At 71.1% G+C, this 49,724-nt stretch carries 48 protein-coding genes and 1 pseudogene; 29 read left to right on the top strand and 20 right to left on the bottom strand.

The window, feature by feature from the left end; genetic code table 11:
- From IF01_RS0137940 to IF01_RS0137875, 14 genes are all read left to right on the top strand, one after another.
- Nucleotides 1-285 (top strand): methionine adenosyltransferase domain-containing protein (locus IF01_RS0137940; protein WP_030398191.1); only part of this gene is annotated, 285 nt, incomplete at its 5' end.
- A 35-nt stretch (nt 286-320) separates the two neighbouring features.
- On the top strand, nt 321-1,310 hold the full coding sequence (locus tag IF01_RS0137935) for a carbohydrate kinase family protein (protein ID WP_030398190.1): 990 nt from the start codon (nt 321-323) through the stop codon (nt 1,308-1,310).
- Nucleotides 1,307-2,191 (top strand): methylenetetrahydrofolate reductase [NAD(P)H], encoded by an 885-nt coding sequence (gene metF / locus IF01_RS0137930; protein WP_030398189.1) that lies wholly within the window; start codon nt 1,307-1,309, stop codon nt 2,189-2,191. The genes IF01_RS0137935 and metF overlap by 4 nt, the downstream gene beginning before the upstream one ends.
- A 217-nt stretch (nt 2,192-2,408) precedes the next feature.
- Nucleotides 2,409-2,744, top strand: coding sequence for a phosphopantetheine-binding protein (locus IF01_RS0137925; RefSeq protein ID WP_030398188.1), 336 nt, complete (start codon nt 2,409-2,411; stop codon nt 2,742-2,744).
- Nucleotides 2,737-5,490, top strand: a complete 2,754-nt coding sequence (locus tag IF01_RS0137920; RefSeq protein ID WP_051757016.1) for a beta-ketoacyl synthase N-terminal-like domain-containing protein — start codon at nt 2,737-2,739, stop codon at nt 5,488-5,490. The genes IF01_RS0137925 and IF01_RS0137920 overlap by 8 nt, the downstream gene beginning before the upstream one ends.
- Nucleotides 5,487-6,281 (top strand): thioesterase II family protein, encoded by a 795-nt coding sequence (locus IF01_RS0137915; RefSeq protein WP_051757014.1) that lies wholly within the window; start codon nt 5,487-5,489, stop codon nt 6,279-6,281. The genes IF01_RS0137920 and IF01_RS0137915 overlap by 4 nt, the downstream gene beginning before the upstream one ends.
- Before the next feature lie 8 nt (nt 6,282-6,289).
- Nucleotides 6,290-7,345 (top strand): aldo/keto reductase, encoded by a 1,056-nt coding sequence (locus IF01_RS0137910; protein WP_030398185.1) that lies wholly within the window; start codon nt 6,290-6,292, stop codon nt 7,343-7,345.
- Between the two features lie 49 nt (nt 7,346-7,394).
- Nucleotides 7,395-9,746, top strand: a complete 2,352-nt coding sequence (locus tag IF01_RS0137905) for an acyltransferase domain-containing protein (RefSeq protein ID WP_051757012.1) — start codon at nt 7,395-7,397, stop codon at nt 9,744-9,746.
- Nucleotides 9,747-9,822: 76 nt separating this feature from the next.
- Nucleotides 9,823-11,067: a crotonyl-CoA carboxylase/reductase gene (ccrA, locus tag IF01_RS0137900; RefSeq protein WP_030398183.1), complete on the top strand. Its 1,245-nt coding sequence runs from the start codon at nt 9,823-9,825 to the stop codon at nt 11,065-11,067.
- 82 nt (nt 11,068-11,149) lie between these two features.
- Nucleotides 11,150-12,871 (top strand): fatty acyl-AMP ligase, encoded by a 1,722-nt coding sequence (locus IF01_RS0137895; protein ID WP_037782714.1) that lies wholly within the window; start codon nt 11,150-11,152, stop codon nt 12,869-12,871.
- A gap of 132 nt (nt 12,872-13,003) precedes the next feature.
- Nucleotides 13,004-13,942 carry a LysR family transcriptional regulator gene (locus IF01_RS0137890; RefSeq protein ID WP_051757008.1) on the top strand — a complete coding sequence of 313 codons (939 nt, stop codon included), beginning with the start codon at nt 13,004-13,006 and terminating at the stop codon, nt 13,940-13,942.
- A gap of 21 nt (nt 13,943-13,963) precedes the next feature.
- Nucleotides 13,964-15,292, top strand: coding sequence for a cytochrome ubiquinol oxidase subunit I (locus tag IF01_RS0137885; protein WP_030398180.1), 1,329 nt, complete (start codon nt 13,964-13,966; stop codon nt 15,290-15,292).
- Between the two features lie 42 nt (nt 15,293-15,334).
- A complete protein-coding gene (locus IF01_RS44680) occupies nt 15,335-16,390 on the top strand; it encodes a cytochrome d ubiquinol oxidase subunit II (protein WP_051757006.1) in 1,056 nt (351 codons plus the stop codon).
- 10 nt (nt 16,391-16,400) lie between these two features.
- Nucleotides 16,401-17,048: a maleylpyruvate isomerase family mycothiol-dependent enzyme gene (locus IF01_RS0137875; RefSeq protein ID WP_030398178.1), complete on the top strand. Its 648-nt coding sequence runs from the start codon at nt 16,401-16,403 to the stop codon at nt 17,046-17,048.
- Between the two features lie 121 nt (nt 17,049-17,169).
- Here IF01_RS0137875 and IF01_RS42995 read toward each other — a convergent pair whose 3' ends face one another.
- A complete protein-coding gene (locus IF01_RS42995) occupies nt 17,170-18,060 on the bottom strand; it encodes a helix-turn-helix domain-containing protein (protein ID WP_051757004.1) in 891 nt (296 codons plus the stop codon).
- Nucleotides 18,061-18,820: 760 nt separating this feature from the next.
- On the opposite strand from IF01_RS42995, the gene IF01_RS0137865 reads away from it, so the two are divergent.
- From IF01_RS0137865 to IF01_RS0137840, 6 genes are all read left to right on the top strand, one after another.
- Entirely contained in the window at nt 18,821-20,119 is a 1,299-nt protein-coding gene (locus IF01_RS0137865; RefSeq protein ID WP_030398177.1) for a cation:proton antiporter, read from the top strand.
- A gap of 104 nt (nt 20,120-20,223) precedes the next feature.
- Nucleotides 20,224-20,547 (top strand): PadR family transcriptional regulator, encoded by a 324-nt coding sequence (locus IF01_RS0137860; protein ID WP_030398176.1) that lies wholly within the window; start codon nt 20,224-20,226, stop codon nt 20,545-20,547.
- Nucleotides 20,544-21,221, top strand: coding sequence for a hypothetical protein (locus IF01_RS0137855; RefSeq protein WP_030398175.1), 678 nt, complete (start codon nt 20,544-20,546; stop codon nt 21,219-21,221). Before IF01_RS0137860 ends, IF01_RS0137855 begins: the two co-directional genes overlap by 4 nt.
- 224 nt (nt 21,222-21,445) lie before the next feature.
- Nucleotides 21,446-23,629, top strand: a complete 2,184-nt coding sequence (locus tag IF01_RS0137850) for an MMPL family transporter (RefSeq protein ID WP_208624398.1) — start codon at nt 21,446-21,448, stop codon at nt 23,627-23,629.
- Between the two features lie 187 nt (nt 23,630-23,816).
- Complete coding sequence (locus IF01_RS0137845; RefSeq protein WP_341845524.1) at nt 23,817-25,505, top strand: NAD(P)/FAD-dependent oxidoreductase; 1,689 nt, start codon at nt 23,817-23,819, stop codon at nt 25,503-25,505.
- On the top strand, nt 25,502-25,978 hold the full coding sequence (locus tag IF01_RS0137840) for an ester cyclase (protein WP_051757000.1): 477 nt from the start codon (nt 25,502-25,504) through the stop codon (nt 25,976-25,978). Before IF01_RS0137845 ends, IF01_RS0137840 begins: the two co-directional genes overlap by 4 nt.
- Here IF01_RS0137840 and IF01_RS0137835 read toward each other — a convergent pair.
- The 3 genes from IF01_RS0137835 to IF01_RS0137825 all read right to left on the bottom strand — a co-directional run bounded on the left by IF01_RS0137835 (nt 25,959) and on the right by IF01_RS0137825 (nt 29,112).
- Complete coding sequence (locus IF01_RS0137835) at nt 25,959-26,588, bottom strand: response regulator transcription factor (protein WP_030398171.1); 630 nt, start codon at nt 26,586-26,588, stop codon at nt 25,959-25,961. The genes IF01_RS0137840 and IF01_RS0137835 overlap by 20 nt on opposite strands.
- Nucleotides 26,589-26,767: 179 nt before the next feature.
- On the bottom strand, nt 26,768-27,841 hold the full coding sequence (locus tag IF01_RS48750) for a methyltransferase (RefSeq protein ID WP_167349798.1): 1,074 nt from the start codon (nt 27,839-27,841) through the stop codon (nt 26,768-26,770).
- Nucleotides 27,838-29,112 carry an acyltransferase family protein gene (locus tag IF01_RS0137825; protein ID WP_030398169.1) on the bottom strand — a complete coding sequence of 425 codons (1,275 nt, stop codon included), beginning with the start codon at nt 29,110-29,112 and terminating at the stop codon, nt 27,838-27,840. Before IF01_RS0137825 ends, IF01_RS48750 begins: the two co-directional genes overlap by 4 nt.
- Nucleotides 29,113-29,352: 240 nt before the next feature.
- On the opposite strand from IF01_RS0137825, the gene IF01_RS0137820 reads away from it, so the two are divergent.
- Together IF01_RS0137820 and IF01_RS0137815 are read left to right on the top strand one after the other, a co-directional pair.
- On the top strand, nt 29,353-30,138 hold the full coding sequence (locus IF01_RS0137820; protein WP_037782712.1) for an SDR family NAD(P)-dependent oxidoreductase: 786 nt from the start codon (nt 29,353-29,355) through the stop codon (nt 30,136-30,138).
- 5 nt (nt 30,139-30,143) lie between these two features.
- On the top strand, nt 30,144-30,593 hold the full coding sequence (locus tag IF01_RS0137815) for a nitroreductase/quinone reductase family protein (protein WP_030398167.1): 450 nt from the start codon (nt 30,144-30,146) through the stop codon (nt 30,591-30,593).
- A gap of 77 nt (nt 30,594-30,670) precedes the next feature.
- Here IF01_RS0137815 and IF01_RS0137810 read toward each other — a convergent pair whose 3' ends face one another.
- The 14 genes and pseudogenes from IF01_RS0137810 to IF01_RS0137745 all read right to left on the bottom strand — a co-directional run bounded on the left by IF01_RS0137810 (nt 30,671) and on the right by IF01_RS0137745 (nt 41,361).
- Nucleotides 30,671-32,377 carry an NAD(P)/FAD-dependent oxidoreductase gene (locus IF01_RS0137810; protein ID WP_063764405.1) on the bottom strand — a complete coding sequence of 569 codons (1,707 nt, stop codon included), beginning with the start codon at nt 32,375-32,377 and terminating at the stop codon, nt 30,671-30,673.
- A 120-nt stretch (nt 32,378-32,497) separates the two neighbouring features.
- Entirely contained in the window at nt 32,498-33,040 is a 543-nt protein-coding gene (locus tag IF01_RS0137805; RefSeq protein ID WP_051756995.1) for a cupin domain-containing protein, read from the bottom strand.
- Between the two features lie 147 nt (nt 33,041-33,187).
- Nucleotides 33,188-34,021: an SDR family NAD(P)-dependent oxidoreductase gene (locus IF01_RS0137800; protein ID WP_051756994.1), complete on the bottom strand. Its 834-nt coding sequence runs from the start codon at nt 34,019-34,021 to the stop codon at nt 33,188-33,190.
- A 102-nt stretch (nt 34,022-34,123) separates the two neighbouring features.
- The gene (locus tag IF01_RS42990) at nt 34,124-34,588 is read right to left on the bottom strand and encodes an anthrone oxygenase family protein (protein ID WP_037782710.1); all 465 of its coding nucleotides are present in this window, start codon (nt 34,586-34,588) and stop codon (nt 34,124-34,126) included.
- Between the two features lie 8 nt (nt 34,589-34,596).
- A complete protein-coding gene (locus IF01_RS0137785) occupies nt 34,597-35,832 on the bottom strand; it encodes an FAD-dependent monooxygenase (protein WP_051756990.1) in 1,236 nt (411 codons plus the stop codon).
- Nucleotides 35,833-35,846: 14 nt separating this feature from the next.
- On the bottom strand, nt 35,847-36,167 hold the full coding sequence (locus tag IF01_RS0137780) for an antibiotic biosynthesis monooxygenase family protein (RefSeq protein WP_157855462.1): 321 nt from the start codon (nt 36,165-36,167) through the stop codon (nt 35,847-35,849).
- Nucleotides 36,164-36,469, bottom strand: a complete 306-nt coding sequence (locus IF01_RS0137775) for a putative quinol monooxygenase (protein WP_063764407.1) — start codon at nt 36,467-36,469, stop codon at nt 36,164-36,166. The genes IF01_RS0137780 and IF01_RS0137775 overlap by 4 nt, the downstream gene beginning before the upstream one ends.
- A 40-nt stretch (nt 36,470-36,509) precedes the next feature.
- Nucleotides 36,510-37,256, bottom strand: a complete 747-nt coding sequence (locus IF01_RS0137770) for an SDR family oxidoreductase (protein ID WP_030398159.1) — start codon at nt 37,254-37,256, stop codon at nt 36,510-36,512.
- Nucleotides 37,253-37,738 carry an SRPBCC family protein gene (locus IF01_RS50610; protein WP_030398158.1) on the bottom strand — a complete coding sequence of 162 codons (486 nt, stop codon included), beginning with the start codon at nt 37,736-37,738 and terminating at the stop codon, nt 37,253-37,255. Before IF01_RS50610 ends, IF01_RS0137770 begins: the two co-directional genes overlap by 4 nt.
- Before the next feature lie 39 nt (nt 37,739-37,777).
- Nucleotides 37,778-37,972, bottom strand: a pseudogene (locus tag IF01_RS50605) (acyl carrier protein); the annotation flags it as partial.
- 50 nt (nt 37,973-38,022) lie between these two features.
- Complete coding sequence (locus IF01_RS0137760; protein ID WP_375341023.1) at nt 38,023-39,219, bottom strand: ketosynthase chain-length factor; 1,197 nt, start codon at nt 39,217-39,219, stop codon at nt 38,023-38,025.
- 46 nt (nt 39,220-39,265) lie between these two features.
- On the bottom strand, nt 39,266-40,543 hold the full coding sequence (locus tag IF01_RS0137755; RefSeq protein WP_030398156.1) for a beta-ketoacyl-[acyl-carrier-protein] synthase family protein: 1,278 nt from the start codon (nt 40,541-40,543) through the stop codon (nt 39,266-39,268).
- Nucleotides 40,540-40,944, bottom strand: coding sequence for a cupin domain-containing protein (locus IF01_RS0137750; protein WP_244215763.1), 405 nt, complete (start codon nt 40,942-40,944; stop codon nt 40,540-40,542). The genes IF01_RS0137755 and IF01_RS0137750 overlap by 4 nt, the downstream gene beginning before the upstream one ends.
- 90 nt (nt 40,945-41,034) lie before the next feature.
- On the bottom strand, nt 41,035-41,361 hold the full coding sequence (locus IF01_RS0137745; RefSeq protein ID WP_030398154.1) for a TcmI family type II polyketide cyclase: 327 nt from the start codon (nt 41,359-41,361) through the stop codon (nt 41,035-41,037).
- Between the two features lie 490 nt (nt 41,362-41,851).
- Between IF01_RS0137745 and IF01_RS0137740 the strand changes: the two genes are divergently transcribed.
- The 3 genes from IF01_RS0137740 (at nt 41,852) to IF01_RS48745 (ending at nt 43,457) form a co-directional block, all read left to right on the top strand.
- Entirely contained in the window at nt 41,852-42,322 is a 471-nt protein-coding gene (locus tag IF01_RS0137740) for a flavin reductase family protein (protein ID WP_094745740.1), read from the top strand.
- A complete protein-coding gene (locus IF01_RS0137735; RefSeq protein WP_078880668.1) occupies nt 42,319-43,161 on the top strand; it encodes an AfsR/SARP family transcriptional regulator in 843 nt (280 codons plus the stop codon). Before IF01_RS0137740 ends, IF01_RS0137735 begins: the two co-directional genes overlap by 4 nt.
- Nucleotides 43,162-43,235: 74 nt before the next feature.
- Nucleotides 43,236-43,457 carry a DUF6059 family protein gene (locus IF01_RS48745; protein WP_157855461.1) on the top strand — a complete coding sequence of 74 codons (222 nt, stop codon included), beginning with the start codon at nt 43,236-43,238 and terminating at the stop codon, nt 43,455-43,457.
- Here IF01_RS48745 and IF01_RS0137730 read toward each other — a convergent pair.
- Nucleotides 43,406-43,996 (bottom strand): anthrone oxygenase family protein, encoded by a 591-nt coding sequence (locus IF01_RS0137730; RefSeq protein WP_244215762.1) that lies wholly within the window; start codon nt 43,994-43,996, stop codon nt 43,406-43,408. The two genes, IF01_RS48745 and IF01_RS0137730, sit on opposite strands and share 52 nt — an antisense overlap.
- On the opposite strand from IF01_RS0137730, the gene IF01_RS0137725 reads away from it, so the two are divergent.
- On the top strand, nt 43,990-45,498 hold the full coding sequence (locus tag IF01_RS0137725) for an MFS transporter (protein WP_030398150.1): 1,509 nt from the start codon (nt 43,990-43,992) through the stop codon (nt 45,496-45,498). The genes IF01_RS0137730 and IF01_RS0137725 overlap by 7 nt on opposite strands.
- Before the next feature lie 54 nt (nt 45,499-45,552).
- On the opposite strand, the gene IF01_RS0137720 is transcribed toward IF01_RS0137725, so the two are convergent.
- Nucleotides 45,553-46,119, bottom strand: coding sequence for a PadR family transcriptional regulator (locus IF01_RS0137720; protein ID WP_030398149.1), 567 nt, complete (start codon nt 46,117-46,119; stop codon nt 45,553-45,555).
- A gap of 123 nt (nt 46,120-46,242) precedes the next feature.
- Between IF01_RS0137720 and IF01_RS0137715 the strand changes: the two genes are divergently transcribed.
- The 3 genes from IF01_RS0137715 to IF01_RS0137705 are packed head-to-tail and all read left to right on the top strand — an operon-like array spanning nt 46,243 to nt 49,322.
- Nucleotides 46,243-46,662, top strand: a complete 420-nt coding sequence (locus IF01_RS0137715; protein WP_030398148.1) for a nuclear transport factor 2 family protein — start codon at nt 46,243-46,245, stop codon at nt 46,660-46,662.
- Nucleotides 46,659-48,146: a phytoene desaturase family protein gene (locus tag IF01_RS0137710; RefSeq protein WP_030398147.1), complete on the top strand. Its 1,488-nt coding sequence runs from the start codon at nt 46,659-46,661 to the stop codon at nt 48,144-48,146. The genes IF01_RS0137715 and IF01_RS0137710 overlap by 4 nt, the downstream gene beginning before the upstream one ends.
- A gap of 42 nt (nt 48,147-48,188) precedes the next feature.
- A complete protein-coding gene (locus tag IF01_RS0137705) occupies nt 48,189-49,322 on the top strand; it encodes an FAD-binding oxidoreductase (RefSeq protein WP_030398146.1) in 1,134 nt (377 codons plus the stop codon).
- The last annotated feature ends 402 nt before the right edge of the window (nt 49,323-49,724 follow it).

The raw sequence follows: 49,724 nt of genomic DNA, 5'->3' as shown, positions 1-49,724 counted from the left end.
GCCCGCCGCGCCGAGGTGCAGGTCGCCTACGCGATCGGCAAGGCCGAGCCGGTCGGCCTGTTCGTGGAGACCTTCGGCACCGAGACCGTGCCGGTCCTCTCGATCCAGAAGGCCGTCACCGAGGTGTTCGACCTGCGTCCGGCCGCGATCATCCGCGACCGGGACCTGCTGCGCCCGATCTACTCGCAGACCGCCGCGTACGGCCACTTCGGCCGTGAGCTGCCGGACTTCACCTGGGAGCGGACCGACCGGGTGGAGCAGCTGAAGAAGGCCCTCGAGGCCTGATCGGCGGGGACCGGACTCGACAGGAGCACCCATCGATGCGCGTACTGGTGTCAGGATCACTGGCGACCGATCACCTGATGGTCTTCCCCGGCCGTTTCGCCGATCAACTGATCCCCGATCAGCTCGCCCACATCTCGTTGTCCTTCCTGGTCGACGACCTGGAGGTGCGCCGCGGCGGCGCGGCGGCCAACCTCGCGTACGGCCTCGGCCGACTGGGCCTGACCCCCCGGCTGGTCGGTTCCGTCGGGCTCGACTTCGGCCCGTACGAGGTTCGGCTGAAGGAACACGGGGTCGACACGGACGCACTCCGGGTCTCGGAGACGGCCCGGACCGCGCGGTACGTCCGGGTCACCGACGGGGACGGCAACCGGATCACCACCTTCTGTCCGGGCGCGATGGAGGAGGCCAGGGAGATCGACCTCGTGACGGCGGCGGGGGAGCGGCCGGACCTCGTCGTGGTCTGCGCGAACGACCCGGAGGCGATGATCCGCCACACCCGCTGGGCCAGGGCCGGGGGCATCCCGTTCGCCGCCGCCCCCGGCCGACAGCTCGCCCGGCTGACCGGCGACCAGGTCACGGAACTGGTGGACGGCGCTGCCTGGCTGTTCACCGACGAGGCCGAGGCGGCCCGGTTGACCGGGCAGACCGGCCGCACCCGCGCGGACATCCTCGCCGGTGTCGGCACCTGGGTGACGACGCTCGACCAGGGCGGCGCGCGGCTGGAGCGCCGAGGGGAATCCGCACTCCTCGTCCCGGCCGTTCCGCGCGGTCGGGCGACGGATCCGCCCGGCGCCGGCGCCGGCTTCCTCGCCGGCTTCCTCGCCGCCGTCGCGGCCGGCCTGCCGCCCGTCGCGGCCGGCCGGCTCGGCTGCGCGGTGGCGGCCTCCGTGCAGGACACCCTCGGCTCCGAGGAGTACGACGTCGGTCCGGAGCTCCTGGCGGAACGCCTGCGCGACGCGTACGGACCGGGCGCCGCGGAGGAACTGCGGGCGGTCCAAGGGCTCGTCCTCGGGCGGGCGACATGACACTGCGTGAACTGCTCGCGGCCGGGACCCGTTCCTTCTCGTTCGAGTTCTTCCCTCCTCGTACGGAGACCGGCGAGCGCGGGGTGTGGGACGCGATTCGCCGGATCGAGCCCGTGGCACCCGCCTTCGTCTCCGTCACCTACGGGGCGGGCGGGTCCTCCCGGGAGCGCACCGTCGAACTGACGAAGCGGATCGCGGCCGAGACAACCCTGCGGCCGGTCGCCCATCTCACCGCAGTCGGCCACACGGTCGCCGAACTGCGGCGCATCCTCGGTCAGTACGCGGATGCCGGTGTCTGCGACGTCCTGGTCCTGCGGGGTGATCCGCCCGGGGACCCGCGCGGCCCGTGGGTGCCGCACCCGGACGGCCTCACCTATGCCCACGAGTTGGTCACCCTGGTACGGGAGGCCGGAGCGTTCAGTGTGGGTGTGGCGGCCTTCCCCGAGCGTCATCCGCGATCCGCCGACTGGGACAGCGAGATCCGGCACTTCGTGGCCAAGTGCCGGGCGGGCGCCGACTACGCCCTCACCCAGATGTTCTTCGACGTCGAGGACTACCTGCGGCTGCGCGACCGGGTGGCCGCGGCCGGCTGTGACATTCCGATCATCCCGGAGATCATGCCGGCGACCGACGTGCGGCAGATCCGCCGGTTCGCCGAACTCAGCGACGCGGCCTTCCCGGACGAGCTGGCCCGCCGGCTGGATGCGGCCCGCGACCGGCCCGCGGAAGGCCACCGGATCGGAGTGGAACACGCGGTCGCCATGTCCGAGCGGCTGCTCGCGGAAGGAGCCCCGGGACTGCACTACATCACCTTGAACCGGTCCACGGCCACGCTCGACATCCACCGCGCCGTCATGGCCACCCGGGCGGTGGCCGTCTGACCCCAGCGGCGCGACCCGCTCCGGAACTCCGTCATCGGAACCCGGCCGGGTCGCGCCGCTGTTCTGTGCCCATTGCCATAAACGACAGTTCTGCCCGACCGGGAAAGGAGTTATTGGACACCCTCCCGGGAGCGGCAGATGATCCTAAGGAAGCGCCGAACGGCGGTCCGAAGGGGGGAGGAACGCAGTGCACGCATCCCATGCGAATCCGCGGGAAGTGGATTTCGCGGTCGTCATCGCCGAGATCTGGTGCGAGGTCCTGGAAGTCCCCGAAGTGGGCGACGAGGACAACTTCTTCGACCTCGGCGGCCACTCCGTGCTGCTCCGGATGGTCCAGGAGCGGGTCGTCCGCCGCACCGGGAGGGAAGTCGAACTCGTCGAGTTCTTCACCCACCCGACCGTTCGCTCCCTCGCGCGCCACCTGCGGGACGGGGGGACCGCCGCGCCCGCCGGAGCCGGCCGCCGCGCCACCGGTCGGCTGAACCGCCTGGGGAACCGGCGGGCGCAGCTGGGCGGAACTCCCTCGGACACCCACGGAGACCTCGGTGAGTGACGTCGAACCCCTGGCGGAAACCGGTGGTTTCATCGCCGTCGTCGGAATGGCCGGCCGATTTCCCGGCGCCGCCGACATCGAGGAATTCTGGGCCAATGTCTCGGCCGGAATCGACTCGGTCGTCCACGATTCTCCGCAGGTCCATCCGGGTGGCGCGCCCGACGGTGGCGACCTCACGTACGTGCCCTCGCGCGGCCGGCTGGACGGCGCCGAGTGGTTCGACGCCGACTACTTCGGCTACGCCGCCAAGGAAGCCCTGCTGATCGACCCGCAGCACCGGGTCTTCCTGGAGTGCGCGGCAGCAGCCCTGGAGGACGCCGGCACCGACCCCGACCGGTTCCCCGGCACCATCGGTGTCTACGGCGGCAGCACCGAGACCCGGTACGCCGAGGCGCTGTCGGCCCAGTTGAGCCGGCTCACCGGGGTCACCGAGGAGGACATCGTTCTCGGTACCGCACCCGACTTCCTGGTCGCCCGCACGGCCGAGCGGCTCGGGCTGCGGGGCCCGGCCGTCGCCGTGCAATCGGCCTGCGCCACCGCTCTGGTGGCCATCCACACGGCTGGGCGGGGCCTGCTCGCCGGAGACTGCGACCTGGCCCTGGCGGGCGGCGTCGCGGTTCACGTACCGCCGAAGACCATCACGTGGACCGGACCGGACGGCACTCTGGCGCCCGACGGCGTCTGCCGCGCCTTCGACGCCAAGGGGAACGGCACCGTCGCGGGCAACGGGGTCGGGGTGGTGGTGCTCAAGCGCCTGTCCGACGCGCTGGCCGACGGCGACCACATCCGGGCTGTCGTCCGCGGGTCGGCCGTGACCAACGACGGCTCCGGCCGGATCGGTTTCACCGCGCCCAGTGTCGCCGGCCAAGCCGCCGCCGTCCGGGAGGCGCAGCTCACGGCGGGCACCGATGCGCGCACCATCACGTACGTGGAGGCGCACGGCACGGCGACCCCGCTCGGCGACCCGATCGAGGTCACGGCGCTCACCCGGGCCTTCCGGGAGGACACCGACGACCGGGGTTTCTGCGCCATCGGCTCCGTCAAGACCAACATCGGGCACGCCGACGCCGCCGCCGGAGCCGCGGGCTTCGTCAAGACCGTCCTGGCACTCGGCCACCGGCGGATACCGCCGAGCCTGCACTTCACCGAGCCCAACCCCCGGATCGACTTCGAGTCCGGGCCGTTCCGGGTCGCCACCGAGCTCACCGACTGGGAGCCGGGCGGCTTCCCGCGGCGGGCCGGTGTCAGTTCCTTCGCGGTCGGCGGCGTCAACGCCCACCTGGTTCTGGAGGAGGCGCCGGAGCGCCCGGTGCGCGAGTCCGAGCGGCGGGCCCAGCTGCTGGTGCACTCCGCCCGTACCCCGACCGCGCTGAGCGCCCGGCTGGCCCGCTTCGAGGAGTACCTGACCGCCAACGGAGCTCCGTCGTACGCCGACGTCGCCTGGACGCTCCAGACAGGGCGCCGCGAGCACGAGTGCCGTGCGTTCACCGTCGTCGGGGAGGGGCCCGAGCACGAGCCGGTCCGCTCCGCGGAACCGCCGCGCGAGCGGCCCGTGGCGTTCTTCTTCCCGGGCCGGATCGGTCCGGCGGAGGTCTGGCGGCTGTACATCACCGAGCCGGCCTTCCGCACGGCCTTCGACGCCGCCCTCGCCGATGCGGATGCCGGGCTCGTCCGGAGCGTGCGGGAGGTCGCCCGGGGTCTGTCCTGGCCCACCGACCCGGTGGTGCGCGACACCTACGTCTTCGCCCACGAGTACGCGCTGGCCGCACTCTGGGAACGCTGGGGCATCCGGCCGACCGAGGTCCTCGGCACCGGCGTCGGCGTGCTCGTCGCGGCGGTCGTCGCCGGTGCCCTCCGGTCCGCCGACGCGCTGCGGCTGATCGCCGCGCCGGCCCGGGGCGGCGAGAACGGGGAACCGGCCGGGGCCACCGGGCTGTCGGCCCCGGAACCGCACCGGGTCTCCGTCGTGCTCGGTGACGGCAGTCGGCACGTTGCCGGGACGACGATCGAGGCCGAGCGCTGGGTGCGTGAGCTGCGCGAACCGGCGGCCCCGGACGTCGCGCTGGAAGCCGTGCTGGCCGGGCCCGACACCGTGCTGCTCCAGGTGGGCGCGGGCGCCGGCCCGGTCACGACCGGCGACACGCCCGGGCGCCTCGTCCTCGCTCCCCTGGACGGCCTGGCGGACGGCGGCGACGCGCTGACGTCCCTCTACGGCGCCCTCGGCCGGCTCTGGCTCTCGGGGGCCCGGGTGTCCTGGGAGGGTGTGCACGAGGGCGAGCGCCGGGTCAGGGTCGTGCTGCCCACCTACCCCTTCGAGCGGCTCCCGTACCTGGTGCGCCACCCGGAGGAGGAAGCCCGGACGGTCACCGGGGCCGCCACCGCCGCGACGGGTGCCGCGGACGACGGGCCCGCGGACGACGGATCCGCCGCCCGGAGCGCCGTGCCCGCCACCGGGAGCGCGCCCGGCGCCGCCGACCGTGCCGCCGACGACACGCCCCTCGGTGTGGTGCTGCGGCTGTTCGGCGAAGCCCTCGGACTGCAGGACATCGAACCCGACGAGAGCTTCTTCGAACTCGGCGGCGACTCCCTCATCGCGGTCAAGCTCTTCGCCGAACTCAGGGAGATCTACCCGGTCGAGATCAAGATGCGGTCGCTCTTCGAGTCCGCCACCGCGGCCGACCTGGCCGCCCTGATCGAGCAGCGGCTGACCGGCACCGACCGGGCCACCGAGGAGGAGACCGTATGAACGGCACCGGAGACCCCACGGGCGCCGACCAGGTGGCCGCAGCCGCCATGACGGCCGAGCTGCGGGACCGCTGGCTCTCCGGCCGCAAGCCCAGAACGGAGACCGCGCTCGACCTGTACTGCTTCGCCCACGCGGGTGGCTCGGCAGGGGAGTTCGTGCGCTGGGGCAGCGGTCTGCCCGGCGTCCGGGTCTGGGCGGTCAGGCTGCCCGGCCGCGCGCCGCGGCAGGACGAAGCCCCGTACAAGCGCATCGGCGACCTGGTCACCGACCTCGTCGAACAGGTCGACTTCGGCCGCCGGGAGTTCGCCTTTTTCGGGCACAGCCTGGGCGCGCTGATCGCCTTCGAGACCACCCGCGCGCTGCGCCGGGCCGGCCTGCGCCCGCCCCGGGCCCTGCTGTTGTCCTCGATGCAACCGCCACCGGTCAGGACGAGCCGGAACATCCACCTGCTGCCGGACGACGAGCTGCTGGAGCAGGTCGAAAGCCGCTGGGGCGCTCTGCCCATGGCCGTGCACGAGGAGCCGGACCTCAAGCGGCTCGCACTGCGCTACCTGCGCGCGGACGCCGAACTCGCCGAATCGCACGAGTACCTCCTCGAGGATCCGCTGGACACCCCGATCACGGCCTTCGCCGGTGACGAGGAGGACCCCGGTCAGCTCGACTGGGGCAGCCATACCCGTGGCGCGTTCGCCGCCCACCGCGTGCCCGGCGGCCACTTCTACTTCCGCGACCCGAAGTCGCAGGCCGAGCTCCTGCGCCTGGTCGGTGCCGCGCTGAACCCGGAGAGCTGAGGACAGCCATGCGATACACCACGTTCGGCCGGAACACCGGCCTGCGCGTCTCCGAGTACGCCCTCGGCACCGCGAACTTCGGCACCCTGTGGGGCGGCGGTGCGAACCGCGAGGAATCCCGCAAGATCTTCGACCGCTTCGCGGAGGCGGGCGGCACGTTCATCGACGCCGCCGACAACTACCAGGTGGGCGAGTCGGAGAAGCTGCTCGGAGAGTTCCTCGGTGCCGACCGCGACCACTTCGTGGTGGGCACCAAGTTCTCCCTGGGCGCCGGCCGGGCCCGGATCTCCAACACGGGCAACAGTGCCAAGAACATCCTCGGCTCCGTCGAGGCCAGTCTCCGGCGGCTCAACACCGACCACATCGACGTGTACTGGGCCCACTTGCCGGACTCGGTGACACCGGTCGAGGAGATTCTGAGCGCCCTCGACAGCCTTGTCCGGTCCGGCAAGATTCTCTACGCCGGGCTGTCCAACTTCCCCGCCTGGCGGATCTCGCGTGCCGTCACCCTCTCCGAACTGCGTTCGCAGGCACGCCTGGTGGGCGTCCAGTTCGAGTACAGCCTGGCCGAGCGCGGCGCCGACCGGGAGCTGATTCCGATGGCCGAGGCGCTGGGGCTGGGGACCGCCCTGTGGGCGCCGCTCGGCGGTGGCCTGCTGACCGGCAAGTACCGGCAGAGCGACCGCGGCCGCCTCAGCGACTGGGACGGCCAGGCGATCCGCGTCGAGGACTCCGACCGGCGTACGGCGGTCGTCGATGCGGTGCTCGGCGTGGCCGAGGAGACCGGTGCCCCCGCGGGCCGGGTCGCCATGGCCTGGCTGCGCGACCGGGCGGCCCGCTCGGCCACCACGCTGGTGCCCGTCATCGGTCCGCGTACCGTCGACCAGCTCGACGACTACCTCGCCGCACTGGACCTCACCCTCGACGACGGCCAACTGGAGCGGTTGGAGCGGGCGAGCGCGATCCGGCTCGGCCAGCCCTACGAGCTCATCGCCAGTCACCAGGACGCCGCGTTGGGCCGCACGGGTGAGCGGTTCATCCGTCCGACCGTGCCCGTGGCGTGACGGCCGGCGTGAGCAGAGCACTTCGACGAGCAGGGGAAGGGCGGACAGCATGACGGACTTCGCACCGGTCGGCCGCGACGGCGGCCTCGACAGTGACATCGACGCCCACGTCGCGATCATCGGTCTGGCGGCGCGTTTCGGGCAGGCCGCGGACCTCGATGCGTTCCGTGCGGGCGGGCCGGCCGACGCGCCGGAGGCGCTCTCCGGTCCGCTCATGGATGCCCACGCCTTCGACCACCGGTTCTTCGGTGTCTCGCCGCGCGAGTCCGCCATCCTCGACCCGCAGCAACGCGTCCTGCTGGAGAGCGCCCAGCACGCGTTGGAGGACGCCGCGCACGACCCGGTCCGCGACGGAGCGGTGGTCGGCATCTACGCGGGCGGCGCCACCACGCGGCACGCGGCGCGACTGCGCCGGGCCGACGGGGCGGCCGGGATCGACGACCGACAGATCCGGGCCGGCACCGGGGCGGACTTCCTCGCTCCGCGGGTCGCCTACAAGCTGGGACTGACCGGGCCCGCCGTCTCCGTGCAGGCCGCCGGGGCGACCGCGCTGGTGGCGGTGCACACCGCCGTCCAGGCACTGCTCGGTGGCGAGTGCGACCTAGCCCTGGCCGGGTCGGTCACTGTCGGGACCCCCGTGGGTGCCGCCTCCGGCGGTGGATGCGCGGTCGCGGTGCTGAAGCCGCTCCGGGCGGCCCTGGACGACAGCGACCGGATCTACGCCGTCGTGCGCGGCACCGCCGTCGGCACGACCGGACCTCACGAGTCCGCCGCGGACGGCCGCGCCCGCGTCCTCCGTGACGCCCTCGCGGTGAGCGGCGTGGCGGTGGACACGGTCGTCGCGGTCGGCACCCCCGCCGCGACGGGCGCCACCGACACCGCCCCCGCCGCGGCCGCGTTCGTGCGCGCCGTCCTCGCTGTGCACGAGGGGGCGGGCCAACCGGGTGCCGACACCCGGCCCCGTCGTGCCGCGGTGGGTGCGTCCGGTCCCTTCGGTACCCACGCCCACCTGATCGTCGAGCAGGAACCCGAGCCGGCCTCCGCCCGGTCGTCCGCCCGGACGCCCGGCTGGCAGCTGCTGCCCTACTCGGCGAAGTCCGCGTCGGCGCTGGCCGAGGTTGCGGCGCGACTCGGCGGCCACCTCGGGCGGGCGGGGGACAACGAGGCGTTCAAGGACGTCGCCTGGACCCTGCAGACCGGTCGGACGCGGTACGCCCACCGGGGTTTCCTGGTGGCCCGCGACCGTGCCGAGGCGGCCGCCGCGCTCGCCGAGGTGAAGGTCAGGGCCAAGGAACGGGCCCCGGCGAGCGCCGAGGGCGGTCCGCCCGTAGTGTTCACCTTCCCCGGGCACGGCGGTCAGCACGTCGGCATGGCCCGCGGACTGTACCGTCTCGATCCGCGCTTCCGGGCGGACCTGGATGCATGCGTCGCACACGTCCGCGACGAGGCCGATGTGGACCTGGGCGTCGTGTTCGACCCGGAGGGGGAGGCCGCAGAGGAGGCGGCCGGCCGGGCCGTCGCAGACGGCCGGACCGCTCAGCTCGCGGTCTTCGTCCTGGAGTACACCCTCGCCAGGGCGTTCATCCGCTGGGGCGTCCGGCCCGCGGCGGTCGTCGGCCACAGCCTCGGCGGGTATGCCGCCGCCTGCGTCGCCGGGGTGTTCTCCTTCCCGGACGCGGTCAGGATGGTTCTCAAGCGCACCGAGTTGCTGCTCGGACTGGCCCCCGGGGCGATGGCGGCCGTACGGCTGCCCGAGGCCGAGCTGCTGCCGCTGCTTCCGGAGGGCGTCGGGGTCGCCGTGATCAGCGGGCCCGACCAGGTCACCGTCTCCGGGCCGCGCGGAGCGGTCGAGCGCTTCGTCGAGGAGCGCGCGGCCGAGGGGCTGGAGACGCGCCTGCTGAAGGTGCCGGGAGCCGGCCACTCCTCGCTGGTCGACGCGGTACTGGACGAGTACGAGGCGTTCCTCACCGGCATCACCTTCCACCGGCCGGCGATCCGGATGGTCTCGGACACCACCGGAACGTGGGCCGACCCGGACGAGGTCCGCACGCCCGGCTACTGGTGCCGGCACATGCGCCACGCCGTGCGCTTCCACGACGTCCTGGAGACCCTCGACGCCTTCGACGGGTGCGCCCTCGTCGAGGTGGGCCCCGGCACCACCCTCACCTCACTGGCCCGGCGCCACGAGGGGCTGCGCCGGAACCACTCGGTCCTGCCCGCCCTGCCGCATCCGACCGACGCTACGCCCGACCCGAAGGTCCTCCTGTCGGCGCTCGGGGCGCTGTGGGCCGCCGGCGTCGAGGTCGAGTGGGCGGAGTTGCACCGGGCGGGTGCTCCGCACCGGACCTCGCTGCCGGGCTACCCGTTCGAACGCACCGTGTTCCCCCCGCCGGGGGCCTGAAGTGCCGGGCACACCCCGGACATCCGAATTCCGTTCCACCCAACCGACACCAACGACTACCAGGAGAGCAGAGACGATGGGGAAGAGCCTGTACGAGCTGGGTGAGATGCCGCCGCTCGGTGAGATCCCGGAGAAGATGTACGCCTCCGTGATCCGCCCGGACCGTTTCGGCGAGCCGAAGAAGTCCTTCCAGACGGAGGTTGTCGACACCCCCAGGCCGGGGCGCGGCCAGGTCCTGGTCTGGATGATGGCGGCGGGCATCAACTTCAACAACGTCTGGGCCGGCCTCGGCTACCCGCTGGACGTCATCGCCGCCCGTCAGAAGCGCGGTGAGCCCGAGGACTTCCACATCGGCGGCTCGGAGGGTTCGGGCGTGGTGTTCGCCGTCGGCGAGGGTGTGTCCGGGGTTGCCCCGGGGGACCAGGTCGTGCTCTCCGGCGGCCAGTGGGACGAGACCGGGGAGGACATCCGCCTCGGCGGCGACCCGACGTTCTCGCCCACCATGCAGGCCTGGGGGTACGAGTCCAACTACGGCACGTTCGCCCAGTTCGCGCTCGCCCACGACTACCAGTGCCACCCGAAGCCGAAGAACCTCACCTGGGAGTCCGCGTCCTCCTTCGTCCTCACCGGCGCCACCGCGTACCGCCAGTTGTTCGGCTGGGCGCCCAACACGGTCAAGCCCGGTGACCCGGTGCTGATCTGGGGCGGGGCCGGCGGACTCGGGTCCATGGCCATCCAGCTGGTGCGGAACGCGGGCGGTCTCCCGGTCGCGGTGGTGTCCAGCGAGGAGCGCGCCGAGTACTGCCGCGAGCTCGGCGCGGTGGGGACCGTCAACCGCCGCGACTTCTCGCACTGGGGCCGCATGCCCGAGCTCGACGACCCCGCCGCGTACGGTACCTGGATGGCCGAGCTGCGCCGGTTCGGGCGGGCCTACTGGGAGGCCCTCGGTGAGCGACGCGCGCCGAAGGTCGTCCTGGAGCACAGCGGTCAGGACACCATCCCCACCTCCATGTATCTCTGCGAGACCGGTGGCATGGTCACCATCTGCGGCGGAACGTCCGGATACGCCGCCGACGTCGACCTGCGGTTCCTGTGGATGCGGCAGAAGCGGCTGCAGGGTTCGCACGGTTTCAACCCGGCCCAGTGCCGCGCGGTGATCCACCTCGTCGCCTCCGGGCAGCTCGATCCCTGCCTCTCCGGGCTGTTCGACCTGGCCGGGATCGGCGACGCGCACCAGCTGATGCACGAGAACCGCCAGCCCCCCGGCAACATGGCCGCATTGATCAACGCGCCGCGGGCTGGGCTCACCGATCTCGCCTGAGCACCCCCTTCCAGGACGTTCGCCTGCGACCCTTGATGAACGGACGGCAATGATCACTGATTCCACGACAGAGCGCACTCCGATGCCGCTGTCCGCCCTGCTGGCCCAGCGGGCGGACGAGACGCCCGACACTGTTGCCTACGTCTACCTGTGCAACGGCGAGGAGATCGGAGAGCAGGTCACCTACGGGCAACTGCACGACGACGTACGATCGCTGGCCGGCGCCCTGGCGGCGCTGGCCGGGGAGCGGCGCAGCGTCGTCCTGATGTACCCCAATGGCCTGGAGTTCATCAGGGCCTGGCTGGCCTGCACCGCGGCCGGTCTGATGGGGGCGCCGGTCCAGGTGCCGACCCGTCGGCACGCGGTGCAGCGCGTGCGTACCATCGCCGACGACGCACGGACCACCCTGGTGCTGACCACCCAGGAGGCCCGCGAGCAGGTGCTCGCGGAGTTCGCCGGGCTGCCCGAACTCGCCGAGCTGGAGATAGTCGCCACCGACGAGCTGTCCGCGCCGACCACCGGGGCCGAGCTGCCCGTGCCGCGGATGTCGGACGTGGCCCTGCTGCAGTACACCTCCGGCTCCACCGGAACGCCGAAGGGCGTGATGGTCACGCACGCCAACTTCTGGTTCAACGCGTGGGAGACGGACCGGCTGTGGCCGATGGAGGAGGACGGCGCCGTCGTCTCCTGGCTGCCGTTCTTCCACGACATGGGTCTGGTGCTGGGCATCGTGCTGCCACTGTGGGCGGGACGGCCCTCGTACCTGATGGGGCCCGAGGCGTTCATCCGCCGGCCCGGTCGCTGGCTGGAGGCGGTGTCCCGGTTCCGCGGAACGCACTCCTCCGGACCCAATTTCGCATACGACCTGTGTGTGCGGAGCGACAGTGTGCGCGAGCCGATCGACCTGTCCAGCTGGCGGATGGCCGCGAACGGCGCCGAGCCGGTGCGCGAGCACTCGATGCGCGAGTTCGTCGGCAAGTACGCCACCAGCGGCCTTGACGCCCGGGCGCTCTCCCCCAGCTACGGCCTCGCGGAGCACACTCTGAAGGTTGCCGGCAGCCCGCCGGACGCCGAGCCCGCGCCGCTCGTCGTGGACGCGCGGGCGCTGGGCCTCGGCACGGTGGTGCCGGTCGCCGGCCGGCAGGACGTGGCGGCGGCGGTGACCAGTGCGGTGATGAGTGTCGGCCGTACTGTGGGCGAAACCCGGGTCCGCATCGTCGATCCGCACACCCACCTGGAGGTGGCACCCGACGCGGTCGGTGAGATCTGGGTGTCGGGGCCGTGCGTGGCGGCGGGCTACTTCGGGCGCGAGCAGGAGAGCGACCGGACCTTCCGGGCACGCATCACCGGTGCTGAGGCGGACGGACCTTTCCTGCGCACCGGCGACATGGGCTTCGTCCACGGCGGGGACCTCTTCGTTACCGGCCGGTTGAAGGACCTGATCATCCTCAAGGGCCGCAACCACTACCCGCAGGACCTGGAGCACACTGTCGAGTCCAGTCACCCGTTGCTGCGTCCGGCGTCCGCGGCGGTGTTCCCGGTGGACGACGGCGTGGAGGAGTCCGTCGTCGTGGTGGTCGAGGGTGACAGCCGGGTCGGCCGGTATGCGAGCCCCGAGGAGGTGACGGACGCCGTGCGCGAGGCGCTGCGCCGCGACCACCGGATTGACGTGGCTGACGTGGTGCTGATCCGCCGGGGGACGCTGCCCAAGACCACCAGCGGAAAGGTGCGGCGCCGCCCGTGCCGCGAGCAGTACCTGGCCGGTGGTCTCACCCGGCTCGTCGTGCCGGATCCGGTGGCCTGAGGTGAATGTGACGGCGGCTTCACAGCGGCCTGACAGTTCTCGCAGGTGGATCTGACGGTGCGTGTAGATGTCGCGCTCTGGCTGTCACGAACATGAGGTCCTCAGTAGCGAGGCCGCCAGTACGATCACCACATGGAACTGCGTCAGCTGGAGTACCTCGTAGCGGTGGCTGAAGAGGCCAGCTTTACGAAGGCGGCCGCGCGTGTGTTCGTGACCCAGCCCTGCGTCAGTGCGCAGATCAGGAGGCTGGAACGGGAACTCGGCCAGGAACTGCTCGACCGGGGCGGGCGGACGGTCCAACTCACGGGTGCGGGCGAGGCGGTGATGCCGCACGCCCGGGCAATGCTGGCCGCGGTCGAAGGGGTTCGGGAGGCGGTGGAGACCGCCTCGGGCGTCGTCCGGGGGCAGGTGGCGCTGGCCTCCGTCGCGTCCTCCCTCTCCCTCCGCCTTCCCGAACTGGTCGCGGACTTCAGCGCGACCCACCCGGCCGTGGAGATCTCCTTCAGCGAGGGGAGCACGGAACAACTGGCCGAGGCCGTGCGGGCGGGGCGGATCGACGTCGCCGTGGTCGGCATCGGCGCCGATCCGCCCACCGGACTCGAGTCCCTGGTCATCGCCGACGAGTTGCTGATCGGGGCGGTGAGCCACGACCACCCGCTCGCCCGGCGCGGCAGCATCAGCGTCGAGGAGGTCGAGGAGCAGGTGCTGATCTGCCTGCCCAGCGGCAGCGCGATCCGGGCCGCCGCCGACGCGGCCTGGTCGGCGGCGGGCATCAGGCCCAGAGTGGCCTTCGAAGCCGGGGATCCCCGGATCCTGGCCCAACTCGTCGCCCGCGGTATGGGAATGGCGGTCCTTCCGGAGCAGTTCGTGCGCTCCCAGCCGCACCAGTTGCGTCCCGTCGAAATCGCCAGCCCGCACCTGCGCGGCGGCCTCGCGCTGGTGTGGCGGTCCCACGGCCGGATGAGCCCGGCGGCGCGGGCGCTCCTGGCACAGGCGCAAACCCGGCTCGGTCGGTCCGGGCCGGCCGGTCGGTACGAGCCGCCCGCCGCTCCACTCCGATCCGCCTCCTGATCCCCCACCGGAAAGCACCACGTGAACGCGGTTGACCTTGCGCGACTCCAGTTCGCCGTCACGGCGACGCTGCATTTCCTGTTCGTGGCCCTGACGCTCGGACTGGTTACGGTCGTCGCCCTGATGCAGACCCGCGCGGTCCGCACCCGGCAACCCGCGTTGCGCGCCACCCGCGTGCGCCGCGTGCGCTTCTGGGGTGGTCTCTACCTGATCAACTATGCGCTCGGCATCGTCAGCGGCCTGACCCAGGAATTCCAGTTCGGCCTGAACTGGTCGGGCCTCTCCCACGTCATGGGCAACGTGGTCGGCGCGCCGCTGGCCGTCGAGACCATCGTCGCGTTCTTCCTCGAATCGACCTTCATCGGACTCTGGGCCTTCGGCTTCGACCGGGTGCCGCCCCGTGCCCACCTCGCGCTGATCTGGGGCGTGGCGCTCACCGCGTACATGTCCACCTTCTGGGTGATGGTGGTCAACGGCTTCCTGCAGAACCCCGTCGGTTACGAGATGCGCGGCGGCACCGCGTACGTCACCGACTGGGGGGCGCTCCTCACCAATGGGGCGACCTGGTACGCCCTCGCGCACATCGCCGGTGCGGTGGCCCTGCTCGCCGGACTGCTGATGGCCGCCGTCAGCGCCCATCACCTGCGTCGTGACCGGGACACCGAGTTCTTCCGGCCGACGCTGGTCCAGGGCTCGGTCCTCGCGGGCTGCGGGGCGGTCGCCACCTGCGTGGCGGGATTCGTCCACCTCGGTGCGCTCAAGGACTACCAGCCCGAGAAGTACGCCGTCCTGATGGGTCTTTCCGGGGCCGAACTGGACGGCGTACGGGCCGAGGCGGAGACGCGGTACGGTTCCGGTGACTGGCTGCCCCCGGCGTGGGTGGGCGGGGCGTCGGTCGTGATGCTCGTTCTCGGCGTTCTGCTGGCCCTCCTGGCCTGGATCCCGGCCACGGCCACCCGCGGCCCGAGCCGTGCGGAGCCGCTTGCCGGCCGCCGGTTCCGACTGCGGCTGCCGTCGGTCCTGCTGCCCCTCGGCTTCCTGGCCCTCGTCTGCGGCTGGCTCAGCCGGGAGGTCGGCCGACAGCCGTGGATGGTCACCGGCGAGCTCACGGTCCGCGACGCCGTGGCCGATGTGTCCCCCGGGGGCATGCTCGCCTCGTTCCTCGTCTTCACACTGGTGCTCACCACCCTGGCCGTCGTCGACGGGGTGCTCATGGCCCGGTTCGCCCGACTCGGGCCGGACGCGGGGCTGTTCGGTGACCCGGACCTCCCGCCTGACGCCGACGGGTATCCGGACCGGCCGGAGGACGGCCGGAGGAAGCCTCCGGTGGACGTCCGCCCCTCCTACTGACCCCATGACCGAACGTACGCCGAGCTGACGGGCACAATCACCGTGGATCTCTTCTGGTACGCCCTGGTGGGACTCCTCCTCGCCGGCTATCTGGCTCTGGAAGGGGTCGACTTCGGCATCGGGATGCTGATGCCGGTTGCCGGCACGGAGGCCGGCCGGGCGCGCCTGCGGCGGACGATCGTACCGCTCTTCCTCGCGAACGAGGTGTGGCTGGTGGCCTTCGGCGGACTCCTCCTCGGCGCGCTGCCGACGGCGGAGGGGGAACTGCTGGGTGCCCTGCGAACGCCCTTCCTGGGCGTGCTCTGCGCGTGGTTCCTGCGCGACGCCGCGCTGTGGTTCCGGTCGGCGTACGGCAGCGCGGGCTGGCGTCGGACGTGGGACACCGTGCTGTCGTCCGCCAGCTTCGTGCTCGCGGCCGGCTGGGGTGCCGTCCTGGGTGCCTTGGTCCGGGGTCTGTCCACCGCGCCGGACGGGTCCGCCACGGCCACCGGCGGTGACCTCGTTCACCCGTTCACCCTGCTGTGCGCGGCCCTGGCGGTCGCCGGAAGCCTGCGCCAGGGCTCGCTGTTCGCCGCCCGGGGCCTGCCGGAAGGGGGCTCGGCGCGGGCCAGGTTCGGCCGACTGACCCGGTGGCTGACGCCGGTTCTGCTCGTCCTGTCGCTGCTCGTCGCCGGGGCCGGGGCGGCGGTCACCGACGCCCCCGTGGCGGTGGGCATCGTCGCGGTGCTTGCCGCGGCCTGCGTCTACACCTCCGACCGCGTGCAGGTGACCGGCCGCACCGGTACGGCGATGCTGTTCGGCGCCGCTCCACTGGTGGCTCTGCCGCTCCTGGTCGGTGCGGTGCACGGAACCACGGTGCTGGCGACCCGCTCGGGAGCGGGCAGCCTGGAACTGCCCGGGGCGATCGCGGACCCTGCCTCCCTCGCGCTCATGGCCGTGACGGTACTTCCGGCGCTGATCCTGGTGGCCCTCGGCCAGCTGTGGTTCTGGAGGGTCTTCGTCGTCGGGGCAACGCCGCGACGGCCTCCCGTGGTCCTGGTGGTTTCCATCGGTGCCGATGGCGGGTTCGTCCCGGGCCCGCCCAAGTCCGACCGGTAAGGAGAATGTCATGGGCAAGGTGTCAGGAGAACATGCCGAATCCGCGGTCCGTGCGGCGATAGCCGCCGAGCGCCGGGAGCTCGCGACCGTGTTCGACGGGCTGTCTGCGACGCAGTGGGACGAGGCTTCGCTGTGCTCCGGCTGGCGGGTCAGGGAAGTTGCGGCCCACCTGTCGTTCGGGTTCCGGTACTCCATTCCACGGGTGGCCGTGGAGCTTGTGAAGGCCCGCGGCAGCCTGAATCGCATGACCGACCGCTGCGCACGGGAGGACGCGGCCGAGTTCTCGACCGAGGAGCTCGCGTCCTTCCTGCGGGACAACGCGAACCATCCGTGGAAGCCGCCTGTGGGCGGAATCGTCGCGGCGCTCGGTCATGACGTCGTGCACGGCCTCGACGTCACCGTCCCCCTCGGCATCGGCCGGGTGGTCCCGGAAGACCGGCTCCGCATTCTTCTGGACGCCGTCGACCCCAAGTCCTTCGCGTTCTTCGGTGCTCGGCTCGACGGTGTGCGGCTGCGGGCGGAGGACCTCGACTGGAGTTTCGGCAGCGGGTCGCCGGTCAGCGGAGCCGCGCAGGACCTCCTGCTTCTCACCTTCGGCCGCAAACTGCCCGCGGGTCGGCTCCGGGGGCCGGAAGCGGGCCGGTTCACGCTGGCCTGAAATCGTTGTGCGACCTCCCCGCACGCTTCCGGGAGAGCCGTCCGGCCGACGTCGGACAGCTCTCCCGCGTTGCTTTCCGCTCCGGTCCCCGGAGCTTACGGCTCTCCCGGAAGCGGTCCCGTCAGGGGGCGCCTGTGCCGGCCGTTCCGGCACGCGGGGCGCTGGCCGGACGCCGCCGGTTCACCTGCCGACGAGCTGACGGTCGGTCGCCTGCCGCTTGGCGCGGGAGGCGGTAGAGCTCCTCGGCGGGGGCGTGGTGCTGGGTGGCGGTGCGTATTCGGCACGGTGGGCGCGAGCCGAACCCGGGGAGGGCGAGCAGGACCGGCGGCCGGGTCCAGTCCTCCTCCCGGAGCACGACGTCGACCTGGGTGCGGCAGCCGGCGCTGATCTCCACCGGCCCCACCGTGCCCACGAGCAGGGGGGAGTCACCCCAGTTCTCGCTGGAGCCGCGGGCGCCGAGTGCCACTGCGTGCAGGTACCAGGTCCCGGCCGGCGCGTTCTCCACCTGGAACGGCCCGGCCCCTCTGAGTGTGGCCCAGGCGGCCGGCTGGCCCTGGAGGATCGGGCTGTCGAACAGGCCGACGTAGAGGGGGGATCGGGAACTCCCCAGCATGCGGACCGTCCCCGACACGGATCCGACCGGCCCGCGCTCGTCGGCGGAGGGGGTGATGCGGCCGGCCTCGTCCGTGTCGCCCCGGCCGATCCGTCGGTACTGGGTCGGGGAGAGGCCGACCGAGGCCGTGAAGCGTCGGGAGAAGGTGCTGGCACTGCTGTAACCAACCCGCGCGGAGATCTCCGCCACGTTCGATGTGGTCCGCACCAGGAGGGTTTTGGCCTCGTGCAGGCGAACGGCGCTCAGGAAGCGGCCGGGCGTCACGCCGGTGGTGCGCTGGAATACCCGGATAAAATGGAATTTACTCATCATTGCCGATCTGGCAAGATCGTCGAGGACGAGTGGTGCGTGGTAATTCTCGCGAATAGTGGTGATGGCGCGGTGCGTAAGGTGCTCCATGGCCCTCGAATTCCCCCTGGATCTGATCGACGACGGTGACCGGGTCGGCAGCTGTGCGAGCGTGGGGCGCGCCCACGGCGATGTGGAACGGCATCACGAAACCGCACCCGGGCAGAGGGGTGCGGATGCTCGTGGAGGGAAGCCACCGACGGGGAGAGGTAGCCCGTGGCCGTGCCGTGCAGCGGCTCGCGTGGGCTGACATCCCTTGTATTCAGCGGATTTCGAAATATTGGACCGGCGCCCCCGTGCTAGGGGTCGGCGGTACCGGAGCCCGGACGGTCAAGTATGCGGGCAATCATTTCGTCCGGCGGTACTGCTCACCGCGCCGACGTCGGTCTTGCATGCGACTGTGCTCATCCCTGGACACCTGGCAACCCCCGTTGCAATCCGTCACGACGTGTTTAGCCTCGCACACGGGTCCACGGTCGGGCAATAGAAAACCAGCCGTAGCCGGAGGTTCAGGTTCCGTCTGGGCGGGAGTTCGCACTCGTAACCGATTCCGCCGATTTGCCCCGGTCAGCTGAGCAATTTGGGCGATGACACCGGAGCACCCAGGACGGGAGGCTGGTTGCGCCGATGAGGGGAGGCGCGACCTCCCCGGGGCGCTCCGCGCCATCGTGATGCCACCGCCGCGCGTGCGCCCATTCCTTCGCGGTTGTGCCGCCCGTCGGGCCACCGCCCCGACACCGCCACCGCGCCCGCGGCGGGAACCGATCATCGCCATCTCCATCGACGCCGGCCGACCGAGGAACTGACAATCATGACGAGCCATCAAATACAGTTACTGTTCCTGGATTTCGGCCTCATCCTGCTGCTTGCCCGGGTGCTGGGCGCGCTGGCGGCGAGGATCGGTCAGCCACCCGTGGTCGGTGAGATCCTCTCCGGGATCCTCCTGGGCCCCACCGTGTTCGGGGACCTCTTCGTCGACAACCTCTTCCAGTCCGACGTGCGGCCCCTGCTGGGTGCGCTGGCGAACATCGGTGTCGCACTGTTCATGTTCGTCGTCGGACTCGAACTGGAACACCGCTTCCTGCGTGGCCGGGTCGGGATCACCCTCGGTGCGGCAGCGGGGTCGACCCTGGTGCCCTTCGCCCTCGGCATCCCGCTCGCCTACTTCCTGCTTCGCCACCACCCGACCGAACGGCACGGCGCGTTCGTGGTGTTCATCGGGCTGTCGGTGGCGGTGACCGCGTTCCCCGTTCTCGCCCGCATCCTGGTCAGCCGGGGCATGTCCCGGCTGGCAATCGGCGGCCTCGCGCTGGCCACCGCCGCGGTTGTCGACATTGTCGCCTGGTCGGCCCTGGCCGGTGTCCAGGCGGTCGTCGGCGGCTCCGGAGACTTCTGGCGGATCTCCCTGCTCGTTCCGTTCACCCTGGTACTGCTGGCCGCACGACCGCTGCTGAAGCTGGTCCTCACCCGCACCGGCCCAGGGGGCGGCCTCGGCCCGACCGGGCTCGCCGTCGTGATGGTCGGGATCTTCCTGTCCGCGGTGGCGACCGAAACGATGGGGATGCACTACATCTTCGGTGCCTTCCTCTTCGGGGCGCTGATGCCCCGTGAGGGTACGGACGTGTTGCGCGCGGAGATCTGCGAGCGCGTCGGCGAGATCACCTCGCTGCTGCTCCCGGTCTACTTCGTGGTCGCGGGCCTCAGTGTCGACCTGCGCGGTGTGGGTCTTGAAGGTCTCACCGAGCTCGCGGTCATCCTGCTCGTGGCTGTCGGCGGGAAGTTCGGCGGCACCTACCTCGGGGCGCGGTCGCAGGGCCTGACACCCGAGGACTCGGGCACCCTGGCCGCGCTCATGAACACGCGAGGTCTCACCGAGCTGGTGATCCTCGGTGTCGGGCTGCAACTGGGGCTGCTCGACGGGCCGCTGTACTCACTGATGGTCGTCATGGCCCTGCTGACCACTGCCATGTCCGGGCCGCTGCTGAACCTGATCCGGGACAGGAGCGCCCGCCGGGGTCCGGCCGTGGTCCCCGAGCTGCGCGTCGTCGGTGAGGACGACGGCGAGGAATGGCCGGCCGGAGCCGGGCGCACCCGCCGCGTCGCCGGCTGAGTGGGCCGCCCGTCCTGCGGGCCGGCCGGAGCGCCGCCGGGTAGTGGCAGGTGGTTGAAACAGGCCGGTCCGCTCCGAGGGCCTGATGTGTAGTGTGGGCAGGTGTGAAGGCGGAGAATCTGCGGGGCAATCTGGAAGGCATGCTGCTGTCGGTGCTGGAGCCCGGCGCGCAGCACGGTTATGCCGTGATCGAGGAGCTCAAACGGCGTAGCGGCGACGCGATCAACCTCCCCACCGGGACGGTCTACCCGGCGCTCCACCGGCTGGAGGCCGCGGGCCTGGTCGGCAGCGAGTGGGGCGTCCACAACGGCCGTCGCCGCCGCAACTACTTCCTCACCACGGCCGGACGTCGGGCCCTGGACGACAAGCGGACGGCGTGGCGGGAGATCTCCTCCGTCATCTCGGTTGTCATGGGCGGACCGGCGTGACGCAGGCGGCCGTGCTCCAGCGCTACACCGACGACGTGGCGGAGCTCCTGGTCGGACCGGGGTCGCGCCGCTCGGCCATTCTCGACGAGGTGCTGGACGGCCTGTGGTGCGCGGCGGAGTGCAACCTGGGTGCCGGCGGTGACGTCGAGGAGGCTGCCCGCCGGGCCGTTCTCGAGTGGGGCCCGCCGACGGAGGTGGCCCGCGCCTACAACGACGCCACACTGCGCATCAGCGCGAACCGGATCTCCCTGCAGGCGGTCTGCGCGATACCGCTGCTCGCGGCGGCCTGGGCGTCCGCGTTGCTCGGGGGCCCGGCCGGGCCGTGGCCCTACCATCCGCCACTGCTGCTGATGGGGCTGTCCGTCCTGGCCTTCGGCTGTGTGCTCTCTCTGGCGGGTGCGTTGTCCGGCCTCCGGAAGGGTACGGGTTTCGCCGCGGCGGCTTCCGGTCGCGACCGGACGGTCATCGCCGGTACGCTCGCGGCCCTGATCGGGCTGCTCTCGGTGCTGGCCGCGCTGGCCCTGCTCCTGTTCAACCGGGGTCTGAGCCATCCGGAGTCCCTGGACTGGCCCCGGGTCGCTGTCCCCGCGACGCTGACGGTCCTGGCCGGCGGGTACTTCGGTACCGCGCTGACGCGCTTCCTGTCTGTCCTGCGCGGAGTGGACACCCGGTAGCGCGCGTCCGGCTCGCGCGCCGAGAGCCCCTGGTGGCGACCCCGATCCCGGGTCGCGGCCAGGGGCTCTCGCGTTCCCCGGGGCGGCAGGTGAGGCTGCGTCATATTTCTTTTTCCTGGCGGGTTTGATGTTGCGCCAAGTGGATCACCCGGCTAACCTGTCCTCAGGCATACGTAGCATGGCTACATAGTAGCGTCACTACAGGAGTGGTTAGCTTGGAGCGCATGACGCGATGGGTGCTCTCCCATCGGCTGCCCGTCGTCCTGGTCTGGGTGGTGCTCACCCTGGCCGGAGGCGCCCTGTCGAGCAGCACGATCAGCAAGCTCTCCTTCGAGTCCCGCCTCCCCGACAAGCCGTCGCAGGCCGCGAACGACGCGTTGGCGCGGAAGTTCTCGCAGACCGGTGGAAAGAACGCACCACTGCTGCTCGTGGTGACCGTCCCGGACGGCGCCACGGTCGACAGTGCCGACGTGCGGACGCAGTGGAGCGACCTGATCGCCAAGGTCACTCCCCAGGGGGGCCGCAGCGTCTCCTACGCGGGGCCCGGCGGTGAAGCCCTGGTCTCGGCGGACAAGCGCACCACGGTCGCGCTTGTCTACCCGCCGGCCGAACGCTCCAGCGTCCCCTACGCCCAGTCCCTTCCGGGTATCAAGGCGGAGGTCGAGCAGGTGAGGATCGCCGGTGTTCCGGTCGAGCTGACCGGCCAACCGGTACTCTCCGGCCGGGACAGCGGAGCCCAGCGCAGTCCGATCCTCGAAACCCTGGTCGGCGCCCTCGGCGCCCTGGTCGTCCTGGGGCTGGTGTTCGCCAGCGGTCTCGCGATCGTGCCCCTGCTGATGGCCCTGGTGGCGATCCCCACCACCTTCCTGCTGGTGCGCGGCATCACCGGGCTCACCGACGTGTCTTTCATCGTCCAGTACCTGGTGGCGCTCATCGGCCTGGGCATCGCCATCGACTACGCACTGCTCATCGTCACCCGCTGGCGGGAGGAGCGGCAGAAGCCCGGATCCGACGGGCCCGACCCGCAGGCGCGCCGCGAAGCGGTCGTCCGGGCCGTCGCCAGCGCCGGTCGCGCGGTCGCGCTGAGCGGTGCGACGGTCGCGATCTCCCTGGCCGCGCTCGTGGTCCTGCCGGTGCCGTTCCTGCGCAGCGTCGGGTATGCCGGTCTGCTGATTCCGCTGGTGAGCGTCGCCATCGCGATCACGCTGCTGCCCGTCATGCTGTACGCCTGGGGCGACAAGCTCGACCGCCCGCGCCGGGCGCACCGCCCGGACAGCAAGTTGTGGAGCCGGATCGCCGGAGTCACCACCCGCCGTCCCGTCCTGTGCGCTGTTCTCAGTGGAGCGGTACTGCTGGGCCTCGCGGCGCCCGTGCTCGCTCTGCGACTGGGGCAGCCTGCCACCGTGACGCTCGCTCAGGGCGGCCGGCCGGCCGCCGCCTACCAGCGGATCGTCGAGGCCGGCTTCGGCGAGGGCATCGCCCGTCCCCTCGAGGTCATCGTGGACCAGAGTGGCGGCGAGGCGATGCACACCGCACTCGCCGGGCTCGAAGGCGTCGCGGGCTCCGTCGCACCGGCGGATTGGGCGCGCGGCGGACAGCGCATCGTGGACGTGTGGACCAAGGCCGATCCGTCCAGCAGCGCCGGCCGCTCCACGGTCACCAAGGTCATGGACGTCGCCAAGGACACTCCCGGCGCCCTCGCCGGCGGTGGGCCCGCCACGGACGTCGACTTCATCGATGCCGTCTACGGCTCCCTCGGTCTGATCCTGCTCTTCGTCGCGCTGCTCACCTTCGTCGTGCTGGCCCGCACCCTCCGGTCGGTCGTCCTGCCTGTCAAGGCCCTGATCCTCAACGCCCTGTCCACCTGTGCGGCCTACGGCGTCGTCGTCCTGGTCTGGCAGAAGGGCTACGGCAGCGAGGCGCTGTTCAACACCCCGGCGATCGGGGCGGTGACCATCTGGATCCCGATGGCTGTCTTCGCCTTCCTCTTCGGACTCTCCATGGACTACGAGGTGTTCATCCTCCACCGGATCCGGGAGACCCACCTGGAGCTGAGCGCCGAGGGCGAGCACGACACCGTGGTCCCGTCCGTCGTGACCGGCATCAGCCGTACCGGGCGGCTCGTGACCTCGGCCGCATTCGTCCTGTTCCTGGCCTTCGTCGCACTGGCCAGCATTCCGATCACCGATGTGAAGGTGTTCGCCACCGCTCTGGCGGCGGGCATCATCATCGACGCCACCGTGGTCCGGGGCCTCCTCACCCCGGCACTGGTCACCCTCCTCGGGCGGTCCAACTGGTGGTTCCCGCGCTCCTTGGGCCGGCTGCTCGTCACTACCCCCGGGCGAGCACCCGGTCCGAGGACCCGCCCCGCCGACGACGCGGTGGGGCAGGAGGGCCGGGCGGTGTAGTCCGCCCCGGTCCCGCCACCCAGGCCGGTCGGCAGAGCCGCGCCTGACGATGTAGGCCATCGCGCTTCGGCGCGGTGGCCTGCACGCGTTCGGCGGGTGGCCTGCACGCGCTTTCTCACGGCTTCATCGGCGTGCGCGAGGCTGGTGGGGCGGGCGCCGTCGGCATTGCGACGCCCTGACCGGACCAGTGCGAAAGGAACGGACAGTGTCCACACAGACGCCAAGTCACGACGTGGTGATCCTGGGATCGGGAATCGCCGGATCAACCCTAGGCGCAGTACTGGCCCGCAGCGGGGCCAAGGTGCTGATAGCGGACGCGGGTACCCACCCCCGTTTCGCGGTGGGAGAGTCCATGATTCCCCAACTCGTCGCCTGGCTGCAGGTGCTGGCCGAACGCTACGACGTTCCGGAGTTCCAGGCCCTCACCGACGCGACGACCATTAACGAGAAGGTGAGCAACACCTTCGGCCGCAAGCAGCATTTCGGCTTCATGCTGCACCGTCCGGGGCAGGAGCCCGACCCGGACGAGTCGCACCAGTTCGTCATCCCGGACGCGCTGACGTCGGCGAGCCACCTCTTCCGTCAGGACAGTGATGCCTACCTGCTGCGGGTCGCCGTCGGGTACGGCTGCGACACGCGCCAGCAGTGGCGGGCCGAGAAGATCGACTTCGACGACGACGGTGTCACCGTGACCGGCACCGACGGGCACGTGGTCCGCGCCCGCTACCTGGTGGACGCGAGCGGCTTCCGTTCGCCGTTGGCGGACCACCTCGGCCTGCGGGAGGAGCCGGCCCGGTTCAAGCACCACTCCAGGTCCCTGTTCACCCACATGATCGGTGTCAAGCCGTTCGACGACGTGCTGGACGTGCCGGAGCGGAGCCGGCCCCCGGTGCGCTGGCACAACGGCACCATGCATCACCTCTTCGAACGGGGCTGGTTCTGGATCATCCCCTTCGACAACCACGAATCCTCCCGCAACCCGTTGTGCAGCGTGGGCGTCACCCTCGACCCGCGGCTCTACCCCAAGCCGGCGGACCTGACCGCGGAGGAGGAGTTCGCGCAGTTGCTGGGCCGCTTCCCTGCCGTGGAGCGCCAGTTCGAGGGGGCGCGGAAGGTCAGGGAATGGGTGTCCACGGGGCGCCTGCAGTACTCCTCCGGCAAGACCGTGGGCCGGCGCTGGTGCCTGATGTCGCACGCCGCGGGCTTCCTGGACCCGCTCTACTCGCGCGGCATGTCCAACACCTTCGAGATCATCCACGCCCTCGCCCCGCGGCTCCTCGCGGCGCTCGCCGAGGACGACTTCACCGAGGACCGCTTCCGTTACGTCGAGGAACTGGAGCAGGGCCTGCTCGACTACAACGACACGCTGGTCAACTGCTCGTTCATCGCCTTCTCGCACTTCCGGCTCTGGGACGCGGTGTTCCGCGTCTGGGGGAGCGGCAACACGCCGGGCACCCTGCGGATCAACAACGCCTTGCGCAAGTACCGCAACGATGGTGACGCGAGCGTCTTCGACGCCCTGGAGAAGGTGCCGAACACCGGACTCTGGTGGCCCGACAACGACGACTTCAAGACCCTCCTCGACGGCACGGCCCAGGCCTGCGCGCAGTACGAGGCCGGGGAGATCGACGGAGACCGGGCGGCGGACATCGTCCTGCGACTCGTCCGGGAGTCCGGGGCCGTGCACGAGGGATTCGGCTGGAAGGACGTCGACCGGAGGTTCATCCACCCCGGTCGCGACCAGATCCTGGACTTCCTGCAGTGGGCCGCGAAGTCGCCGGTCCCGGCGCTGGGTACCGTCGGCCGCGAGAGCCTCGACGCGCTGCTCGCGGCGGGTGCCGGCTCGGCCGCGCCCATCGCGGGGGTGAACCGGTGACGGCCGCGGGGCAGGGTGGTGACCTGAGCACCGGGGAGGCCAACAAGGCCCTGGCCCGGCGCTGGTTCGACGAGGGCTGGAGCCGCGGGGAACTCGACGTGGCCGACGAGATCTTCGCGCCGGAGTTCCTGCTGGGCGGGCGGCCGGTCGGACCGCAGGGTCCCAAGGAAAGCGTACGGCTGCGCCGGACCGCGTTCTCCGGGCTCACGGTCGAGGTCGGTCTGCAGGTGGCCGAGGGTCCGTGGGTGGCGAGCTGGTACACCACCCGGGGCACCCACGTCGGGGAGTTCGCCGGTCTGGCGCCCACCGGCCGGGTGATCTCCTCGGAGGGGATCCAGCTCTGGCGGGTGGAGGACGGGCAGGTCGTCGAGGACCGGAACGTGTTCGACGTGGCCCGCGTCGTCCGCCAGCTCCGGGCACCGGAGGGGGCGGCCCCGGGGCCGGCCCCGTTCGCTACGTGCCGGTCCGAATGATGTTGTTCTCGTAGGCGAAGATCACGGCGTGCACGCGGTTGCGCAGGCGGAACTTCTCCATCACCCGCTGGATGTGGGACTTCACGGTGCTCTGGCTCAGGCCCAGCTCGGCCGAGATCTCCGCGTTGCTGTAGCCGCGGGTCACGAGCCGGAAGACCTGGACCTCCCGCTCCGTCAGCAGCTCTAGCGGAGAGTCCTCCGACTCCGGTCGGGCCCGGGGGATGAGCAGGGACCGGCCCGCGGCCATGATGCGGACCGCGGAGGCGAGCTCCTCCGGGCTGCTGCTGTCGGACAGCACGCCCTTCACTCCGGCCTGTAGAACGTGCTCCGCCGACGCGGGCGCGTCGGTGACCAGGACGAGCGCGTTGGCCGCCGGCAGGGACCGGGTGCTGGACAGTGCACGCACGATGTCCAGCGCCCGGTCCGCCTCCTTGTGCGCGTTGATGACGACCACATCGGGACGGAGTTCCTGGTATGCGGTGGTCGCCGAGGCGCAGCCCGTGGCGGCGCCGATCACGCTCAGGTCGGGGTAGCTGTTGAGGATGGTCTGCAGCCCCGCCAGCGAGATGGGGTGCGGATCGATCACGAGGACGCTGGTGCGTGCCGTCACTGGCTCTTCTCCCCTCGGTAATGGTTGCGCGGCCGTCGGACCAGGATAGCTTGGTCGATCTTGGCCGGAATTCGACTGAGCCCGCCGCCCTCCGGCGGGCCGGCGAGCGCGAACCCGGCATGCGCGAACACCCGTTCCGGACCGGAAACCGGTCCGGAACGGGTGTTCGCCGTCCGGGCTCAGTGCTTGCGGGCGATCACCGCGGTCGTGAGCGCGGGCAGCTGGACGACGCTTTCGACCGCGAAGCCCGCGTCGGTGACCCACGCGGCGCACTCGGCCGCCGTGAACCCGTGGGCCTGTGCGGACTGCAGCATCATGATGAGGCTGAGCATCAGGCTGTCCGGGTCCTCGCGCGCGTCGTCGACCATGGTGTCGTAGACGATCAGCCAGCCGTCGTCGTTGACGGCGTCGTACGCCTTGCGCAGGAGGGCCGTGCGCTGGCGCAGCGGCCAGTCGTGCAGCACGCCGCCGAGGATCACGACGTCCGCGGGTGGGAACGCGACCTCGAAGAAGTCGGCGCCGACGAAGGTCAGCCGGTCCGCCACCTCGCGTTCGCCCACCAGGCGGTCGAAGTGCTCCGCCATGGCCGGTCGGTCGAGCACGGTGCCGGCCAGCGCGGGGTGGGCGGCCGCGAGCCGCGCTGCCAGGTTGCCGCGGGCCCCGCCGATGTCGCTGAACGTTGCTACGCGCGACCAGTCGAAGACCTGGGCCAGCCGATCGCCGACGGTCCCGCTGAAGCTGTCCATGGCCGACAGGAACTGTCGGAGTCGGACCGGGTCGTGGAAGATCCTGGTGAAGGGCACCTCGCCGCCGGTGCCCTGGCTGCGGGCGGTGCCGTTCCGGAGCATCCCGGTGAAGGACTCCTGGTCGGCGCCCATGAGTTCGGTGGTGATCCGCAGGAAACCGCCCACGAACTCCTCGCGGTCCGGCAGCAGGTGGCGCAGCACACCGGGGCTGTTGCGGTAGCGGCCGTCCTCCCGGACCAGGAGTCCGATGGCGGCCATCGCGTCGAGGAAGTCCTGGGCACCGCGCGGGTGCAGACCCGTGCGGTCGGCGAGTTCGGTGCCGCTGAGCGAGCCGTCGCCGAGCGTCGAGAACACCTCGAGGTCCATCGCTGCGTTCAGGAGCTTGCTCCGGAAGAAGGACCATCCGGTGAACATGACGTCGAACGGGTCGTCGAGTGGAGGCTCCCCGGCTCGGCGGGGGGCGGTGGGGAAGGGGGCGCCTTCCGCGGCGGCTACAGACCTGGTCATGCTCGTCGGACCTCGTTCGTCGATGTGGCATCGTGCTCGGCCGCAGGTTCCCCGGATGTGGCCGCACGAGGGCCGGGGAAGTCCGGGGCCGGGGCGCGTCGGCCGATTCGGGACCGCAGTCCCCGCTCTACGGGGCGCTCGTAGAACTCGTACAGGAGCGCGCACAGCGCGACACTGATGGCGAGGGCGAGGAGCGCCCATCCGGTATTCGACCAGCTCGCCGGGGTCGGTCGCATGTAGTATTCCGTGATGCTCTTCCGGTTGAATACCCGGGAAGAAATCTCGAAGAGTACCGTGAAATGCAGGAGATAAAAGGCGTACGACCATTCCCCGAGTCGTACCAGCGGCTTCGTCCGCAGCCAGGAGGCGCCGCCCGCGAGATCCCGCTGGGCGACGGCGACCACCAGGAGCGCGTACAGCGGGGCGGTGACCTGGGACAGTGCGTCGTAGACCACGGCGAAGCGCCAGGTCTCGAAGCGCAGTACCCACAGCGCGACGAAGCCGGCGGCGAGCAGGGTGGTGGCCGACGCCACACTGAGAGGGAGGCGCCAGCCCTTGCGCAGGGCGGTGGCCGCGATCACGCCGAGCAGGAACTCCCAGAGCCGGGCGATGGGGGAGTAGGTGCCGAGGATCAGGCCGTCCACACCCGTGAACGCCGGGGGAACCCGGGGCGGGTAGGCGTCCCACAGCCACAGCTTGATGCCCCAGCCGACCACGACCAGCGCCACGGCGGCGCCGGCGAGCCAGCGCAGCGACCGGCGTACGGTGAACCTGGCGACGAACGGGAAGAGCACGTAGAAGAACGCCTCGCAGGCCAGCGACCAGGTCACCGGGTTCGTGCTGCCCAGGATGTAGTCGGGCACCCATGCCTGGTACATCAGGACGGCGGAGAGCGCCATCAGTTTCAGCGAGTCGCTCTGGCCGGGGCGGGCGTCGGGCAGTTGCAGGAACAGCGGGACCAGGACCGCCAGCAGCAGCATCGGCCAGACCCGGGCGAACCGGCGGCCGTAGAACGGCAGCGTCCGGTCGCCCGCCGTGTACGTCCAGGTGAGGACGAAGCCGGAGAGGACGAAGAAGAACGTCACGCCCGAGGACCCCAGGGTCAGCATCGGCTTCGCGTCGGGCAGTGGCAGCAGCGTGCCGACGTGCGACAGGAAGACGGCGAACGCCGCGATCCAGCGCAGGCCGGTGAGGGAGTGCAGTCGGACGGCCGTGCCGGGGGCGAGGGGTGTCGGGGGCGGTGATTCCCGCCTTTGTGCGGTCGAGCTCATGGGTGTGGCACCAGCCATTTCGACGGAGGTGGAGGCCGAGTGCGATTGTCGACTTCTGCAGCCCGGTCAATCGTGCGGCATTATCCCATCACCGGTCGATGAATCGCTGCTTAAGTCGCCATAAATTTCGCCACCCCGGGCCGGTTGGGACTTTCTATTTGCTGGCCAATTCCCCGCCGCCGCGGCTAATGTGGTGCGGACGTGTCGAGTTCGAATTGACGAAGAGATTTGAGGAATGCCATGCGGATATTTCCGTATGCCTCGGCCATGGTGACCGGGGCGTCCAGCGGGATCGGCGAGGGCTTCGCGAGGCTCCTGGCGGCGGAGGGCGTCGATCTCGTCCTCGTGGCGAGGCGGGGCGACCTGCTCGATCGGCTCGCGAGCGACCTGGAGTCCGCGCACGGTGTGACGGTGGAGGTGCTCGCACTCGATCTGACCGACGAGAACCAGATCGCGATCGCCGAGCGGAGGCTCACCGACTCCGAGCGGCCGGTGGAGCTGCTGGTGAACAACGCCGGGTCGAGCGGTTCGGGCTACTTCGCGGACCTGCCGGCCGAGCGCGAGCTGCACACCGCGATGCTCAACGCGGTCGTCCCCCTTCGGCTCTCCCACGCCTGCCTTCCCGGGATGATCGCCCGTGGCGGCGGTGGCATCGTGAACGTCTCCTCGCTCGTCGCCGTCCTGCCGAAGCCGCGCTCCGCGACGTACGCCGCCTCCAAGGCGTTCCTCTCGTCGTTCGGTGAGACCTTGGCCATGGAGGTGGCCCGGCACGGCGTCCACGTCACCACCGTGCACACCGGGCTGACCCGCTCCGGGTTCCACGCGGCGGCCGGGGTGGCGACCGACGCACTTCCCGACTTCAAGTGGCTGACCGCGGAGCAGGTGGCCCGGGCGGGCCTGGAAGCGGTGTCCGCCGGTCGGCCGTCCACGGTGCCCGGGCTCGCCTACCGGATCAGGCTTCCCCTCATGCGGGCCATGCCGCGGTCCGTGGTCCGGGTGATCACCCGCCGCGTCCACGAGAGGTGACCGCTATGACCACACGGAAATCCCCCGCCCATCGGAACAAGGTCCGGAACAACGTCGTCATCCTCTTCCACCGGATCGGGCTGCCCTTCGGTCCGATGCACCTGCTCACGGTCCCGGGCCGGAGGAGCGGTCTGCTCCGTACCAACCCGGTCGCCCCGGTGGTCGTCGACGGCGTGCGGTACATCCTCCAGGCGTACCCGCAGTCCGACTGGGTCAAGAACGCCCGCGCCGCAGGGCACGGCGTGCTGACCCGGGGCCGGCGGGCGCAGCGGGTGGATCTGGTGGAGCTGCCCGTCGCCGAGCGTGCTCGCGTCCTGCGGGAGTTCCCCGGCCAGGTCCCCCGGGGCGTCGACGCGTTCGTGCGCAACGGGCTGGTCGAGTCGGTTTCCCCGGAGCACTTCGCGGCGGCGGCGGATCGCTGCCCGGTCTTCCGCGTCGTCCCGCGCACCGACTGAAACGCGGCCCTGGACACGGCGACGGGCGGCCCCCCACGATCCGGTGGGGGCCGCCCGTCGCCGTGTCCAGAGCCGCGTCAGTGCGGCAGAGCGTTCTCGACATCAGGTTCGGCCGGGAGTGAGGCCCCCCGCACGTCCACACCGGCGGTCAGGTAGCGCAGCTCGTCGGGGCCGTCGTGGCGCAGCCACTTCGCCATCCGGCGCAGGTCGTCGGGCATCGGGTAGATGAATCGACGGTCCGGGTCGCGCATGCCCAGGTGGTCCAGGACCACCGGGGAGCCGATCACCTTGGCGGTCAGTTCGGCGCCGGCGTCGGCAGCGGTACGCTCCCCCCGGTCGACCGCCTCGCAGATCTCCACCATGTCGTCGAACAGGGCTTTGTACCCGGAGGATCCGGGGACGGGCAGGCCGGGGTGGGCGGCCTCCTCCATCGCGCGCAGCACACCGTCGTGGCTGGACTCCTCGAAGCGCTCGGTGAAGCGGTCGAAGCGCAGGTTGATCGGCACTTCGGCCGCGCACCAGACGCGGTAGACGGCGTTCCACAGAGAGTGGTCCTGGAATGAGATGAAGGAGCAGTTGACCAGCTCGTCGTTGTACCGGACCAGGCCCTGCTGGAGCTCGTCGACGTACCGGAAGCGCTCCTCGTCGAAGTCGTCCTCGGCGAGCGCGTCGAGCAGCCGCCACGCGAGCGAGTTGACCACTTCGCCGGTGTTGGTGAGGCCGCGCGAGTACAACGGGTCGATGAAACCGGCCGCGTGAGACATGAGGCACCAGCGGTGGCCGACGGTCTTGGACGAGGTGTACTGGATCCGGTCGGCCGAGATCCACGGCCGCACGGTGCGGGCGTCCGCGAACAGCCGCTCGACGGCCGGGAAGCGAGCCGCGAAACTGCGGAACTCCTCCTCCGGGGTGATGTCGCGGTTCTTCGGATACATCCGCTCGTCGAGCGTGAGTCCGACGCTGACCAGGGGGTTCTTGGAGCCCGGGTAGTTGTTGAAGGGGATCGACCAGAACCAGCCGCGGTCGAAGAGGTGGTGCATGGTGCCCTCGACCCACGGGATCGGGGGTGCGTCCTCGGGTCCCACGCGCAGGCATTCGTCGGTCGGACGGACGCCCAGCATGTGGGTGAACATCGAGCGGGAGTGGTGCTTGAGCGACTCCGGACCCTTGCGGAGTCCGAGCTTCCCGGCGATCGGGGAGCGGAAGCCGCTGGCGTCCACCAGGTAGCGGCCCTCGTACCGCTCGCCGCCCTTGCCGACCACGGCGACATGGTCGTCGGCCAGTTCCACGTCCTCGACGTGGAACGCCTGTCGGACGGTGCAGCCGTAGCGGATGGCCGTGTGGAAGAGGTAGGCGTCGGTGTCCTGGCGGAACAGGTGACCGGTCTGCAGTGCCTTGGACGGCGGGCTGAACTGGAGGAACTCGGCGGGGTCGGGCTCCTTGCCCTCCTCGTGCCGGATGAAGCCGAAGTGCCGCTTGGTACCGGAGGTCGGTGCGATGTCGTCGCGGATGCCCTCGGACGAGGTCAGCGACTCCAGCTCGGGGATGCCGTAGCGGCGGGCGAGCAGCCGGAAGACCTTCAGGGTGTAGAGCGTCGTCGACTCGCCCACGGCGAACCGGGGATGGATACCGCCGTCGAGGAGCAGGACCGAGACGCCCTGCTTGGCGAGGATGGCGCCCAAGGTCGAGCCGGCGATGCCGGAACCCAGAATGATCACGTCGTGGCGGTCGGGCGGCGTGGCCGGCCGCAGGCCGGCGCGGTTGCCGGAGGGTTGTCCGGGCATGGTTGTCCTCCTGATCGGACGGGAGCGGATGAGCGGCACCGTGATGTGCGCCGGAGAGGAACGGGGACGGCCGGGGCGGCGCGGAACGACGCGCCGCCCCGGCCGGGGTCCGGGGGCGGGTCAGCCGCGGGCGGGCGCGCCGGCCGGGGCACCGGGCCTGCCGTGGAGCCCGGTCGGCGGACCGGACACGTCACCGCGGGCGCCCGGCTGCGGCATGAAGCCGCGCATCTCGTTGTCGTTGGCGAGTTGCTGCATCTTCTCCCAGTCCGGCATGCCGCCGCCGGAGACGAGCTCGGACAGTCCGATGAAGAAGTTCTCCACGCCACCCGGCGTCGCGATGACCAGCAACTGGCCCGGCTCGTCACCGATGTTGAGGAAGCGGTGCGGCACGCCGCGCGGACCGTAGATGACGGTGCCTTCACCGATCCTCTCGGTGACCCCACCGACCTCGAACTCGTAGGTGCCCTTGTTCACGAAGAACGCTTCGTCGGCGGTCTCGTGGACGTGCAGCGGCGGGCCGCTGCCCGGCTGCGTGGTGATCTGGTAGAAGCTGTACAGGCCGCCGGTGTCCTCCTTGCGGAGCAGGAACCGGCCCTCCTCGCCGAACCAGCAGACGGGTTCGACGTCGTCCCGGCTGACGACTTTCCGGTCGGTCTTCGACATGGTTGGTTCCTTTCGTTCGGGTCGTCCGGTGGCGGACGGCCGGCCGCCGGTCGGGCGACCGGTGGCAGCAGAGCGGTGGAAGCAGAGCGGGGGCGGGGACGGGGCCCGACGGCGGGTGGCACGGTCCCGTCGGTCGGTCGGGACGGTTCAGGCCAGTGCCGTACCGCCGTCCGCGACCAGGCAACTGCCCGTGAGGTACGAGGCACGGTCGGAGGCGAGGAAGGCGATGACCTCGGCGATGTCCTCGGGAGTACCGTTGCGCCGCAGTGCGGCGCGGTCGGCGGCCGCCTTGCGCGCCTCCTCGGGGATGAAGCGGGCGAGCTCGGTGAGGACGAGGTTCGGTTCCACCGCGTTGACCCGTACTCCGTGCGGGCCCGCTTCGAGTGCCAGCGTGCGTACGGCGGCCTCCACGCCCGCCTTGGCGACGGTCAGCGGCAGGAACCGCGGCGCCGGCCGGCGCGCGAGCGCTGCTCCGACCGCCACCACCGACCCGCCGCGCCGGGCGATCATGTCGGGCAGCACGGCCTTTGCGGTCAGGAACAGCGCCTTGAGCTGCTGGTTGACCACGTGCTCCAGGTCCTGCCAGCCCAGGTCCGCGACGGGGGCGATGCGCGCCTCATGGGCACCCAGGCCGGCGGCGTTGAGCACCAGGACGTCGATCGGGCCCAACTCGGCCCCGACGGTCGCGACCAGAGCGGCCACCCCGTCCGGGTCGGTGACGTCACCCTGGACGGCCACTGCCTCGCCACCGCGCTGCCGGATCGCGGCCACGACCTCCTCGGCCGGCTCCGCGCTCCGATGGTAGTTGACCGCCACGCGGGCTCCCCGCGCTGCCAGGAGGCGGGCGGTGGCCGCGCCGATGCCGCGCGCGGCACCGGTGACCAGGGCGACCCGGCCCGCGAACTCAGGGGACTCGGGTGCCGGCACCGCGGCCTCGGTGGCGGTTGCAAGCGGTTCGCGCTCCTCGTGCGAGGGATTCACCGGATCGACTCCTCGGTTCAGGAAGGGGTACTCGTCGCACGGCGGACGGAGTACGGGGGATGACATGGGAGCGGCGGGGTGCGGTGGGGCGGACGGGCCCGATCAGGCCCACGCCAGCCAGCAGCCGCCGAGCGAGACGCAGAACGCCAGGCCCGCGAGGACGGTCCGGAGCAGATTGGCGCGCGCCCACCGGGCGCGCAGCGAGTCCCAGCCGTCGGGGATCTCCCCGGCCGCGGCCCAGCCGTCGATCCGCCGGTTCATCCGCACGTTGCGCAGTTCCGACACCAGGGCGACGCCCACCACCCCGGCCAGCGCCGCCGCGAAGGCGACCTTCGCGGCGGCGCCGGGGGCCAGGACGGCGAGTCCCAGACCGGCGGCCAGGGCCACCTTGTTGACGATCGGCATCAGCGGGTCGAAGCCCGGGTCGAGCAGCCGGTGCACGTCGGACCAGGTCTGCCGGGGCAGCCGCAGCAGCATCGGCACCACGGCACGCTCCACCGCGAGCAGGGCGCCCGCGAGGACGCCCGTGCACAGGACGAAGACGATCGCAAGAAGGACGGGCAGCATGTCCCGGTTCACCCCGCCTCGTGGCCGAGCGGCTCGGCGATCCGCAGGGGAGTCCGTTCGAGCCGGTCGTCCAGCATCAGTGAGTAGCTCTGGTTGCGCGCGACCGAGTCGAAGAACGTGAACATCATGACGTCACGCAACCGGCACAACGGACCGTTGTGCGCGAGCCCCAGCGTTCCGATCCGCCAGGAGGTCGTCACCATGTCCGCGGCCCGTGCCCGCCTGGCGGACTCGAACGCCCGCAGCGTGGCGGGCACGGCCCCCGGTTCACAGCGCCCCAGCATGTCGGCGAGTACCACACCGCTCTCGATGGCCTGGCCCGCTCCCTGGCTGAGGTTCAGGGTCATCGGGTGGGCGGCGTCACCGACGAGCACCGCCCGGCCCTTGCTCCAGCCGCCGGTCGGCGGCCGGTCGTGGATGGGCACCGGAAGGATCGCCTGCTCGTCGGTGGAGGAGATGATCCGCCGGATCGGGTCCGGCCAGTCCCGGTACGCCGCCGCCAGTGCCGCTCCGCGCGGCAGGCGGAGGGTGTCGATCCGCCCGCCCGCCCGGTCACTGGTGATCGCGTCCCAGTAGACCTCGTGCTCGTTCAGCCGGCAGTACAGGAAGCGCAGTCCGCCCTTGCCCCACAGATTGAAGAACGTCCCCGTGGGCACCAGGGACTCGCCGGGCAGCTGGGTGATGGCCTGCCAAGCCGTGTAGCCGGCGTAGCGGGGCGGCGGCTCGAACCCGTTGCGCATGGTCGTGCGCACGGTGGAACGCAGCCCGTCCGCGCCGATCAGCACGTCGCCGCGAGCTGTGGAGCCGTCCTCGAAGTGCGCGGTGACACCGTCGGCATCCTCGGTGTGACCGGTGAACCGGCGACTGAGGTGGATCCGGTGCTCACCGACCGCCTCGGTGAGCACCGTGTGCAGCGTGGACCGCCGCAGCGCGCAGGCCGGTGCACCGGCCCGCGCGGTCGGTCCGTCCAGCCGCCACCGGGCCAGACGCCATCCGGAGTCGGACCGGAACTCGTGGAAGCGCATGCGCACCGCGTCGGCGGCGACGGCTTCGTCGAGCCCGATCCGGCGCAGTGCCAGGAAGGCGTTGTGCCAGAGCATGAAACCGCCGCCGGTCAGCAGCCGCCCCGGAGTGGGACGCGCTTCGAAGACCTCGCAGTCGATGCCCTGCCGGAGCAGACCCGCCGCCGTGGTGAGCCCGCCGATGCCCGCCCCGATCACCAGGGCCTTGCGGATGGTCGTCATGGTCGGCGGTCCGCTCAGATCTGGGACGGCACGCTGTCGAGGCGCGCGCGCAGGTCGAAGATGCGCCGCTCGATCTCGCCGCCGCTCCAGTACGGGTACATCGGGGCCGCCATCTCGCGGTGGGACGGGGCGTCCTCCCAGGCGCGGAACGCCGCCTCGCTCTCCCACTCGGCGAGCAGGATGTACCGGCCGGGCTGCTCCGCGTCCCGCAGCAGCTCGTCGCGCAGGTGGCCGGGGGTGCCCTTCACCACGGCGGTGACCTGCCGGTAGGCCGCTTCGAACGCCTCCAGGTCCTTCTCCTGGACGCGGGCGGAAACCATGATTCGTACGGTCACGACGGACCACCTCTCGTTGATGCGGTGCCCGCGACCACGTGCTCGACGAGATCGAGCACGTGCTTGTGGGCGGATTCACGGAACGGCTCCAGGCGAGTGCTGAGCCGCTCCCTCTCGGGGCTGTTCTGGAAGGACTCCAGCGCGGCCAGGTCGGACCAGTCCGCCATGACCAGGTGGGTCCGTGGGTTGCGCGGGTCCCGTAGCAGCGACTGGGCGACACAGCCCGGTAGTGCCGCGGTGGCCTGTGCGGTCTCCAGCCAGGCCGCGCGGAATTCGTCCCCGCAGCCCTCCCGGACAGTCATCTCCAACACGGTGCGGAGCACGGTGTTCGGCCTCCCCGGGTCAGATGCCGCCGTCGACGTCGAGCGTGGCGCCGGCGACGTAGCGGGCGGAGTCCGAGGCGAGGAAGAGCACCGCGTCGGCGATGTCGGCCGGGTCGCCGAGCCGCCGCAGCGAGATCCGCTGCTCGTAGGCGGCCCGTCCCTCGGCGGAGACGGCCTTCATCTGGTCCGTCTCGACCAGTCCGGAGGCGATGCAGTTGACGCGGACTCCGCGCGGGCCGAGCTCCTTGGCCAGCGCCCGGGTCAGACCCATCACACCGGCCTTGGACGCCACGTAGTGGGAGGCGCCGGGCATGCCGTGATGTGCCACGGCGGAGCTGATGTTGACGATGGACGCGGTGTCCGCGAGGTACGGTAGCGCCCCGCGGATCACGTGGTACATGCCCGACAGGTTGGTGTCGAGGATGCGGTGCCACTCGTCGGGGGCCAGGTCCGTCAGTGGGAGGTGGCTGATGACGCCGGCGTTGTTCACGACGACGTCGATGGCTCCGTACCGCTCGTGCGTCTCGGCGGACAGCCTGGCGGCCTGCTCGTGGTCGGTGATGTCGCAGCGGACGAGGGTCCCCCGGGCACCCGTGGCTGCGAGTTCCCGGCGCAGCGACTCGACCTGCTCGCTCTCGTTGACGTAGCAGGCCGTCACCGCGACGCCCTGGGCGGCCAGCGCGAGCACGGTGGCCCGCCCGATGCCGCGGGCCCCGCCGGTGACCAGGGCGTGCCTGCCCTTGAGGCCGAAGTCGACCGCGGTCATCGGGCCACCGCCGTCGCGGCGTTGGCGCGGGCCGCCGCCTCCACCCGCTCCTTGATGAGCGCCATCTGGACCTTCGAGTTCGCGTTGATGCGGTGGGTCATGCCGGTGTCGTCCAGCGGAGCGTCCGGCTTCATCCGGAACTCCTGCACCCAGCGCATCGACACACCCGCGTCGATCTGGACGTAGGCCCAGTGGATGTCCATGAACTCGAAGGGGCCGGTCTCGACGCGGTGGGCCCTGACGGTCCCGTTCCCACGGTCCATGACCCGCTCGGAGACCCAGCTCCACACCTTCCCGTCGTCGTCGGGGTGCAGGGCGAGCCGGAACCGCACGGTGTCACCGTGCTGGTCCAGGATCTCGGCGGTCGCGTACTCGCTGAACAGGTTCGGCCAGTTCGCCACGTCGTTGGTCATGTCCCAGAGCAGGTCGAACGGCGCGTCGATCACGACACTGTTCTCGGTGCGCGCGGGCGCCGGTCGCAGCTGCTCGTTGATCAGGGCGCAGATCTCCGGGAAGCGGGTGAGGCCTTCGGCGTCGAGGCGGATGTCGTACCGGTTCTCCACCTCGGTCAGGACGTTGATCAGACCCAGCGAGTCGACGCCCAGGTCGTCGATGGTCAGGGTCGGGTCGTCGGTCCGGAGGCTCTCCAGCGGAACGCCGGTGCACGCTGCGACGATGGTCAGGAACTCTTCGTAGTCAAGGGGGGCCGCGGTCATGGAGCGGGGTCCTTTCGATGTCACGGGGTCGGGGTCGGTCGGGTCGGTCGTCACTGGGTGAGGGACCGGACGACGAGGGCGGAGTTGAAGCCGCCGTGGCCGCGGGCGATGACCAGGGCGGTGCGCAGCCGGGCCGCCCGTGGCTCCGCCACCAGGTCGACGCCGTACCCGGCGTCCGCGACCGTGCCCGGCCCGGTCGGCGGGATCACCTGCTCCTGCAGGCTCAGCAGCGCGGTGACGACGTCGAGTGGCGCACCGCCCGCGTAGAGCCGCCCGTACCGTGCCTTGGGCGCCGTCACGGGGACCCCGAACGGTCCGAACACCTCGGACAGGCTGTCGGCCTCGGCACGGTCGAGTTCGGGTGTCCCGGCCGCGTCGGCGAAGACGACGTCGACCTCCTCCGGACGGACCCCGGCGTCGGCCAGCGCGAGCCGGACGGCCCGGCTCAAGGCACCGGACGAGCTGGCCCCGGGGGTGCCGGGGGCGGGATCGAAGGTGGCTCCGTGGCCGGCGATCTCCCCGTAAGGGGCCTCGACACCCCGGGCCCGGGCGCCCTCCTCGTCCTCCAGCACGAGGATCGCACCGCCCTCGCCGGGCACGTGGCCGTGGGCGGCCGCGTCGAACGGGAGGTATGCGCGCTCCGGATCCGCGCTCCGGCTCAGCCGCCCCGAGGCCGTCTGGCAGGCCAGCGCGTACGGGCTCAGCGGGGCTTCCGTGCCGCCGGTCAGGACGAGCGCGGCGTCGCCGTGCAGGAGAGCGCGCCGGGCCTGCGCGATCGCATCGAGTCCGCCGGCCTGCTCGGCCACGGACACCCCGCAGGGCCCCTTCATGCCGTGCCGGATGGACAGCTGGCCGGTGGTGGCAGCGTAGAACCAGGCGATCGACTGGTACGGACCGACGTGCCGGGGGCCCTTCGACCACAGGGCTGCGATCTCGCGCTGGCCGAAGGCGTTGCCGCCGGAGGACGACGCCGTGATGACGGCGAGGTCGTACGGGGAGAACTCCTGCGGCCGTACGCCGGCGTCGGCCAGCGCCTCCTCGGTGGCCAGCAGGGCGAATTGGCTCCAGCGGTCGGTCTGCACCGCCAGCCGGGGGTCCACGCCGGGCAGCGTGTCGTCCGCGAAGACCTCGCCGACCGTACGCACCGGGAAGCCGTCCGCCGCGAAGTGCGTGACCGGGCCGAGTCCGCTGCGGCCTTCCAGTACGGCCGCCCAGAACTCCTTCGTCCCCAGGCCGTTGGGTGCCACCGCAGAGATTCCGGTGACCACTGCGCGGCGCGCAGCCGTCGTCGGGTCAGCCACGGTACGTCCCCTTCCCGGGTGCGGTGAGCACCATCGCCGTCTGGAATCCGCCGAAGCCGCTGCCCACACTCAGCACGGTGTCCGTCCGTTGCTCACGGGCCGTCAGGGGCACGTAGTCCAGGCCGAGTTCGGGATCGGTGTGGTGCAGGTTGGCGGTGGGCGGAATCGTGTTCCGGTCGATGGCGAGGGCGCAGGCGGCGACCTCCAGGGCGCCGATCGCGCCCAGGGAGTGACCCACCATCGATTTGATCGAACTCATCGGTACGCGGTGGGCGTGGTCCCCGAGGGAGACCTTCACCGCGGCCGTCTCGTGCTTGTCGTTCTGCCGGGTTCCGGAGCCGTGGGCGTTGACGTAGTCCACGGCGTCGGCGGGCAGCCTGGCGCGGTCGAGCGCCACCCGTACGGCCTCGGCCAGCTCCTTGCCGTCCGGGCGCAGGCCGGTCATGTGGAACGCGTTGCTGCGCTGTGCGTAGCCGGCGACCTCGCAGTAGATCCGCGCGCCGCGGCGCCGGGCGGACTCCTCGTCCTCCAGGACCAGGACGGCGGCGCCCTCGCCGAGGACGAAGCCGTCCCGGTCCCGGTCGAAGGGCCGCGACGCGTGTTCGGGGTCCTCGTTGTTGGGCGAGGTCGCCCTGATCGCGTCGAAGCAGGCGACGGTGATGGGCGAGATGGGCGCGTCGGTGGCACCGGCCAGGACGACGTCGGCCAGCCCGTCCTCGATCAGCTGCGCGCCCTGCGCCACGGAGTCGAGCCCCGAGGTGCAGCCCGTCGATCCCATCCGGACCGGACCCTGCGCTCCCGCCGTCCACGCCACCTCGGCCGCGAGCGTACTGGGCACCAGGGCCCCGTACAGGTGCGGATACACGTTCGAGGCGTCGACGACCCAGTTGCCGCCGCGATCGCTGACCTGGACGTACTGCTGCTCCAGCATGGTGGTGCTGCCCACCGCGCTGCCGATCGAGACGCCGATGCGGTGCGGCTCCACCTGATCGGCCGGAGCGCCGCTGTCCGCGAGGGCCTCTCGGGCGGCGACCACGACGAACTGCGCCGCGCGGTCCATGCGCAGGATCTCCTCGGGGGTGAGCCCCGCGGCGGCCGGGTCGAAGTCGCACTCCGCCGCGATCCTGGAACGGAACGCCGAAGCGTCGAAGTGGGAGATGGCGCGAGTGGCCGTGCGGCCGTCGGTCAGCAGCTGCCAGAAGGCCTTGGTGCCCACGCCACCCGGCGCCATCACACCGATTCCGGTGACGACGGCTTTGCGGGGGGTCACGCGGACTCCTCTCCCGGCAGCGGCTCGGTGTCGACGTGGCCGAGTTCGGGCCGGGGTGCCAGCGGTCCCAGCTGGAACACCATGAAGGCCGGCTCCGTACCGTGGTTCTCCAGCCGGTGGCGCACGTTGATCTGGAGGTGCAGCGCCTCGCCCGCGAGCAGCGGGACCGGCTCCCCGTTGATCTTCGCCAGCAGTTCCCCGCTCACGAGGTAGAGGAACTCCTCCGAGTACGGGTGGTAGTGCTCGGTGACGACCTCACCGGGCAGCAGGGTGAGAACCCCCATGAAGCCTGCGGTGGCGGCCGCGTTGGCCGGGCTGAGCAGCGTACGCAGGTCGCCGCCCCGACGCCGGTTGGACTCGACGTCCTTCGCTGCGATCTTGGTCATTCCTTCGCTGGCCACGCCAGTCTCCTCTCGTTGCCCCGCACCGGTGGTGTGCGGTCCCCCGCCCGGTGGCGTTCCGCCACCGGGGCATGTGAAGCGCGGGCTGCTTCAGCCCTCCGCGCGCCAGGTGTAGAACTCGTGGGCCATGGCGTCCTGAGGACTGCGCCAGGTCTCGGGGTCGTATGCCGCGATGTGGGGGCTCAGCCGCTCGCTGACATCGACGAAGAGCTCATGGCCCTTCAGCTCCGAGATCGGTTCGCGCACATCCTCGTCGGATGCCATGTAATGCAGGTAGAGATCGTGGAAGCGGAACAGTCTGCGTTCCTTCACGCCGATCAGATGAGGAAGTTCGCCGGCGTCGGACTCGGCGAAGATGCGCTTCACGTCGGCCGCGGCGGACGGCTTCATGCGAGCCACGATGAGAGTGCTGCGCATTTCTTGTCCTTCCGTTCCTGGGCCGGACCTCCGGGGCCGGCAAAAACATGTTCACTCGGTCCGATAAAGCGAGGATGAGGGCGGGGAAAACCCGGGGGAATGACAGGGATTGACCGGGGGTGCGGTCGGGAGCCCGGACCCCCGGAGCGGCTTCGCCGGTCCCGGCTCACTCTCCGGTGCTCCGGGATTGCCCAGTGTGTGGCGTCGCCCCAGCTCGGAGGACAGCCTTTGTCGATCCTTGAGCTGGGCTTATGCGCTCCGGCATGGCCCTGCGGTGCGGGCGCCTCGGCCGAAAGTACGCCCGGCCTCCCCCTTTGGGACGTAGGCGGTGGCGGCATCGGATCGTTATCGTCGATCCCCGCACTGCCCGTCACCGGCGTCCGTCGTTGCGCCGGCGAGAGTCAAGTGCGGTATTCCTAGGGGGAGTCACGTGGACAGCTCGATTGTCTCCGCAACCGACGAAAGGGGATCTGCGCCCGTGGAGGCGCGGATGCTCCGGGAGGTTTGCGGTCGTTATCCGACCGGTGTCGCGGTGATTACGTGTCTGGGGGAGGGCGGAGGAGATCCGGTGGGGGTGACGGTGAATTCGTTCACCTCGGTCTCGCTCGATCCCGCGCTGGTGCTCTTCTGCGTGCACAAGGATTCGCGGGCGCTTGCCGCCGTCGAGTCCGCCGGAGCCTTCGCCGTCAACATCCTGGCGTCGGACCAGGCCGGCCTGTGCCGCGCCTTCGCCCGCCGCGACACCGCCGACTTCTGCGACCTGCCGTACAGGCCGGGTGCGACCGGCTCACCGGTGCTCGGCGACGCGCTGGCCTTTCTCGACTGCCGGCTGCACACCATGTTCCCGGGCGGCGACCACGTCATCATCGTCGGCGAGGTCGTGGACCTCGGTCTGCTGCGCGAGGAGCAGCCGCTGACGTTCTTCCGCAGCGCCCACCCCCGTCTGGAGGTGCTGGGATGATGGTGACCTCCGAGCGGCCGCCGACCTGTGACCTGCGGGACAGTACCCCCCGCGGCGTGGCCTTCCAGTTGCTGGGTCCGCTGGAGATCGTCGTCGGGTCCGCCGAGGTCCTCCTGCCCCAGCGCAAGCTGCGCCAGCTCCTGGCAGCCCTGTTGATCAGGCCGAACGCTACCGTGTCCAACGAGGCGCTGATCCGTGAACTGTGGGGCGACGAGCCGCCGGCCACCGCGCTCGCCGCGCTTCGCGTGTACGTCTCACAACTGCGCAAGTTCCTGGTCCGCTGCGACCTCGGCGGCCGATGGTGCACCCTGCACACCCGGGCACCGGGCTACCAGCTCCAGGTCAACGAGGGCATCCTCGACACCGTGTGCTTCGACCGGCTGTGCGTGCTGGCCGCGGAGTCGGCGTCGATGGGCCACCACGAACTGGCCTCCCGGCAGTACCGGGAAGCACTCGGCCTCCGTCGGGGTCCGACCTTGGAAGGGCTGCGCGAGAGCTCGGCACTCTCCGGCACCGCACTGCAGTACGACGAGGCGTGGTTGAGCGCGCTCAAGCGGCGCATCGACCTCGACCTGCAACTCGGCCGCCACCTCGAACTGATCGGTGAGCTCAGCAGGCTGGCGGCGGAGAACCCGCTCAGCGAGGGATTCTGTGCCCGGCTCATGGCGGTGCTCCACCGCAGCGGTCGCAGCGGTGACGCCCTCGCCGCCTACCGGCGCACCCGGGCGCAGCTCATCGAGGAGCTCGGGATCGAGCCGGGGCTGGAGCTGCGTACGGCCCATCAGGCCGTGCTCGCCGACGACCGGGTGTTCCACGCGTCACTGCGGGCCTCCGCCTGAGCAAAGCGCGTCGGCCGGGCGCGACGTCATCCGGGCTTAATCCCTGCTTTTCCGCATGCAGCCACGATGTTTCCATGAGCCTGTCCCTGAAGTCTGTGCTGCGATTCTGTGCGAATGCGATCATCACCTACGGTCAGTGCCACTACTACGTCCCCGCCCCGGACGTCGGCGAGCCGGCACCGGGCCATCCCGAACGCATGTCGCACAACGTGCCTTTGACGGACACGGAGAGAGCCCTGGCCCGTCAGTTGGAGGGCGTGGAGGCGCAGGTCGGACGCGGGCTGAATCCGATCTGAGCGATGACGAGCAGGACGAGGGCCACGACTGCCGTGGTGGTCCGCGTACGGTTGAAGAGGTCCCATCGGTGCAGGATCTCGATGTAGTCGGCCGGCGGCGAGGTAACCGCCCATTCCTTGATCTGTGCGTTGATCGGCACATTGCCGAAGCGCGTGACCAGGAACGACACACCGGTCAGCGCCGTCGCTCCGACCGCCAGCCGTCGCTCCGCGCCGCTCGTCTGCAGGGCCAGCGCGAGGGAACTGAGGGCGGCGGCTCCCATCGCGGTCAGCATCACCGGAGAGTTCATCTTCATCAGCTCGGCGTGGAAGGACAGCCGCATGTCGAGCGGCACCTTCCAGAACGTCGGTCCCAGGTTGACCGCGCCGTAGCCGAACGCGCCGGCGAGCAGTCCGGTCGTGGTGACCGCGATGCCTTTGGTTATGCGAACACGCATCAGTCTTCCCTTAGTTGAGTAATTCGGCTCTTGCTGCACAAGGCGCACGAGGACGCGGACGTCCAGGGTAGCGGGGGCCATGACCAGGAGGTCCCATGTCATCAGCAGTTCCGGCCGAGACGAGCCCGGGGGCGGCGGCCCCGTCGGGGTTCAGCCGTAGTCCGCTGCTCGCCCTGCTGGTGATCGCCGGGGCGGAACTGATGGTGATCCTCGACGCCACCATCGTGAACATCGCACTGCCCAGTATCCAGACCGGGCTGGACATCTCCGACGGGAACCTGGCCTGGGTGGTCAACGCGTACGCAGTCACCTTCGGCGGTCTGATGCTTCTCGGCGGCCGGGCCGGCGACCTCCTCGGCCGCCGCCGGATGTTCCGCCTCGGCCTGGTGATCTTCGTGCTCGCCTCGGTGCTGGGCGGCCTGGCCCCGAACGCGGCGCTGCTCATCTGCGCCCGGGTGTTCCAGGGCGTGGGCGCGGCTGTTGCGGCGCCCACGGCGCTCGCACTGATCGCGACGAACTTCCCCGAGGGCAAGCTGCGCAACCGGGCCATGGGGACGTATGCCGCCATGGCCGGGGTCGGGTCGGTCCTGGGACTGATCCTCGGCGGCCTCCTCACCGAGTACCTCGACTGGCGCTGGGTACTGCTGGTCAACATCCCCATCGGCATTGCGGTACTGGCCGGAACGACGGCGCTCGAGGAGGCCGACCGCGACCATGGCCGGCTCGACCTCGTCGGCGCGGCGGCCGGCACGTCCGGTCTGCTCTGTCTGATCTACGGCGTCACCCGTGGCGGACAGACCCACTGGACCGGCCTGGTGACGGCGATCTATCTGGCGGTCGCCGCGGTACTCCTGGTGCTGTTCATGGAGCGGCAGGCCCGCATCGACCACCCCATGCTGCCTCTGCACATCCTGCGGGACCGCGGCCGGGCCGGTACGTACGCGACTATTTTCACTGCCGGTTTCGGTATGTTCTCGACCTTCTACTTCCTGACCCTCTACATGCAGCACGTCCTGGACTACGGGGCGGTCAAGACGGGCCTGGCCTACCTGCCGTTCAGCGCCGGCATCGGCATGATGGCCCCGGTCGCCTCGAAGCTCGTGGCCAAGTTGCCGCCCCGGCTGGTGGCCGGGCCTGGCCTGATGGTCGCCGCGGCCGGAATGCTCTGGCTGAGCCGGATCACCCCGCACTCCTCCTACGTCGGCACGCTGATGCCCGCCATGTTCGTCACCGCCGCCGGACTCGGCTGCTCCTTCGTGCCGCTGACGCTCAGTGCGATGCGAGGTGTCGGCGAGGCGGACTCGGGCAGCGCGTCGGGCCTGCTCAACACCGCGCAGCAGATCGGGGGTGCCTTCGGAGTCGCCGGCCTGGCCCTGCTGGCGGCGACGTTCGCGGACACCCACCTGAAGCGGGCGGGCGCGGTGTACTTCGACGCCGTGGACCAGGGTGACACCGCGCTCGTGGTCCAGGCACAGGAGGCCATGACCTACGGCTTCACACGGGCGCTGGTCGCCGGGGCGCTGGTGTTCGTCGTGGGCGCGCTGATCATGCTCCTCGTGGTGGCCGCCGGCAGTCGGCAGCCCGCACCGCGCTCGCGCGCCTGAGCGGACACCGGGGGGGCGGGCGCCGCCCGGTCGCGGCCGTGGTGCCCGTGCCGGTCAGCCGTGGAAGGCGGTGCGGGCGGCGAGGACCTGGAGGGCGGTCTCGGACCAGCGGATGTTCTCGCGCTCGAAGGCCATGCCGCGCAGCAGGGTGAGGTAGGGGCCGACGCGCTCGGCCTCGGCGAGGTGCTGCTCCTCGGTGCGGCCGTCGAGGAGCTTGGCCTGCAGCCGCTCGTAGCGGGCGAGCTTGCGGCGGGCCCACTCCAGGCGTTCGGCCACGGCCGCGCGGACGGCTACGGCGTCACCGGCGTCGACGCTCTGGACCTTCACCATCAGCTCGTCGCGGATGGTGGTCGGCTTGTCGGTGTGCTCGGCGGTGTAGGCGTGGACGGCGGCGAGTCCGGCCTCGGTGAGGGAGAAGAGGCGCTTGTTGGGGCGACGCTCCTGCTCGACCACCCGGGCCGAGATGAGGCCGGCGGACTCCATCCGGTCCAGCTCCCGGTAGAGCTGCTGCGGGGTGGCCATCCAGAAGTTCGCCACCGAGGCGTCGAAGCCCTTGGAGAGGTCGTAGCCGGAGGCCTCGCCCTCCAGGAGGGCAGCCATCACCGCGTGCCGCAAAGCCATGCGGTCACGCTAGCAGCCACTAGTCAACAAGGCGACTAATGGCTATGGACAGTGCGTCACCGACCGCCCCATACTCGCCGGTACACCTACTCAATTCGATGACTAGGGACCGGAGGCCTCCCCATGCACCCCTTCCGCAAGGCGGTCGAGGACCGCGACGCCCAGGCCATGATCGATCTCCTCGCCGAGAACGTGGTGTTCACCAGCCCCGTCGCGTTCAAGCCCTACCCCGGCAAGGCGATCACCGGCGCGATCCTGCGCGGCGTGCTGCGCGTCTTCGAGGACTTCGCCTACGTCCGCGAGATCGGCGACCCCGACGGACGCGACCACGCCCTCGTCTTCACCGCCACCGTGGGCGGCAAGCAGCTCCAGGGGTGCGACTTCCTCCACCTCGACGAGGACGGGAGGATCGACGAGCTCACCGTGATGGTCCGTCCGCTCTCCGGCGCGCAGGCGCTCGCCGCCGCGATGGCCGCCGAGTTCGACCGGATCGCCGCCGAGGCAGCCGAGGCGGCGGACGCGGCCGGGCCGGCCGACCGGTGAGCGACTTCGACGCCGTCGTCATCGGCGCCGGCAACGCCGGGCTGACCGCCGCCACCAGCCTCCAGCTCGCCGGCCTGCGCACCCTGCTGGTCGAGCGGCACAATCTGCCCGGCGGCTGCGCCACCTCCTTCCGCCGCGGCCGCTTCGAGTTCGAGGTCGCCCTGCACCAGCTCTCCGGCGTCGGCGCCGAGGGGCAGCCCTTCACCCTCCGCGGACTCTTCGACCGGCTCGGCGTCAGCGACAAGCTGGAGTTCGTCGAGGAGCACGACCTCTACCGGGCCGTCGTCCCCGGCCGCTACGACGTCACCCTGCCCGCCGACTGGCAGGGCACGACCGAGGCCCTGGCGGCGGCCTTCCCCGGCAACCGGGACCGGATCGAACGCTTCCTCCAACTGGTCAAGGACGTCACCTTCTGGCAGATCGCGGCGATCCGCGGCATGCCGCCCGAGCAGGTCGACCCGGTGCTGTTCCGGTACGGGCTGCGCCCGGTCAAGGACGTCCTCGACGAGTTCTTCGACGACCCCGGCCCGAAGTCTGTGCTCGGCACCTACTGGACCTACCTCGGCCAGCCGCCCTCCCGGCTCGCCTTCCAGGACCTCGCGCTCACCCTCTACGCCTACCTGGAGTACAAGCCCTGGCACCTCGTGGGCGGGTCCCAGGCGCTGTCCACCGCGATCCTCGACTCCTTCCTCGGCGCCGGCGGACAGGTGCGGTTCAACACCGCCGCCACCGCCCTGCTCACCGAGCACGGCCGGGTGACCGGCGTCCGGCTGGACGACGGCGAGGAGGTCACCGCCCGCGACGTCGTCTCCAACGCCTCGCTCCCGGTCACCTACGCGATGCTCGGCGAGGACGCCGTCCCCGCCGCCGTCCGCGAGGACCTCGCCACCCGCCGGACCGGCGTCTCCGGTGTCGTCCTGCACATGGGCCTCGCCGCCACGCCCGCCGAACTCGGCTTCACCACCAGCACCACCTTCGTCCACGCCGACGAGGACGAGGAGCGCACCTACGCCGCCACCCGCACCCTGGAACCCGCCCGCGGCATCTGCGTCACCTCCTACGACGTGGCCCCGATCGGCTTCGCCCCGTCCGGCGCCACCCACGTCAGCCTGATGACCCTCCAGTACGGGGAGCACTGGGCGAAGATCCCGCCCGCCGACTACGCCCGGACCAAGTTCGCCTACGCGCAGACCCTGCTCGACCGGGTCGAGGCGGTCGCCCCCGGCATCCGCGACGCGATCGAGGAGGTCGACGTCGCCACCCCGCTCACCATGGCCCGCTACCTCGGCCACCCCGGCGGCGCGATCTACGGCTACGACCAGGACCGCACCGAGGGCTGGCTCTTCCGCAACAGCGAACGCCGCAGCCACGTCCCCGGACTGCACCTGGCCGGCTCCTGGGCCGGACCGGGCGGCTTCCAGCCCACCCTCGAGGCCGGCGCCCGCGTCGCCCGCCGCCTGCTCCGCGCCAGGGACGCGGCCTGAGCCCGGCCCCTCTGCCCGCCCGCACCAGGTTGGAGAACGCCCGTGAGCCACCCCATCGCCCCCCACTTCGACGAGCACGACGCGGTGCGGGCCGATCTCGAAGCCCGCCCGCACCACGCCACCGACCCCGCCGCGAGCACCGCCGCCGTCGACGCCCACCATCCCCGGCGGCTGCGCCTCACCGTGGCCGAGATCGTCACCGAGACCGTCAGCACCAGCACCTTCCGGCTCCGCCGCCCCGACGGCGGCGACCTGCCGCCCTTCCTCGCCGGCCAGTACGTCGGGGTGTTCGCCGACGGCACCAACCGCCCCTACGCCATCGCGTCCAGCCCCGCCCGGGCCGACCACTGGGACCTGACCGTGCGCCGGGTGCCCGGCGGGCGGATCAGCAACCACCTGATCGACACCCTCGCGCCCGGCGACACCCTCACCACCACCGGTCCCGCCGGGACCTTCCACCACAACCCGCTCTTCCACGGCGAGGACGTCGTCTTCCTCGCCGGCGGCTCCGGCGTCGTCCCGGCGATGAGCATGGTCCGCGAGATCGCCGACCGGGGCCTGTCCCGCCGCTTCCACCTGCTGTACGGCTCCCGCAGCGCCGAGGACATCGTCTTCCGCACCGAACTCGACGTCCTCGCCGCCACCCACCCGGACATCCACGTCCACCATGTCGTCCAGCACGCCGCCGCCGACTGGACCGGACCCACCGGTCTGCTCACCGGCGCCCTGGTCGAGGCCCTCGCCGGACCGCTCGCCGGCCGCACCGTCTACGTCTGCGGACCGCAGGCCCTCTACCCCTATGCCCTGCGCCAGCTCGCGGACCTGGGCCACCCCCGCCGCCGGATCCGCTTCGAGGCCAACGGCGCCCCCGCCGACCCCACCACCCAGCCCCACTGGCCGACCGCCACCGACCCGGCGACCGAGGTCGACGTCACCGCCCGCGGCCGGACCTTCCGCACCCGCCGGGACCGGCCGCTGCTCGACGCCCTGGAGGACGCCGGTATCCGCCCCGAGGCCGCCTGCCGCTCCGGTGAATGCGGCCTCTGCCGGATCCGGGTGGTCAAGGGCCACGTCCACACCGCCACCGAGGCCCGCCTCCGCCTGTCCGACGAACGCTTCGGCTACACCCACTCCTGCGTCGCCTACCCGATCACGGACACCGAACTCGACCTCTGACCCGCCGGCTCGGGCCCGTCACCGGCAGTGACTTGCCCTGACCGCGGGGGAGGGGTAGTGTTTTTAAGTCGCTCGACAGGGAGCACCGGACACGCAACCGCGCGGACGGTCCCGGGGCGGCCAATTCTCTGGAAATAACATCGTCACCCGGCTTCGGGTTTCTTTGTCGTGTCCATTTGTGGGGATTGCGGCCGGATTCGCTTTTCGGAGCGGGGGTCGGCTACAGTTCGGAACGTCGGACGGGGCGCCAAGCCGCAGAAGACACCGGCGAGTCGGACGAATGAAACTCCGGAAAACGGAGCAGAAAACATCTGATAAGCTTGAAACACGAAAGAACGAAGCGCCCGGAGGGCCGGTGTGAAAGCCGCCTGAAGGAAGTGTCCGTTCCTTGAGAACTCAACA

It is taken from the genome of Kitasatospora purpeofusca, assembly GCF_000718025.1.
In the GTDB taxonomy this organism is placed as follows: domain Bacteria; phylum Actinomycetota; class Actinomycetes; order Streptomycetales; family Streptomycetaceae; genus Kitasatospora; species Kitasatospora purpeofusca.
Note: the sequence above shows the minus strand (reverse complement) of the source record. Positions and strands in the feature narration are given on the sequence as shown.

Bases quoted from the DNA above. Each gene is read 5' to 3' on its own strand.
- IF01_RS0137720 (WP_030398149.1), bottom strand. From the start codon at position 46,119: ATGGCTTTGCGGCACGCGGTGATGGCTGCCCTCCTGGAGGGCGAGGCC.
- IF01_RS0137735 (WP_078880668.1), top strand. From the start codon at position 42,319: ATGATGGTGACCTCCGAGCGGCCGCCGACCTGTGACCTGCGGGACAGT.
- IF01_RS0137815 (WP_030398167.1), top strand. From the start codon at position 30,144: ATGACCACACGGAAATCCCCCGCCCATCGGAACAAGGTCCGGAACAAC.
- IF01_RS0137740 (WP_094745740.1), top strand. From the start codon at position 41,852: ATGCTCCGGGAGGTTTGCGGTCGTTATCCGACCGGTGTCGCGGTGATT.
- IF01_RS0137715 (WP_030398148.1), top strand. From the start codon at position 46,243: ATGCACCCCTTCCGCAAGGCGGTCGAGGACCGCGACGCCCAGGCCATG.
- metF (WP_030398189.1), top strand. From the start codon at position 1,307: ATGACACTGCGTGAACTGCTCGCGGCCGGGACCCGTTCCTTCTCGTTC.
- IF01_RS0137770 (WP_030398159.1), bottom strand. From the start codon at position 37,256: ATGACCGCGGTCGACTTCGGCCTCAAGGGCAGGCACGCCCTGGTCACC.
- IF01_RS0137775 (WP_063764407.1), bottom strand. From the start codon at position 36,469: ATGACTGTCCGGGAGGGCTGCGGGGACGAATTCCGCGCGGCCTGGCTG.
- IF01_RS0137935 (WP_030398190.1), top strand. From the start codon at position 321: ATGCGCGTACTGGTGTCAGGATCACTGGCGACCGATCACCTGATGGTC.
- IF01_RS42995 (WP_051757004.1), bottom strand. From the start codon at position 18,060: ATGGAGCACCTTACGCACCGCGCCATCACCACTATTCGCGAGAATTAC.
- IF01_RS0137745 (WP_030398154.1), bottom strand. From the start codon at position 41,361: ATGCGCAGCACTCTCATCGTGGCTCGCATGAAGCCGTCCGCCGCGGCC.
- ccrA (WP_030398183.1), top strand. From the start codon at position 9,823: ATGGGGAAGAGCCTGTACGAGCTGGGTGAGATGCCGCCGCTCGGTGAG.
- IF01_RS0137890 (WP_051757008.1), top strand. From the start codon at position 13,004: ATGGAACTGCGTCAGCTGGAGTACCTCGTAGCGGTGGCTGAAGAGGCC.
- IF01_RS0137825 (WP_030398169.1), bottom strand. From the start codon at position 29,112: ATGAGCTCGACCGCACAAAGGCGGGAATCACCGCCCCCGACACCCCTC.
- IF01_RS0137850 (WP_208624398.1), top strand. From the start codon at position 21,446: ATGACGCGATGGGTGCTCTCCCATCGGCTGCCCGTCGTCCTGGTCTGG.
- IF01_RS0137875 (WP_030398178.1), top strand. From the start codon at position 16,401: ATGGGCAAGGTGTCAGGAGAACATGCCGAATCCGCGGTCCGTGCGGCG.
- IF01_RS0137865 (WP_030398177.1), top strand. From the start codon at position 18,821: ATGACGAGCCATCAAATACAGTTACTGTTCCTGGATTTCGGCCTCATC.
- IF01_RS0137730 (WP_244215762.1), bottom strand. From the start codon at position 43,996: ATGACATGGGACCTCCTGGTCATGGCCCCCGCTACCCTGGACGTCCGC.
- IF01_RS48745 (WP_157855461.1), top strand. From the start codon at position 43,236: ATGAGCCTGTCCCTGAAGTCTGTGCTGCGATTCTGTGCGAATGCGATC.
- IF01_RS48750 (WP_167349798.1), bottom strand. From the start codon at position 27,841: ATGACCAGGTCTGTAGCCGCCGCGGAAGGCGCCCCCTTCCCCACCGCC.
- IF01_RS0137785 (WP_051756990.1), bottom strand. From the start codon at position 35,832: ATGACGACCATCCGCAAGGCCCTGGTGATCGGGGCGGGCATCGGCGGG.
- IF01_RS0137810 (WP_063764405.1), bottom strand. From the start codon at position 32,377: ATGCCCGGACAACCCTCCGGCAACCGCGCCGGCCTGCGGCCGGCCACG.
- IF01_RS42990 (WP_037782710.1), bottom strand. From the start codon at position 34,588: ATGCTGCCCGTCCTTCTTGCGATCGTCTTCGTCCTGTGCACGGGCGTC.
- IF01_RS0137820 (WP_037782712.1), top strand. From the start codon at position 29,353: ATGCGGATATTTCCGTATGCCTCGGCCATGGTGACCGGGGCGTCCAGC.
- IF01_RS0137725 (WP_030398150.1), top strand. From the start codon at position 43,990: ATGTCATCAGCAGTTCCGGCCGAGACGAGCCCGGGGGCGGCGGCCCCG.
- IF01_RS0137910 (WP_030398185.1), top strand. From the start codon at position 6,290: ATGCGATACACCACGTTCGGCCGGAACACCGGCCTGCGCGTCTCCGAG.
- IF01_RS0137805 (WP_051756995.1), bottom strand. From the start codon at position 33,040: ATGTCGAAGACCGACCGGAAAGTCGTCAGCCGGGACGACGTCGAACCC.
- IF01_RS0137905 (WP_051757012.1), top strand. From the start codon at position 7,395: ATGACGGACTTCGCACCGGTCGGCCGCGACGGCGGCCTCGACAGTGAC.
- IF01_RS0137915 (WP_051757014.1), top strand. From the start codon at position 5,487: ATGAACGGCACCGGAGACCCCACGGGCGCCGACCAGGTGGCCGCAGCC.
- IF01_RS0137895 (WP_037782714.1), top strand. From the start codon at position 11,150: ATGCCGCTGTCCGCCCTGCTGGCCCAGCGGGCGGACGAGACGCCCGAC.